General features: G+C 55.3%; 38 protein-coding genes and 1 pseudogene. 22 read left to right on the top strand and 17 right to left on the bottom strand.

Annotated elements, in window-relative coordinates:
- Positions 1–134: 134 nt before the first annotated feature.
- The 3 genes from GOV53_RS20465 to GOV53_RS20455 form a co-directional block, all read right to left on the bottom strand.
- Positions 135–1439: a CitMHS family transporter gene (locus tag GOV53_RS20465; RefSeq protein WP_170470171.1), complete on the bottom strand. Its 1305-nt coding sequence runs from the start codon at positions 1437–1439 to the stop codon at positions 135–137.
- Between the two features lie 210 nt (positions 1440–1649).
- Positions 1650–2270: a DedA family protein gene (locus GOV53_RS20460; RefSeq protein ID WP_170470167.1), complete on the bottom strand. Its 621-nt coding sequence runs from the start codon at positions 2268–2270 to the stop codon at positions 1650–1652.
- 370 nt (positions 2271–2640) lie between these two features.
- Positions 2641–3237: a Crp/Fnr family transcriptional regulator gene (locus tag GOV53_RS20455; RefSeq protein WP_170470164.1), complete on the bottom strand. Its 597-nt coding sequence runs from the start codon at positions 3235–3237 to the stop codon at positions 2641–2643.
- Between the two features lie 44 nt (positions 3238–3281).
- On the opposite strand from GOV53_RS20455, the gene GOV53_RS20450 reads away from it, so the two are divergent.
- From GOV53_RS20450 to GOV53_RS20420, 7 genes are all read left to right on the top strand, one after another.
- Entirely contained in the window at positions 3282–3878 is a 597-nt protein-coding gene (locus GOV53_RS20450; protein ID WP_170470162.1) for a hypothetical protein, read from the top strand.
- A 64-nt stretch (positions 3879–3942) separates the two neighbouring features.
- The gene (locus GOV53_RS20445; protein ID WP_170470159.1) at positions 3943–4278 is read left to right on the top strand and encodes a hypothetical protein; all 336 of its coding nucleotides are present in this window, start codon (positions 3943–3945) and stop codon (positions 4276–4278) included.
- A 190-nt stretch (positions 4279–4468) separates the two neighbouring features.
- Positions 4469–4804, top strand: a complete 336-nt coding sequence (locus GOV53_RS20440; RefSeq protein WP_254439358.1) for a DUF411 domain-containing protein — start codon at positions 4469–4471, stop codon at positions 4802–4804.
- Positions 4804–5268 (top strand): c-type cytochrome, encoded by a 465-nt coding sequence (locus GOV53_RS20435; protein WP_170470153.1) that lies wholly within the window; start codon positions 4804–4806, stop codon positions 5266–5268. Before GOV53_RS20440 ends, GOV53_RS20435 begins: the two co-directional genes overlap by 1 nt.
- 12 nt (positions 5269–5280) lie before the next feature.
- Positions 5281–5625, top strand: coding sequence for a copper resistance CopC family protein (locus GOV53_RS20430; RefSeq protein ID WP_170470150.1), 345 nt, complete (start codon positions 5281–5283; stop codon positions 5623–5625).
- Positions 5622–6500, top strand: a complete 879-nt coding sequence (locus GOV53_RS20425; protein ID WP_170470147.1) for a copper resistance D family protein — start codon at positions 5622–5624, stop codon at positions 6498–6500. The genes GOV53_RS20430 and GOV53_RS20425 overlap by 4 nt, the downstream gene beginning before the upstream one ends.
- A gap of 147 nt (positions 6501–6647) precedes the next feature.
- Positions 6648–7883, top strand: coding sequence for an adenylate/guanylate cyclase domain-containing protein (locus tag GOV53_RS20420; RefSeq protein ID WP_170470145.1), 1236 nt, complete (start codon positions 6648–6650; stop codon positions 7881–7883).
- A 106-nt stretch (positions 7884–7989) separates the two neighbouring features.
- Here the strand turns inward: GOV53_RS20420 and GOV53_RS20415 are convergent, their stop codons facing one another.
- Entirely contained in the window at positions 7990–8631 is a 642-nt protein-coding gene (locus GOV53_RS20415; RefSeq protein WP_170470142.1) for a TetR family transcriptional regulator C-terminal domain-containing protein, read from the bottom strand.
- A 190-nt stretch (positions 8632–8821) separates the two neighbouring features.
- Here GOV53_RS20415 and GOV53_RS20410 point away from each other — a divergent pair, with 190 nt between their 5' ends.
- The 7 genes from GOV53_RS20410 (at position 8822) to GOV53_RS20380 (ending at position 17627) form a co-directional block, all read left to right on the top strand.
- Positions 8822–9685 (top strand): ABC transporter permease, encoded by an 864-nt coding sequence (locus GOV53_RS20410; protein WP_170470139.1) that lies wholly within the window; start codon positions 8822–8824, stop codon positions 9683–9685.
- The gene (locus GOV53_RS20405) at positions 9682–10476 is read left to right on the top strand and encodes an ABC transporter permease (protein ID WP_170470137.1); all 795 of its coding nucleotides are present in this window, start codon (positions 9682–9684) and stop codon (positions 10474–10476) included. The genes GOV53_RS20410 and GOV53_RS20405 overlap by 4 nt, the downstream gene beginning before the upstream one ends.
- A 20-nt stretch (positions 10477–10496) precedes the next feature.
- The gene (locus GOV53_RS20400) at positions 10497–11612 is read left to right on the top strand and encodes an ABC transporter ATP-binding protein (protein ID WP_170470134.1); all 1116 of its coding nucleotides are present in this window, start codon (positions 10497–10499) and stop codon (positions 11610–11612) included.
- Positions 11609–12664 carry an extracellular solute-binding protein gene (locus GOV53_RS20395; protein WP_170470131.1) on the top strand — a complete coding sequence of 352 codons (1056 nt, stop codon included), beginning with the start codon at positions 11609–11611 and terminating at the stop codon, positions 12662–12664. Before GOV53_RS20400 ends, GOV53_RS20395 begins: the two co-directional genes overlap by 4 nt.
- A 94-nt stretch (positions 12665–12758) precedes the next feature.
- Positions 12759–14825, top strand: coding sequence for an FAD-dependent oxidoreductase (locus GOV53_RS20390; protein ID WP_170470128.1), 2067 nt, complete (start codon positions 12759–12761; stop codon positions 14823–14825).
- An 8-nt stretch (positions 14826–14833) separates the two neighbouring features.
- The gene (locus GOV53_RS20385; RefSeq protein ID WP_170470124.1) at positions 14834–16033 is read left to right on the top strand and encodes an aromatic ring-hydroxylating oxygenase subunit alpha; all 1200 of its coding nucleotides are present in this window, start codon (positions 14834–14836) and stop codon (positions 16031–16033) included.
- 25 nt (positions 16034–16058) lie between these two features.
- Positions 16059–17627: a trimethylamine methyltransferase family protein gene (locus tag GOV53_RS20380; RefSeq protein ID WP_170470121.1), complete on the top strand. Its 1569-nt coding sequence runs from the start codon at positions 16059–16061 to the stop codon at positions 17625–17627.
- Between the two features lie 64 nt (positions 17628–17691).
- On the opposite strand, the pseudogene GOV53_RS20370 reads toward GOV53_RS20380, so the two are convergent.
- Both GOV53_RS20370 and GOV53_RS20365 read right to left on the bottom strand, forming a co-directional pair.
- Positions 17692–21213 (bottom strand): annotated as a pseudogene (locus GOV53_RS20370) (aminotransferase class III-fold pyridoxal phosphate-dependent enzyme).
- A gap of 125 nt (positions 21214–21338) precedes the next feature.
- A complete protein-coding gene (locus GOV53_RS20365; RefSeq protein WP_170470111.1) occupies positions 21339–23006 on the bottom strand; it encodes a GMC family oxidoreductase in 1668 nt (555 codons plus the stop codon).
- Between the two features lie 212 nt (positions 23007–23218).
- On the opposite strand from GOV53_RS20365, the gene GOV53_RS20360 reads away from it, so the two are divergent.
- Complete coding sequence (locus GOV53_RS20360; RefSeq protein WP_170470108.1) at positions 23219–24130, top strand: LysR family transcriptional regulator; 912 nt, start codon at positions 23219–23221, stop codon at positions 24128–24130.
- 35 nt (positions 24131–24165) lie between these two features.
- On the opposite strand, the gene GOV53_RS20355 is transcribed toward GOV53_RS20360, so the two are convergent.
- The 8 genes from GOV53_RS20355 to GOV53_RS20320 are packed head-to-tail and all read right to left on the bottom strand — an operon-like array spanning position 24166 to position 31451.
- Positions 24166–25008: a fumarylacetoacetate hydrolase family protein gene (locus GOV53_RS20355; RefSeq protein WP_170470105.1), complete on the bottom strand. Its 843-nt coding sequence runs from the start codon at positions 25006–25008 to the stop codon at positions 24166–24168.
- An 18-nt stretch (positions 25009–25026) separates the two neighbouring features.
- Positions 25027–25782, bottom strand: coding sequence for an SDR family oxidoreductase (locus tag GOV53_RS20350; protein ID WP_170470102.1), 756 nt, complete (start codon positions 25780–25782; stop codon positions 25027–25029).
- An 8-nt stretch (positions 25783–25790) separates the two neighbouring features.
- Positions 25791–27293 (bottom strand): aldehyde dehydrogenase (NADP(+)), encoded by a 1503-nt coding sequence (locus GOV53_RS20345; RefSeq protein ID WP_170470099.1) that lies wholly within the window; start codon positions 27291–27293, stop codon positions 25791–25793.
- A gap of 12 nt (positions 27294–27305) precedes the next feature.
- Positions 27306–28418 (bottom strand): fumarylacetoacetate hydrolase family protein, encoded by a 1113-nt coding sequence (locus GOV53_RS20340; RefSeq protein ID WP_170470096.1) that lies wholly within the window; start codon positions 28416–28418, stop codon positions 27306–27308.
- 1 nt (position 28419) lies between these two features.
- On the bottom strand, positions 28420–29250 hold the full coding sequence (locus GOV53_RS20335) for an amidohydrolase family protein (protein WP_170470094.1): 831 nt from the start codon (positions 29248–29250) through the stop codon (positions 28420–28422).
- Positions 29247–29675, bottom strand: coding sequence for an RbsD/FucU family protein (locus GOV53_RS20330; protein ID WP_170470091.1), 429 nt, complete (start codon positions 29673–29675; stop codon positions 29247–29249). The genes GOV53_RS20335 and GOV53_RS20330 overlap by 4 nt, the downstream gene beginning before the upstream one ends.
- Entirely contained in the window at positions 29665–30717 is a 1053-nt protein-coding gene (locus tag GOV53_RS20325; RefSeq protein ID WP_170470088.1) for an aldo/keto reductase, read from the bottom strand. The genes GOV53_RS20330 and GOV53_RS20325 overlap by 11 nt, the downstream gene beginning before the upstream one ends.
- Positions 30714–31451, bottom strand: coding sequence for a GntR family transcriptional regulator (locus GOV53_RS20320; RefSeq protein WP_170470085.1), 738 nt, complete (start codon positions 31449–31451; stop codon positions 30714–30716). The genes GOV53_RS20325 and GOV53_RS20320 overlap by 4 nt, the downstream gene beginning before the upstream one ends.
- An 84-nt stretch (positions 31452–31535) precedes the next feature.
- Here GOV53_RS20320 and GOV53_RS20315 point away from each other — a divergent pair, with 84 nt between their 5' ends.
- Genes GOV53_RS20315 through GOV53_RS20300 form a run of 4 tightly spaced genes read left to right on the top strand, consistent with a single transcriptional unit; the run spans position 31536 to position 36652 of the window.
- Complete coding sequence (locus tag GOV53_RS20315; protein WP_170470082.1) at positions 31536–33089, top strand: UxaA family hydrolase; 1554 nt, start codon at positions 31536–31538, stop codon at positions 33087–33089.
- Positions 33090–33129: 40 nt separating this feature from the next.
- A complete protein-coding gene (locus GOV53_RS20310; protein ID WP_170470079.1) occupies positions 33130–34656 on the top strand; it encodes a sugar ABC transporter ATP-binding protein in 1527 nt (508 codons plus the stop codon).
- A complete protein-coding gene (locus tag GOV53_RS20305) occupies positions 34653–35660 on the top strand; it encodes an ABC transporter permease (RefSeq protein WP_170470077.1) in 1008 nt (335 codons plus the stop codon). The genes GOV53_RS20310 and GOV53_RS20305 overlap by 4 nt, the downstream gene beginning before the upstream one ends.
- A 47-nt stretch (positions 35661–35707) precedes the next feature.
- Positions 35708–36652, top strand: coding sequence for an ABC transporter substrate-binding protein (locus tag GOV53_RS20300; protein WP_170470072.1), 945 nt, complete (start codon positions 35708–35710; stop codon positions 36650–36652).
- Between the two features lie 630 nt (positions 36653–37282).
- Here GOV53_RS20300 and mgrA read toward each other — a convergent pair.
- Positions 37283–38350, bottom strand: a complete 1068-nt coding sequence (gene mgrA / locus GOV53_RS20295; RefSeq protein ID WP_170470069.1) for an L-glyceraldehyde 3-phosphate reductase — start codon at positions 38348–38350, stop codon at positions 37283–37285.
- Between the two features lie 328 nt (positions 38351–38678).
- Complete coding sequence (locus GOV53_RS20290; RefSeq protein WP_170470066.1) at positions 38679–39248, bottom strand: TetR/AcrR family transcriptional regulator; 570 nt, start codon at positions 39246–39248, stop codon at positions 38679–38681.
- Positions 39249–39374: 126 nt separating this feature from the next.
- Here GOV53_RS20290 and gntH point away from each other — a divergent pair, with 126 nt between their 5' ends.
- The 3 genes from gntH to GOV53_RS20275 are packed head-to-tail and all read left to right on the top strand — an operon-like array spanning position 39375 to position 43653.
- The gene (gene gntH / locus GOV53_RS20285; RefSeq protein ID WP_170470063.1) at positions 39375–40568 is read left to right on the top strand and encodes a guanitoxin biosynthesis MBL fold metallo-hydrolase GntH; all 1194 of its coding nucleotides are present in this window, start codon (positions 39375–39377) and stop codon (positions 40566–40568) included.
- Positions 40569–40622: 54 nt separating this feature from the next.
- A complete protein-coding gene (locus GOV53_RS20280) occupies positions 40623–42377 on the top strand; it encodes a hypothetical protein (protein ID WP_170470060.1) in 1755 nt (584 codons plus the stop codon).
- Complete coding sequence (locus GOV53_RS20275; protein WP_170470057.1) at positions 42370–43653, top strand: HupE/UreJ family protein; 1284 nt, start codon at positions 42370–42372, stop codon at positions 43651–43653. The genes GOV53_RS20280 and GOV53_RS20275 overlap by 8 nt, the downstream gene beginning before the upstream one ends.
- Before the next feature lie 1261 nt (positions 43654–44914).
- Here the strand turns inward: GOV53_RS20275 and GOV53_RS20270 are convergent.
- Positions 44915–45524 (bottom strand): ShlB/FhaC/HecB family hemolysin secretion/activation protein (locus GOV53_RS20270; RefSeq protein WP_170470054.1); only part of this gene is annotated, 610 nt, incomplete at its 5' end.

The raw sequence follows: 45524 nt of genomic DNA, 5'->3' as shown, positions 1-45524 counted from the left end.
CTATCGCAGCGTATGACTGGGCAAACTATAGCGTAAAGTAGCTGTGAATGGTCGCATTGGGCTGCGACCTGCCAACCACGCGTCTTCCAGAAAACAGTCGTCCCAAGTCTGTTGCTGTGCTTCTTGGATCTGTATCAATACAAACCCAACAAAAAACCGACCCCAAAAACTGCGATTGAGAACAGCCACAACGGGAGCAGCGAGTACCGAATGTGCCGCCCCATGCTTGCACCGGCCAACCCAAGTGCAAGCCAAAGGGCGGGTGAAAACGGGCTGATGAAGGTGCCAATGATATTGCCGATGAGCATCGCATAGACAATGCTTTCGGTTGGTACGCCAGTTGGTTCCACAACTTCTAGCATCACCGGCATCAAACCAAAGTAAAATGCGTCCGTGCTGAGCACCAACTCAAGTGGTGCGCCGATCAGCCCGACCCAAATATGTAATGTTGGTACAACGCTTTCAGGCAAGATCTCGACTAACTGCTCAGCCATGACCCGGAGCATTCCTGTACCGTCCATAAGGCCTAGGAACGCCCCAGCAGCAAAGATAATTGTAGCCATTGTCAGCGCAGAAGGCGCATGCGCTTTCATTCGGTTAATTTGGCTGTCCACGTCGCGGTAATTAACGAGTAGAAGCAAAGAAAGAGAGATCATGAAGAGAAACGCAGGCGGCAGCAAACCCACCACGAGCGCCACGACCGTCGCCAAAAACAATCCACCGTTTACAAAAATGAGTTGAGGGCGTTCCAGAGCCAATTCTTCGTCAGTCACCTTCAAGGCGTATTGTGCCATGCTGCCAGTCGGAGAATCCGTTCCTGTTGCTCGAGACATTATGCGTTTCTCGCGTAGTCCCATGACAACCGCAAATCCCGCCAACAGCACCAACCCGATAATCTGGATGGGTATCAGAGGGTGCCAAAGCACAGTCAGATCAATACCCGAGACAGCAGAAGCTCTGCCCAATGGTCCTGCCCAAGGAAGCATGTTCGCCAGGCCGGCACCCAAGCATAGCATCATCAACATCAAATACCGGTTCATCCCAAGCCCGACGTAAAGTGGTAGCAGGGCCGGAACAGTTAGAAGAAATGTCGTTGCTCCAGCGCCATCCAGATGGGCCAGAGCGCCGACCATTGCTGTTGCAACGGTAATTGCCACCGCGTTGCCCCCGGTCGCCTCGATGATCCAATTGATAATCGGGCGAAAAAGGCCTGTGTCTTGCAAGATGCCGAAGAAGAGTATCGCAAAGATGAACATCGTGGCGACCGGCGCAACTCGAAGTAGACCTGAGTTAAAGAACTCCGACAAATCTGTAGGACCGAAACCCGCCAATAACGCTCCTGCGAGCGGAAATAGTATTAATGCTATGACTGGAGTTACGCGGCCTGTCAGGAGAGACACAACAACGAGTACAATTGTCACCAATCCAATAATTGCCATGTTGCCTCGGGCTCCTTCCAAGCTCGCATTCAGTCAATACGCACGCTCCTTGTACGTCAAGAAAGCTGGGTCGCGTCCGGGACCAGAGTTTCAATCAGGACAACAATATGCTCGAATTCAAGGTTGGATGGGTCCAAAGCGATATGCTTTCAAAGTGATTGGATTTTCGAGAACAGTTGATCAAAAAGCGGAGTGTAGTTTGTTGTCGAGTTAAACGCTTTTGTCTCTGCCAACATGCCTAGCACGGACAAATAGTACAGCCATAAGCAACAAGGTCATTACAACCGCAATGCTGGCTACCATTGCTAAATGGTGAGTCACCCAAGGAAGCAACGAGACATTCTGACCGAGTTTATATGCAAGTGTTGTCCAGAAGCTTACCCAAAGCAGTGATCCGATTGCATTAGCCAGAACAAATGTTTGCCAAGGCATTCCCGTGGCGCCGGCCACGAGACCGTTTAGCTGACGCAGTAAGATAAAGAACCGAGCAACGACAACAACATAAGCACCGAAGCGTTCAGTTGCCTGCTCAGCTTTTTCGTATCTTTCCTGTGTGATCCCTATTTTTGTCCCATATGTGAGAATGACCTTGCGGCCAAATCGGCGACCAATGAAATACGCAACGTTGTCACCTGCCATCGACGCCGCAACTGAGACGATTACCACCAGAAAAATGTTGAGGTCGCCCTGGCTTGCAATAGCGGCGCTGGAAATCAGAACTGTTTCACCGGGAATAGGTAAGCCCAGTGTTTCCAGGAACAATGCGAGAAAGAGTGTCGGAAGCGCAAAGTCCTGTGAAAAAATCGAAAAATACTCATGCACGTGGGACATAGATGGTTTTTGTCTTTGCCTTGTTTACGCTGAATTGAACCTTTCTTTCGCTGCGCAATTGGCTGCATCAATCGAAGCTATTTCACCGCCATGCAGCCGAATGTATAACTCTATTTTCTGAAGGCTAATTGTCTAAGTGGTTAACCTCATCGTTGATGGAATTACTCTAAGGTGCCTACTCACTCGTGATCTACAAAGTAGTAGGCCCCTTTGGGCGTTTTCCAAGCATATTAAGGATCAGTTCGCCCAATGTAACGAAACACTGCGCTATTTTGATCTAAGAACTATATGTTCTAGTTGAAAATAACTGCTTTGGGCTGCCAACAGCCAACCGTGAGCATCTTGGGAAATGGCGACACTGAGCCGATACCTACGATTTAGCTGCGCGACGGCGAGCGTCATTTTTTGCTCGACGCTTCGCCAGCTCACGATATAGCGCGGGGGGCGACACTCCGATCCAATCGGCGACGCGCACCCATTCGCCTTCTTCCGGGGAATCGTACAGTTCGAGATAAGCATCCAGCCGATCTTTCACCTTTCGCAGGCGCATGATTTCAATGCGGGTTCGCAAAACCTGTAGATCTCTCGCTGTTCGTTCAAACGCCCTGATCGAAAGATGATTTGATGAAGCTGCATCCTCTAAGTGCGTCATCAATTCGTCCCTCGGGAGGAAAAAGACCGTTGTCGACATATCGGTTATAGCGTCGCAGTGATAGCGTTCTGCAAATAGAGATGCTTCGGCGACCAGATCACCAGCATTGGCTGTGTGTAGCGTCAAAAGCCCGCCATCTTGCAGCGCTCGCCGAAGGAAGATCCGCCCCTTACGAACCAGAAAAGCCCATTCCACTCTGTCATCCCGCCGAAACAGGGTTTCGCCTTCCACCAGCGTTCGCTTTGGTGCGTTGTCAAAACAATGAAGCCAATGACCCGACATGATTTCTATCATGTTCTGTGTTGCGTCTTCCATGCAATCCCTTCGTGCCAACGCTGTCTCAACCGAGGATTTTAGACATGGCGACCAAGCGTTTCGCACTTCTTGTAGCGATCTTGCCTTCCGTGGCTTTTACTCAGACCCACTCTGGGAACCACAACACGATACCGTCGGCCTATGCGGGTGAAGAAACGCGCCTCATCAAATCTCTGTCGGAACAAGACCTTGAGGAGATCGCGCGTGGTGGCGGATGGGGCCTCGCCCGAGCCGCGGAGCTTAACGGCGTTCCGGGGCCAATGCATCTCCTCGAAATTGCCGATCAAATTGGCCTTACTGAAGAGCAGCGCCACGAAATCGAATTAATCCGCGCGCAGATGCAGGCAGACGCGATACAGGCAGGCGAACACTTTATCGAAATGGAACAGGCGCTTGACTTGGCTTTTCAGCAAGGTGTTCCAACGGCAGAAACTCTTGAACGACTGGTTATGCAAGCGGGCGCGGCGCGAGCAGCCCTGCGCCTCGTCCATCTGAACGCTCACCTGCTGACATTGACGTTGCTGACTGATGCGCAAGTCAGCCAGTATTCAGTCTTACGCGGATACACAGATGATCCATGTTCAATTGTTCCGGACGGACATGATCCAGAGATGTGGCGCACCCACAATGGGTGCAACTAGGATCGAATGTGCCGCGCCATCCTCGTAACTTGTCAAAAGCACATACCGCCAGTAGGTATTTGGTATGTTTCGCTTGCTCCTGTCGATACTTCTTGTTGTTGCCTTCTCTGGCGCATCCGCAGCGTCCGTGAAGCATGGCTTGACCCATGGATCGGATCATTCTGGTCATCATGCTCAAATGGCGGGCGACGATCCGTTGGCGGATGCCGAGAAAGCTGCTGCGGATTGTTGCGACACTACCAGCGGCATGGGTTCAGCATCCTGTTTTGGTGATCTTGTCGCCACGGCGGGGATTTCGCCGATTGCCCCATTGGTGATCTCAGTGGGTGGTGTGATGCACGCTCGCTCCGATTTTTCGGGCCTTGCACTGGGTGTTCCCACCGGTCCTCCGAAAGCCTGAATGGCAACGGGCGCTCGCCCGCATTCCGTTCAATTTTCACATCAAAGGACCGACAGACATGATCACACGTCGTCACTTCACCACACTGTCTGCAACTGCTCTCATCGCGACCGCTCTTCCCGTCCGAGCTGGCACCCCAATGCACGTGCTAAGCTCACCAGGTTGCGGATGTTGTCACGCATGGGCCGACTTGGCTCGCGCACTTAGCTACGCCGTCACCGTTGAGGAACTGACCGATCCCGAAGCACAGAAGTCAGCGCGGGGTATCCCGCTGAACCTCGCATCCTGTCACACCATTGAAGCCGATGGTTATGTCTTTGAAGGCCATGTGCCGTTCGAAACACTGGAAGCCGTGTTGAAGGATCGGCCTGACATCACTGGGCTTGCCGTTCCTGGCATGCCAATGGGCTCTCCTGGTATGGGCGACGATCCGTCCGCCCGTTACGATGTCATTGCATTTGGGGGAGAGGCTGGGGCCGGTACGGTTTACTACCGCGCGGGCACCGCGCAGCCGTTCGACACCTGATGCTAGGGCGCACAACACTCTTGGTTACCGGTGGGCTTGCGCTCGCCGGTTTCGCCGTAGCTTTCGTTCTGGCCCAGCCCTCCGAAGCGGTCGGTCTATTGAGTCCGGATGACGCCAAACTGGTCGCTATTGGCCAAGATATTTACGCGGATCAATGTGCTGCTTGCCACGGTGCGAGCCTTGAAGGACAGCCAAATTGGCAGATGCGCGGCGAGGATGGTTTACTACCGGCACCACCGCATGACGCCACAGGGCACACGTGGCACCACGATGATGAAACACTCTTCACACTGACCAAATTTGGCCTGGCCGGGCTGATGGAGAACGCGCCCGCAACTGGTATGCCGGTCTATGAAGGTGTGCTCAGCGATGACGAAATCATTGCGGTGCTGTCCTTTATCAAATCAACCTGGCCCGATGATCTTCGTGAATACCACAATGAACTGAATGCCCAATCCGAATAGGGGACAACTCGGATGATCAAACAAACTCTTTTCGGTTTGGCCGTAGCAATGGCTCCAATGCTTGCGGCTGCGCATTCGAAGTCCGAAGCAACGACACCGGCTGACGGCGCGACTGTCACGGAAGTGTCGGAGCTTTCCATGCGGTTCGATGATCCGATGCGCATCATTTCGGTTACGCTCACCTCATCCGATGGCGACGTCGAAATTGAACGCGAGACAGGTATGGACCCCGCTACGGAATTCCGGGCTGTGCCGCTGGAAGAGCTCACACCGGGAAGCTACCGCTTCGACTGGCGCGGTATGGCTTCCGACGGTCACCCGATGCAGGGCAGCTTTTCTTTCACGGTCGCTGAGTGACCGGACTGTCCCCTATAGATGGTGTCGTCGTCTTGGCCATTTTGGCGAAGGCACTTGGCTACGGTGCGGCGTTGCTGGCGATGGGTAGCGTCCTGTTCATCGTTTTCTTTTCCAAGCGCGCCGATGCGTCCGTTTTGCGCCTTGCACGTCACCTCGCGGTCGGTGCGGCGCTTCTTGGTCTCGCCGTTCTGGCTTTGCGTTTCGGTGTCAGAGCGGCGCGGATATCCGGAATGGGGTTAGAGGGCGCGACGGACCCAATGATGCTTGGCTTTGTCTGGGACAGTCCACTTGGCACCGCCGCGATTTGGCGAGGAATGGGTGAACTCGCGATATTGGCAATTCTGCTCCCGCGCGTCGGGCAGTGGATCGCTTTGGCGGGCAGCCTTGCCATAGCGATTTCCTTTGCTCAGGTGGGACACTCGCTCGGAGAGCCCAGGGTTGCTCTCGCAATCTTGCTGGTTCTGCATTTACTGGCTGCCGCGTTTTGGGTCGGTGCTCTCCTGCCTTTGCGCAAAGCGGCGCTCACTCCAACTGGGGCCGATCTACTTCACCACTTTGGCAATGTCGCTGCTTACGGAGTTGCCGTCCTGATTGTTGCGGGCGCTGCGCTCGCGTGGTTGCTTTCGGGCTCCGTAGCCGCCTTGTTTGGGACGGCATACGGATTGGGGCTCTTGATCAAGGTCGTGATCGTTTCTGCCCTTCTTGGCCTAGCGGCGCTGAACAAGCTGCAACTTGTTCCGGCTCTCAGGGCTGAGAAGCGTGGCGCGGCCATCGCGCTTCGACGGTCGATTTCAATAGAGATGTTGGCTGTTGTCCTGATCCTGCTTGCAACGGCGACCCTAACCAGTGTGACGACACCTCCCATCAATCTCTGACGGGCAATGATCAGAAGCCGAAACTACAAAGTTCTGCAACGATTTCCGCTTGGGGCTGCGAGCGCAGTGGGAGAATTGAATTTGATGTGTGCCTGAAGTGAATTAGACTGAGAACTAACTGTTCAGATAGCTCATTAAGAGGACATCATGGCAGCTCCTTTAGTCCAAAACTGGGAACTGACCGCCGCCATCCAGGACATAGCAGATTGGCTGGTTCAACAGGGCTTAGAGAATGCGCCGGTGGAGATCTGGCTCGAAGCATTCTGCAAGCGTCTTGTTTCGGCGGGAATTCCACTTCAGAGAGCAAACATCACTGTGCGCGCACATCATCCCGAGATTGGGACAGTCGCTTTCCGCTGGCACAGGCACGGAGAAAATGAGCGAGAAGAGTTTATTCGAAGAACGGATGCACCTGAAGAATACGTTCTGAGCCCGATTTACTATCTTTTGGTAAACAACGTTGAAGAGATTAGACAAGACCTGACGGTCGACGACCCGGAGCTTAATTTTCCTTTGTTTGACGAACTTCGCGAGCGCGGTGCCACAGACTACTTCGCTGTCAAACGGTTCTTCCTCCTTCCAGATAATGCTACACCCGTCGATCCAATGCAGGCCGAGGAAGGCGCCATTATTTCATTGGCAACCGACGCGAGCGGGGGCTTCACAAGCCAGCAACTTGACGGTCTGCGTCAACTAATATCTCCACTTTGCCTAACGCTGAAATGTGGGGCAAACAGGCTGATGGCTGAAGACATAACCGCCGCTTATTTGGGAAAAGACGCCAGTAGGCGCGTTCTTTCCGGGGACATCACCCGAGGTTCATCCGAAACGATTTCAGCTGTGATTTGGTACTTTGATCTACAAGGATTTACCAAATTGTCAGAGGCGCTTCCGGGACATTCAATTATAGATTTGCTAAACGATTACTTCGCGGAAGCTGTTGACGTAGTCGAGCGCCATGGCGGTAATGTTCTGAAGTTCATGGGAGATGGAATGCTCGCCATCTTCGATATCAATCAAGTTTCGGACGCGCGCAGCGTCGCAATTCACGCGGCAGCGGAGTTGCGGGATACTTTTGACGAACTCAACCAACAACGACAAGCGGATGGTTTGCCAACGACCGGTTTCACTCTTTCATTGCACGCTGGCGATGTTCTTTATGGCAACATTGGCGGCAGGTCTCGCTTGGATTTCACAGTGGTCGGCCCAGCAGTAAATGCAACGTCCCGTATTCTGGGCATGTGCAACGCGCTCGATCAGAACATTGTCGTTTCAGACAAGGTGGCGGGCGACTTGCTAGGGTCCATTCCAAGTCTTGTTTCCCTGGGGCAATACAGATTGCGAGGTGTTGCTGAACGGCAGGAGCTGTTCACAATAGACTAACTGCCGCTGTTGAGAAGCTGTTGCAATGGGGTGTTGACCTGCATCAAAGCATAGGTCGCCGGGTTAGTATTAGGTTAGTGGCTAGATGGGAAACCTGTCGCAGACTCTACTCAAACAACAAGGCGCCGCTCAGGTCAAAATGCTCGGGGAACATTGCGCGCAGAAATCGAAAAACAATTCTCATCGCTTCGTCGCGGTCAAATGAATCCGGGTGGAGTAGGTAGTCGGTCCACATACCTTCCAGCATTGCGAGTGTGCCGTGCGTGGCGTCCCTAGCAACTTGATTAGGGTGTTCGGTTCCGTATTCTTTTGCAATTCGAGCGAAGGCGTTAAAAACCAGGTTACGAAGCTTAGCATCGCGGGTATCTGAAAACGCAGCGATTGCTGCTCGGTTTCGGGCCTCACCGCGAAATGCGTACCAAATGGAAACGTTTTTCTTGTTGAGAATGGCCTCACTCAAGTCGCCCCGAACAATCATCTCAATATGTTCCTGTCCGGTTTGCCCGGTCGTTTCCAGCAAAGCATAGATGCCGTCGTAGTATTGCTCGGACGAGTAGCGAGCCGCTTCGTCAACCAAGTTGTCCTTGCCGCCAAAATGAAGGTGAATCATGCCACGAGACAGCTCGGCGCGTTGAATGATTTCGCTGACGGAAGTTTCGGAAATCCCTTTCTCTGCGACCGAGTCGAGTACTGCCTCGATCAGGGAACGGCGGTTTCGCTCGCGTATTTCTTGTCGTCTTCCAGTCATTGGATCAGGCGGCTCTGTTTGTTTTCAGTCTCTTGCGGTGCCTTCTAGCGGCCAGTGTGAAATTGGCCATCCCCAGTTGCGAAATTATAAGTTGACATAACTAGTCCAAAAATTCCAGATTTAAATGGACGATTGTCCATTTTGTGAACGACATGGTCGCGTCACCAAACACGCAGTTCAGCAGGGAAGCATGGCCGGAGTACTACGAAGTGAAACAGGCAAGGGCCTGACACTGAGCGCGCCTGCGACGCTCTATGTCGGCCTGCTTGTCGCCGTGCCGCTTTGCATTCTCGTTGCCTACAGTTTTTGGACTCAGACATATGTCGAGATCGACCGGACCTTGACTTGGGCGAACTACCAAGAGGCATTTACCGATCCATTGGTTCGACACTTAATGATCCGCTCAGTCGCAATTGCAGGCGCGGTGACATTGGCAACGGTTTGCCTGGCCTATCCGATTGCATACTTCATCGCGTTTAGGACACAAAAGAAGACCCTCTGGCTGTTGCTGATCACCATTCCCTTTTGGAGCAGCTACCTTCTACGCGTGTTCAGCTGGAAACTAATTCTTGGCTTCAATGGAGTGTTGAACTCGGCGCTGATTTCACTGGGTTTGATACAAGAACCGCTGACATTCCTGCTCTACAACGAGTTCGCTGTTGTCCTTACGCTCGCCCACGCTTGGGCACCGTTTGCCATCCTGCCGATTTATGTATCGCTGCAAAAGATCGACCGCAGTCTGTTAGAAGCCGCAACCGATCTTGGCTGCAACAAACTTGAAAGGTTCGTTCGCGTGACACTGCCCCTGACGGTGCCGGGGATCATTGCAGCCTGCCTGATCATTTTCATTCCAACAGTGGGTGATTACGTCACGCCGGCCTTAGTCGGTGGATCGCAAGGCAAAATGGTGGCGAACTTGATCCAAGTGCAGTTTGGTGCCGCCAATAACTGGCCGTTGGGTGCAACCCTGTCTCTTCTTGCCATGCTTTCGGTCGGCTGCGTTGCAATCCTGTTCGTGGTGGTCGTCACCGCATTGGGCCGGAGGATCAGATGACCAAGGCATTTCGTTTCTCATGGTTGCTGGTTTATGCGATTGCCTATCTGGTGTTTCTCTACTTGCCGGTTTTGCTATTGCCACTGTTTTCGTTCAACGACGGAACTATCGTAGCCTTCCCACTAAAGGGATTCACGTTGAAGTGGTACGCACAGTTGGGGCAGCAGGACACGCTGCTACAGGCTATGGTGAACTCGTTGATCGTCGGCGGCGTGACTGCCCTGATGGCAACATCTCTGGGTCTCTTCGCAGCTCGCGCCTACGTTCGGTATCGTTTCACGGGGCGTGAGTTGTCTGAGGGACTGGTCATGCTTCCACTGGTCATTCCCGGCATCATCGTGGCCAGTTCGATGCTGGTTCTGTTCATCAGCATCGGCTTGAAACCATCGCTGGCCACCGTGATCCTTGGGCATGTGTTCGTGGCGTTGCCATTTTCCGTGTCGATCATGAAATCTGCGTTTGACGATTTCGACCAGTCCTTGGAGGAGGCTGCATTCGATCTTGGTGAAAGCGTCGTGGGAACGTTTCGGCGTGTTACCCTCCCAATCGTAGCGCCGGGTATTGTCGCCAGCCTTTTGGTAACGTTTACGGTGTCGTTTGACGAGTTCGTCCTGGCCTTTTTCTTATCCGGGAACAGCCCGACATTGCCGGTCTATATCTGGAGCCAGATCCGCTTCCCGGCAAAATTGCCCAACACGTTGGCCCTAGGATCGCTGCTTTTGCTGTCCTCGGTGCTGCTGTTGTTGATCGCCGAATATTTCCGCCGCCGTTCCATACAATCGTCAGATTGAAGCCAAAGGAAACGAATAAGATGAGCGAACAGAACATCATCGAAATTCAGGGCGTCGAAAAACGCTTTGGTTCCTTTGTGGCTGTGTCCGATCTGAACCTGACCTTGAAAGAGGGTGAGTTCTTTTCGCTGCTTGGCCCTTCGGGCTGCGGCAAGACGACGGCTTTGCGCATCATCGCGGGTTTTCAAGATCACGAAGAAGGCGAGATCCGGATCGATGGTCGAACGATGGGAGAGGTGCCTGCCAACAAGCGTCCCACCAATATGGTGTTCCAAAGTTATGCGATCTTTCCGCACCTGAATGTCGGCGACAATGTTGGCTTCGGATTACGCAAGACCAAGCTTTCGCGGAAGGAAATTAAAGAACGCGTTGCCGAGGCGCTTGAGATGGTTGAACTGGGCGGCCTGCAGGACCGTAAGGCCAACGAGTTGTCGGGAGGTCAGCGGCAACGAGTAGCGCTCGCCCGCGCGCTCGTCATGCGACCCAAGGTTTTACTGCTAGATGAGCCTTTATCTGCGTTGGACAAAAATCTGCGCGAAGCGATGCAATTGGAAATGCGCCGTCTTCAGCAGAAGCTTGGAATAACTTTTGTAATGGTCACGCATGACCAATACGAGGCGATGACTATGTCCGACCGTATAGGCGTTATGTTTGCGGGGCAGCTCAAGCAGGTGGATAAGCCAGAGGTCCTGTATTCCCAACCGTGTAACCGGGAAGTGGCTTCTTTCATCGGTGGAATGAACTTTCTGGATGCCGAAGTGACTGCAGAGAATGCTGAAACGCTTGAAGTCAACGTTAAGGGCTTAGGGAAGATGGAAATCGGGGTGAACCCCAACGTCCAGGTGCATGACAAGGAACTTCTTGTCGGCGTTCGTCCTGAGCAATTGGAAATCAGTGCGGAAAAGCCGGATGGGTACGATGCTCTTGTTCAGGGCGTGGTTTCGGACGTCGCCTTTTATGGAGAGAGTGTCCACTACTATGTGCGCGTCGATGGTCTGAAAGACAGTATCGCCGTCGCAGTACCAAACTACTTTCACACGGTCGATCACACGCGCGGCGATACCGTCTGGCTTGGCGTTCAAAGCGCCTCGGTGATTGACTTGGGTAAACGTGAATATTTGGGAGGAGACAAATGAGTAAAACAGCATCACTTATTGCAGCAGTAGTTGCCACCTTTGCCGCCAGCCAAGCTCTGGCGAACGCCGCTGATCTGACCGTTTTTGACTGGTCCGGATATGAGGATCAGGGTTTCTACGGCGACTATGTCGAAAAGTACGGCGGCGCGCCTAGCTACACCTATTTTGGCAGCGTGGAAGAAGCGTTCACAAAGCTTCAGTCCGGTTTTGAAGCTGATTTGGCCCATCCCTGCACGGATGCCCTGAGAAAGTGGGTAGCGGCAGACATGATCAAGCCGATTGACACCAGCAAGCTGGAAAACTGGGACAAGCTGATGCCCAAGATCAAAGAGGTCGATGGCATCACCATTGATGGGCAGACCTACATGGTTCCGTTCGAATGGGGCAATACTGGTCTTATCTATCGAACCGATATGATTTCGGCAGATGATGTTTCGCTGCAATTGCTTGCCGATCCTGCATATCAGGGCAAAGTCGCCATTCCGGACGCCGCTTCCAGTGCCTTTGCAATGGCGGCATTGGCAACTGGCGCCTCCAGCTATACCGATATGAGTGACGAGGAATTCCAAAAAGCGGCGGACTACCTGCGCGCGATTCATCCGAACGTGCGCTTTTATTGGTCTGACGCCGGCCAACTGGATCAGGCAATTGCCAGCGGTGAGGTCACGCTGGGTTGGGGATGGAACCAATCGGAACTGAACCTGATCTGGAACGAAACGCCAGCGGTCATGATGCGTGATGTAGACAAAGGTATCGCGACTTGGGTCTGCGGTTATGTGCATCTGAAATCTGCCAAGCAGTCGGATGAGCAAGTCTATGACATGCTGAACGCGCTCAGCTCTGCGGCAAGCGGTAAATACATTATTGAAAGCTGGGGTTACGCCCACGCCAACGAAGACGCTTTTGCACAGGCAGACCCAGAGCTGATCGAAACCTACGGGTTTTCGGATGTGGACAGCTTCTTTGAAGGCAGCCTGTTCTTTGACGCTGTTAACCCCGAGTTGGAGGCCAAGATGTTGAAGGAATTCGAGCGCATCAAAGCTGGCTTCTAAGGGCACTCTTACAACACAGCCGGGAATGGTGGGGACGTAGAAGTCCTTCCATTCCCACGAACCAATTTCCAATTTACTTGGAGGAAGCGCGGCAATGTCAGGCGCTGACGAATATTCTGTTCTCTTCGAACCGGTCAAGATCGGGCCAGTAACGGCTCGAAACCGGTTCTACCAGGTGCCCCACTGCAATGGTTTGGGTCATTTGCGACCTCAGGCCGAAGCTGCCATGCGGGCGATGAAAGCCGAGGGCGGTTGGGCGGTGGTGTCCACTCAGGAGGCCGAGATTCATCCGACTTCGGATTTGTCTCCTTATTCTGAAAACCGAATTTGGGACGATCAGGATATTCCTGCACTGCGTCTGATAACCAACTCAATTCATGAGAAGGGCTCGCTCGCGGCAATCCAATTGGCGCATAACGGGCACCATGCCCAAAACCACCTGACCCGAGCGCCTCTGCTGGCCCCATCAGAACTTGTCTTGCAGACTCCATACCCGAAACAGGCAAGGGCAATGGACAAGGCTGACATTCGAGAATTTCGCAAGTGGCATCGCGCGGCGGCTCGTCGCTCGCGCGAAGCCGGGTTCGACATTGTGTATGTCTATGCGGGGCATCACATGACATTGCCTCATCATTTTCTGCTGCCACAGTTCAATGATCGGACGGATGAATATGGAGGTTCGTTGGAGAACCGGGTGCGACTGACTCGCGAGCTTCTGGAAGAAACCAAGGAAGAGGTTGGAGATGATTGCGCCATTGCCCTTCGGTTTGCGGTTGATGAAATGCTCGGGTCAGAGGGGATGCAAGCGCAGGAAGAAGGCCGTGCAGTAGTCGAATTGCTGGCCCAGCTTCCAGACCTTTGGGATGTTAATGTGGCGGATTGGAGCAACGACTCTGCGACGACTCGGTTCGAGCCCCGCGACGGCTTTCAGACCTCATATATCGAGTTCGTGAAACAGGTGACTTCTAAGCCTGTTGTGGGCGTCGGGCGTCTTACGTCGCCGGACTTGATGGCGTCACTGGTCAGGAAGGGCATCCTTGATTTTATCGGCGCGGCGCGACCATCCATCGCCGATCCGTTTCTGCCCAACAAAATTAGGGAAGATCGCATCGAAGAAATACGTGAATGTATCGGTTGCAATATCTGTGTTTCATCCGACTCTCTAGGCGTCCCAATACGCTGCACCCAAAACCCGACTATGGGTGAAGAGTGGCGGAGGAAATGGCATCCTGAGATCATTGAGCGTCGGGTAAACGAGGAAGCCGCGCTTGTTGTCGGCAGCGGACCAGCCGGACTTGAATGCGCCATGCAATTGGCGCGGCGGGGCTACGAGGTAACTCTGGCGGAAGCAAAGCAAGAGTTCGGCGGCCGTGTGATGCAGGAAGCTGCCCTGACCGGGCTATCCGCTTGGAAGCGCGTGTCAGATCACAGAATCTACGACCTGCAACAACGCGGGAACGTTCTACTGTTCACCGACAGCCGTTTGTCAGCCAGTGAGGTCATCGAGTTGGGTATACCGAACGTCTTTGTTGCAACCGGCGCAAAATGGCGGCGAGACGGGCGCGGGAAATCTGCATTTCACGGTGCACCAATCGGTTTAGGTTCTCAGATTTTCACTCCGGATGACATTGTGGCCGGAGTCATGCCGCAGGACGGCCCGATTGTGGTCTACGATGATGATCAAGCCTATCTCGGTGGAGTCTTGGCTGATCATTTGGCTCAGGTTGGGCGAGAGGTTGTCTTTGTAACGCCGGCCTCAATAGTTTCGCCGTTTACCGAATTGACGTTGGAGCAGACTAAAGTGCAACGCAGTCTGTTGGAAAAAGGCGTTCGTCTGAACCTGTCCCAGACCTTGGCCGGTGTCGCGCCCGGCCAGGCGACATTGCAGTGCGTCTACACGGGGCGAGAGAACTCCATTGAATGCAGCTCCGTGGTACTGGTGACGCAGCGAATGCGAGAAACCACTCTTTACGACGAGCTTTGCGGTTTGACAGCAAGTCCGTTGAAAACGTTGGAATTAATCGGAGATGCCGCAAACCCCGGCTTGATCGCGGATGCTGTATATTCGGGTCACATGGCTGCCCGGAATTTCGAACGTAACGCGGACGACATCGACCGTGAGTTCTTCCGCCGGGAAGTCATTTCCCTTGAATCTGCATGAGGTGCGCAATGCCAAAAGATGACCTGCAAGTAATGCGCGATTTGATGGACGCGCAACAGGAAGGGTTCGCCCTGCCTCGTCACTTCTATACGTCTCAAGCAGTATACGAGAACGATATAGGCGCGTTCTGGAACCGTAACTGGATCTGGGTCGGCCATGTTAGTCAGGTCGCAGAACCGGGGGACTATTTCCTGTTCGACTATGGGCCCGAGTCCATCATCATCGTTCGGGATCGCGAAGGTGAGGTGCGCGCGCATCTGAACGTTTGCCGCCACCGGGGATCGCGGGTTTGCATTGAACGGAAAGGCAAGGCACGCAATTTCATCTGCCCCTATCATGCGTGGACTTTTGATCTGAACGGCAAGCTACGAAACGGGCGTTCAATGGGGTCGAATTTCGACCCGGGCCAATACGGATTGTTCCCGGTTCAGGTGAAGATATTCCAAGGTCTGATTTTTGTCTGCGCAGCTGAAGACGCCCCGCCGCTAGATGCTGCGTTGGTGCAGTTGGCCCCACTGTCAAAACCGTTCGAATTTGAAAACCTGAAGGTCGCTCATGAAGCCTCATACCCGGTTCCAGCAAATTGGAAACTGGCGTTGGAGAATTATCTGGAATGCTACCACTGCGCGCCGTCTCATCAGGACTATTCGCGCAGCCATTCGTTGAAAGACCCCGCTCAGGTTCTGGAGTTCAGCGGCGCACTTCATGAGCGGATGAAAGAAGCCGGAGTGCCCGTTGAGGAGCTGGACCTGACCGGAGATAACGCGCTCGCCCCGGGCGCAGACGTCTATTGGCGCCGCTATCCGCTGTTTCCAGGCTATTTGACCGGTAGCAAGGATGGCGCTTCGTTGGCGCCGCCTTTGGGTGAACTGAAAGGTCACGATGGCGGTGCCACCGATCTGGGGATCGGCACACTGAACTATTTCCTCGTTTATGCAGATCACATGGTTGGCTACCGGTTCGTCCCGCGCGCCATGCAGGAAACGGATATTCAGATCGTCTGGTATGTGCGCGGCGACGCACAAGAGGGTCGTGACTACGATAAGGACGCGTTGACATGGCTCTGGCATGTCACGTCGCTCGATGATGAGCGGATCATCCGTCATAACCAAGAGGGCGTGAACTCCCACCACTTCGTGCCGGGACCGCTGTCCGAGATGGAATGGAGCATTCCAAGCTTCTACCGCAATTATTTCAGCATGATCTGACACGCTCAGAATTCGGAGAAATACTATGAAAGAATTAACGAAGCGCAGATCACGACGGCGCGGGGGCGGGCGTGAAGCACGAGCCGCAGTGCGGAACAGTAGCGCAGCTTCGCAGGCAATCTGGCCAGGCATTTCTGGTGGGCGATACAGGCCACTTTCAGAGGCGGACATGTCGCGCATTCACGAGGCCGCCCTTAGCATTCTGGAGCGTACGGGCGTCGGTGATCCAACGCAGGAAGTTCTCGATCTCGTGTTGCCTAAAGGGGCGACGGTGAACGAGCATGGTAGGCTGTGCTTTCCTCGCGCGTTGATGGAAGATCTTTTGGCTAAGGCTGCCAGCGAGTTCTATGTCCATGCACGCGGATCGCGGGCCGGTAAGGATGACATGCACTGCACCAAAGACAAGGTGTACTATGCGAACTCAGGCACCGCTGTGACAACGTTTGATGCGGAAACTTGCAGTTACCGGCCGTCGACGCTCAAAGACATTTACGATTTCACCCGTCTGGTTGACCGGCTCGACAACATTCACATGACCGGTGATACGGTTTTGGCGACGGATGTACCGCAGGACTACGAGCATGACATGAGCATGCTCTACGCCATTCTGGCGGGCAGTGAGAAACCATCCTGCCTGACATTCCGCACGCGCGAACACATACAAGACGCCATTCAACTATTCGATCTGGCATCGGGCGGGGAAGGCAAGTTCCTTGAAAAGCCCTCTGTGATTTTTGGTGGCTGTCCCATCGTTTCACCGCTCCGTTTTGGGCGGGAAAATCTGGAAATCCTGATTGATACAGCGAAGATGGGGCTTGTCTGCGATCTGGCCGTCCCGCCGCAAGCTGGGGCTACGTCTCCTGCGCCCTTGGCTGGTACGCTCGCGCAGGCGGTGGCAGAGACCTTGTCATGTGTGGCCATCGCCAATTTGATCAATCCGGGGACTCCGGTCGTCTTTGCGGCTTGGCCATTTATTACTGACCTGCGCACTGGTTCATTTACAGGTGGCAGTGGTGAGCAGGCGTTGATCTCGGCGGCGGCGATCCAGATGGGCAATTTTTACAATCTGCCGACCAGCGTCGGTTGCGGCATGACGGATTCCAAGATCCCTGACGCACAGTATGGTCTGGAAAAGGCGTTAACTTTCGCATTGGCGGCCCATGCCGGGGCCAACAGGCTCTGCGAATTTGGTGGTATGCTCGGCAGCCTGATGGGTTGCAGCTTTGAGTCAATGGTCATCGACAACGAGGCAGCGGGCATGATCTCACGAAGCCTACGTGGTATCGAGGTGAGCGACGACACGCTGTCGGTCGACGTCATCCACGAATGTGCAATTGAGCCTGGGCATTTCCTCGGCAACACGCAGACCTTGCAATACATGGAGACTGAGTATGTCTATCCAACCCTTATGGATCGAGAGCTAACCGATACTTGGGAAAGAGCCGGTCGCCGGGATATGCTTGAACGGAGCCGATCAGTCGTGAACGATATTCTATCCAGTCACTATCCAAACTATTTTGGCAGCAAGGCGGATGCGGAGGTTCGGTCCAAATTCCCGATCAAATTGCCACCAGAGGTGATGCGGGCAGGGTAAACGCAGCGCACTTAAGCAAAGGCATCGCAACCATGGAAACTGCGATGGCGCGCCGAGGTAGTTCCTAAGGTTTAAACGTACGCTGCTGCTTTAGGTCTTCGGTTGCCAGCCGGATACCTTTTTCAAGGATGTCGAACATCTGGCTCAACTCACCTTCCGTAATGATCAGAGGTGGGGAAAACACGCACATGTTGATAATCGGCCGCAGGATCAGCCCGTTCTCCTGACAATGATGATCAATCAGGGCGCCGACAGATTTATCTAGGTCCAGTGCATTATCTGCTTTTGCGTCTGCAACACATTCGACGCAGCCAACGAGCCCCATGCCGCGCGCATCACCGACGAGCGGCAAATCTGCCAGAGCCTGGAGGCGCTCTTCGAAGAGCGGCGTGATTGCACGGACATGTTCCAGAACGCCGTCGCGCTCCATGATTTCAATCGTCTTCAGGCCTGCCGCCGCGCTTACTGGATGGCCTGAGTAAGTGAAGCCGTTTGAAAACGTAGCGTTCTGTGCATTGTTTCCGCTTACATCTGCAATCAGCCGGTCAGAGATGATACAAGCCCCCATGGGTACCTACCCAGACGTCATGCCTTTGGCGCAGGTTATGATGTCGGGCTTAATCCCAAAGACGTCTTCGGATGCAAACCAATGCCCAAGTCGCCCGAACCCGGTGACGACCTCGTCTGAAATGTAAAGGACATCGTACTTCCGGCAGATTTCAAGACAGCGCTGATGATACCCCCGCGGCGGCACGATGACGCCTCCAGAGCACAGGATCGGTTCTGCGATGAAAGCGGCGACTTTGTCTGCTCCAGTCTGCAGGATCATGTTTTCCAGATCCGCTGTTTTCTCGTCCAGAAAATCGTCGAACGTCTGATCGGAGCGACGTGTATACGGATTCACATTCGGTAGGAAACGCGTCAGGTGACTCGCCTGGTCCAGCCAACCTTTGTCGCGCTCTTTTCCGGACACTGACGCCGCCAGATAAGTCGACCCGTGATATGCTTTCTGGCGCGAAATCACGATTTTCTTTTGAGGTTTTCCCAGCAGGTTATTGCGGAACTGTACAAACCGCAGCGCACTATCCACGGCCGTTGAACCACCGGTCGTGAAGAACACATGGTTCAAATCGCCCGGCGTTCTCTTGGCGATTTCATGTGCCAAACGGGCCGGAGTTGAGTTGGCGTTGTTGAAGGGCGAAAAATACGCCATCTCTTTCGCCTGCTGAGCCATCGCATCGGCAATCTCGGTGTTTCCGTAGCGGGTCGAAGTGCCGAACTTCTCGGATGGCTCGACCGCAAACACCTTTGCACGAGTTGTGCGCACCGCGTATGGATCAAGCTGTGTCACTTCATGCCCGCTGGGGTGATCGGAGTAAACCGAGAAAGAGTAGCTGCCATTTTCAGTGCCCGGCGTGCCATCCGCCTCACGTGAATTCCTCGCACGCAAAGCGTCCAGGTTTTCGCAGATTGCCACGCCGATATCGGCCGCGTTCAACTTTTCCACCCAATCCGACGCTGGTAGGACTTGGAACGCGGTCGCCAGATAGGCCGCACGGTCTTCTTCTGGCAGATCAGGCAGATCCTCCAAGCCTTCGACATTTCGAAACCGCGGCAGGTCGGCTTCGTAAGCGCTGAGCAGCACATAACGACCGGACGCGGTACTATAGAACCGGCTCAGTGCATCATAGCCGTTAGCCTCGGGGCCCGAGGGTTCGTCAAACAACCCACGGCCCTTGTAGTCAAAGGCAAAGGGGATTTGCAAAAGGCCGCTGTTGGCATTGAGCGAGGTGCGCCCGCGCCCAATTCGACCGAAGCGGTGTTTCTGATAAAGTGCTGCAGCCACTCCAAGCGCACCACCAAATCCGCACATGACGTCGATCGTGCCCACATGGGCGTGTTCCTCTGGTCGGTCCATGGCACCGCCAAAGCGCAGCATGATGCCGGTTGTGGCTTGAACCAGGTCATCATAGCCGATGTAATCGGTACGCGTGCCACGACGCACTCCGCTGAAGCAGTCGAGTTTGCAGAACAGTGCACCAGGGTTGATCTTACGCAGATTGTCAGCATCAAGACCCATTTTCTTGATCTGATTGTCGGGTGCGTTCCAAACGATAACATCGACGGATTTCACGAGGTCTTCGAAAACACGCCGTCCGTGATGCGAGGTGATGTCTGCCAGAATGGAGCGCTTGCCGCGCATCTGCGACATGCCATAGATCACCGTGTTCCAACTGTCATACATCGGCACGGACGGATCGAGCTTGATCACTTCGGCCCCGAAGCGCGCCAGATAACTGGCCGAATGTGGGCCCGCGATCACATTGCATAGGTCCAGAACCCGTACGCCCGACAGCCAGCCTTCTTTGGCTGTTTCTTCAGTGGGTTCCGGGATCTCGGTGCGGTGTTTTTTCAGTAGTTTTAGCGCTTCGTCGAAGTCGACCCATCGCCGGGGCTCAGGGTTCAGGGCTTCTTCACCGCTCTCTTCCATCCAGACAACCGGGCCAGGCTGAGTCATATCACCATAGATCGGGTCATGTACGTCGATCATCAGCCCCGAGGTCTCGGCGTATTCGTCGTGAATCCACTCCTGCAGCCAGCGCTGCGGCGCGCCGGGGATCAGGCCTCGGCCGAACATCTTCTTCCACTCGTGCGATGTACGGGTCATGAAGACCTCTTTCATTCGCGCGGCGATCTTGTCGGCCCAGAATTTTGGCATCGGATAGACACCCAGTGAGGTGTCGTGCGTCCACTCCGACCAAGGTTTGTAGGTGTCCTCTTCGGATGTTAACCCGTCCGCGACCAACTCGTCATATATGCCGAGTACTTCCAAGCAGCGGCGGGCGTGGTTCTTGTGGCTGGGGCAGACGACGTAGAACATGCGCCCGTCCTTGCACATGTAGCTGCGGAAGAACGGGTCCAGCAGTTCCTGCAGATCGTCATACGCAACATTCATCGGCAGGCCTTCGATTCGCCGACGTTCGATCTCGACCTCGCGCTGGGTAAGGTAGCGCTCGGGCATGTTTTCAACTTTGATCGAGTTGTAGCAAAGCCCTTCCATCACGGCAGCGGCCAGCGGAACTTCGATTTGGTCGCCAAGGCCTGTTACCTGTCGGGATTGCAACGCCAGCACGGTAGCTGAGGCAGCGATCTGCGAGGCGTAAGCCGAGGCGAGTGGCAACGGTGAGAAAGAAGGGTTCAACCCCATCAGTACCCAGTTCAGCCCCATGTCCGTGAACACGCCCGAACTTGCCGCGACGATGCTTTCATAGGCGCGCAATTCGCGCCGCTCTTCGTCGTTCGAAGCAAAACCGGGGATCGAGATCGTGATCAATTCAGGCCGTTGGTCGCGCAGGGCGGCAAAGTCTATTCCCAGTGCGGTCAATTTTTCCGGCCGGAAATTCTCGACAAGGATGTCGGCCTCGGCACAAAGCGCGAGGGCCTTTTCCAACCCCTTCGAGGTCTTCAGGTCAAGTTTAACGATCACCTTGTTGCGGTTCAGTGCCGCATTTGCCGGGCTGTCCCACATCGGACCTTCGGGTGGATCTATGCGCACCACGGTGGCCCCCAGGTCACCCAGCAACATCGCGACAGCGGGACCTGCGATGTACTGACCAAAATCGACGACCTTCACGCCGGTCAGCGGAAGATTGGAAAATGAATTGCGCATGGTTCCTCCCAGAAACTCTTATGCCCGAATGCTGGAAGGGCCTATTGGCCTGCCAGCATCCAGCCTGCGGCTTTTTCTGCGATCATGATTGTGGGTGAGTTGGTGTTGCCGCTGGTAATCTCCGGCATGACGGAGGCATCAACGACGCGTAGGCCAGCCACTCCCTTCATACGTAGATGCGGGTCGAGAACAGCGGTTTCATCGTCCTCGCGGCCCATCTTGATCGTGCCAACTGGGTGAAAGATCGTGCTGGCGATATCGCCCGCCAACCGGGCCAGTTCCTCGTCAGTTTGATATTGGATGCCTGGTTTGAATTCTTCCGGCTCGTAAGCTTCCATTGCGGGCTGCGCCATGATTTCTCGCACCTGCCGCAGGCTTTGGGCGGCCACTTTGCGGTCTTCCTCCGTATCTAGATAGTTGGGCGTAATGTTCGGTGGCTGACGGAAATCCGATGACGCGATGCGGACATGGCCGCGGCTGGTCGGATTCAGGTTGCATACACTGACGGTAATCGCAGGGAAGTCATGCAGGTCTTCACCAAAGGCTTCAAGGCTAAGCGGTTGGACATGGTATTCGAGGTTGGCGTGTGGGCGCTTAGGATCAGATCTGGTGAAAGCCCCCAACTGGCTGGGCGACATGCTCATCGGGCCAGAGCGTTTCAGCACATATTCCAGACCTATCTTAGCCTTGCCTGCCAGGGAATTAGCCAGGGTGTTCAGCGTCCGGGTGCCTTTTACCTTATATACCGCACGTATTTGCAGGTGGTCCTGCAGGTTCTCGCCGACGTAGGGCGCATCCATCACCACATCTATCCCGTGCTCTTTAAGAAGCGCCGCCGGGCCTATCCCAGACAGTTGCAGGATTTGCGGAGAGTTCACGGCACCAGCTGACAGAACCAATTCTTTTGAAACCTTGACCGTGACGGGCTGCCCCTTGTGGTGGACAACCGCGCCGGTGCAACGCAACCGACCGTCCTCTCCTTTGGCGAAGGTCAACTTCTCGACCTGCGCCTCAGTCCAGATCGTTAGGTTCTGACGGGATTTGGCAGGGCGCAGAAACGCCTTGGACGTGTTCCAACGCCAGCCCGAGCGCTGGTTGACGTCGAAGTATCCCACCCCGGCATTGTCGCCAGAGTTGAAGTCATCGGTTCTGGAGATGCCGTTTTCGACAGCGGCATCGGCAAAACTGTCCAAGACGTCCCAACGCAGCCGCTGCTTTTCGACCCGCCATTCACCGCCATGCCCGTGCAGGTCAGAAAACCGGCTGTTGTTGCCGGTGTGCGGGTCGGCGCCGGCGTCAAGCTTGTAGTGGTTCTCATGTGCCTTAAAGTCGGCCAGCGAGTTTTCCCAGTTCCAGGCCTCTTCGCCGGTGAGACTAGCCCAGTTGTCGTAGTCGCGGGTTTGACCCCGCATGTAGATCATCCCGTTGATCGAGGAGCACCCGCCGAGCGTCTTGCCGCGTGGATAAAGCAGGCTTCGCCCGTTCAACCCCTTGGCCGGTTGGGTCTTGTACATCCAATCTGCGCGCGGGTTGCCGATGCAGAAAAGATACCCAACGGGGATGTGTATCCAAGGGTAGGTATCAGGCTTGCCTGCCTCAAGCAGTAGTACCCGGTTCTTAGGGTCAGCACTCAGCCGGTTGGCCATCAGGCACCCCGCTGATCCGCCACCAACTACGATATAGTCAAACCTGTTTGCGCCGTCAGACATTTTTGTCTTCCACCTATTCAGTCTTTTCGTTGCCAGTTGCGCACCAGAGGGAATAGGGGATGCTGTCCTATTGCATCCGGAACTTTTTAACCGCCACAAGTCGACGATGCGGTTAACGCTACCTCCCAGAACGCTGGTTTTATTGATCTCTGCAGTAGCAGCACGCAAAAAGCTAATGACAATTCGCACAATGCCATATTAGAAAATTTTATATGGACCGTTTCTCCAATATTAACATCATACTGGCCTTTGTGACGGTGGCCCGTGAAGGCAGCGTTTCACGTGCGGCCGAAGTGTTGAACCTCACCCAGCCGGCCATCAGCCATCAAATCAAGCGTCTCGGTGAAGAGACGGGGCTTACGCTGTTCAACCGAACCGCAACGGGGTTGCAGATAACCCACGACGGCGCAGCGGTTTTAGCTAAGGCTCAACAAGTCCTCGACGCAGTCAGTGATTTTCAACGTAGTGCCCGCCAGCGTGTTGGTCGATTGAGTGGAAAACTGACGATTGGCACGATCGTAGATCCGGAGTTCATTCGGTTGGGCCGTCTATTGGCGCATCTGCGCTCAGAACATCCTGATGTAGAAACCGAGCTGATACAGGGGGTCAGCGGAGACATCCTGACATGGCTCAGACGGGGTCGGGTCGACGCCGGGTTCTACCTATGTGGACCGGATGACCTTTCCAGCATCGGGTCGGACGGCGGCGATCCCGTGCATGCCATTAAGCTGGCCGATTTCGCGTATCGCGTGATAGGGCCGGCTGGCTGGCAGAAACAGGTGGAAGGTTCCGACTGGTCTTCGCTTGCAGCTCTTCCCTGGATTGGCACTCCCGAAGCCTCTGTTCACCATCGCCTTCTGGCCAAGGTTTTTGAAGGTCAGGACCGTCGCCCGAATGTGGTCGCTTTGGTGGATCAAGAAGCTTCGATGCTTGAAATGGTAAGATCGGGCATTGGCCTGAGCCTGTGCCGCGATTCCATCGCGCTCCATCAAAAACAATCCTTCGGACTTGCCGTCTGCAATTCCGTGTCAGTTCCTGCTTGCCTGTGTTTCGTGGCGTTGGAACGCCGCAAAGACAACCCGATGATAGCCCAGACATTCGACCTGCTGTACCGATCCTGGTGATCGCGCCAAGCAAAGCTTCACAGGCTGAGGCTCCACTATCCAGCGATGACATCCTGTCGCTGCACGCCCAATCCCTCAATCCCAAGTTCTATTGTGTCACCTGGCTTCAGATAGGTTTGAGGTTCTTGCCCCATACCCACACCCGGAGGTGTTCCTGTCGAAATCACGTCACCGGGTTGCAGAGACATGAACTGCGACAAGTGTGAGATCACAGTTGCCACACCAAAGTGCATCGTTTTGGTTGACCCATCTTGGTACCGGTGTCCGTTCACCTCAAGATACATGGGCAGGTTTTGCGGATCAGGCACTTCGTCTTTTGTCACCAGCCAAGGGCCAATTGGGCCGAATGTGTCCGCAGACTTTCCTTTGACCCATTGGCCTGAGCGGTGGAGTTGAAAATCACGTTCTGACAGGTCGTTGATAACGCAATACCCGGCGACGTGGTCCATGGCTTCGGCCTCGGATACGTATTTGGCCTCTTTGCCGATGACCACGCCCAGCTCCACTTCCCAGTCGGTTTTGACCGAGCCGCGCGGGATTTCGACCGTATCGTTGGGGCCGATGATGGCCGAGGTGGCCTTGAAGAAAATCACTGGCTCAGCAGGAAGGTCCATACCGCTTTCCGCGGCGTGATCGGCATAGTTCAGACCAATGCAGATGAATTTGCCGACATTGCCGACGCAAGGGCCGATGCGTGGATCGCCATCTACCACCGGTAGGCTGTCCACATCTGTTGCCCGCAATTTCTCAAGAACGGTGTCGCCAAGCGTGTCGCCCGAGATGTCATCGATAACGCCGGAAAGGTCACGAACTGAGCCGTCCGACGCCAAAATACCGGGTTTTTCAGCGCCTTTGGCACCATAACGTAGCAGTTTCATTGTAAGGTTCCTTCCTGCTCAGATCGTCCAGCCGCCATCAATGGCAAAAGGCTGGCCCGAAGTGTATTTGCTGGCATCGCTGGCCAAATACAAAGCCAGTTCTGCGATTTCTTCCGCTGTACCAATACGACCCATCGGTTGACGTGCAATGAAATCCGTCATTGCTTGTTCATAGTCACCAGTGGCGCGCAGCCTGTCATGCAGGCTGGGGCTGTCGACGGTTCCGGGACAAATCGCGTTGCAACGTATGCCTTGAGTAACGAAATCTGCAGCGACGGATTTGGTCAGGCCAATGACCGCTGCCTTTGATGCGCAATATGCAAACCGGTTGGGCACGCCCTTCATGGATGATGCGACCGACGACATGTTGATGATCGACCCACCGCCTGCTTCCAGCATTCCCGGAAGGGTCAGGCGGATCAGCGTGAACATGGCTTTGACGTTGAGATCGAAACTGAAGTCCCAGTCCTTTTCGCTGCACTCAAGGATTGAGCCTCCCGCAACATAGCCCGCACAGTTAAACAGAACGTCCAGGTTCGGCAGGTCGGCCACAGCGGCTGTCACGGCCTCATTGTCTGTTACGTCCAGCTTGAGCGGCTCGATACCCGCGATACCGCCCAATTCTGCAAGCGAAGCATCGTTGATGTCGCTGGCGATCACACGTGCACCTTCGGCTGCAAACAATTCAGCCGTAGCGCGGCCAATGCCCTGCCCCGCAGCCGTGATCAGGGCGGTTTTGCCTGCAAGCCGGTTGGATGGTTCGAATGTCGTCATTGGGTGCCTCACAGTTTCTCGGGCAGAAGGTCGGTTGGGATGTCCTGATAGCAAACCGGCCGCAGAAAACGCCGGATTGACAATGTGCCAACGGAAGTCGCGCCAAAGTTGGTTGAGGCGGGGTAGGGGCCGCCGTGGACCATGCTGTCGCAGACTTCGACGCCGGTTGGGAAGCTGTTGGCCAGCAGACGCCCCGCCTTTCGTTCCAGCAGCGGAAGCAGCGCCTGAGCGTCGGGTTTGTCGCCTGCGTCCAGATGTAGTGTGCAGGTCAGTTGCCCCTCGATGGCGCGAGCTATCTGTTGCATCTGAGCGGTGTCTTTCACGCGCACGATGATGCCTAACGGTCCGAAAACTTCTTCCTGCAGCTTGTGGTCGGCCAGCCAGTCATCGCCGGAAACAGCGAACAGGTAAGGCGCGGCATCGCGTGTCTCGCAACTGGTGCCCATGATCTTGGAAACACCTGTTCCGGCGGCGACGCGCGAAACGCCGTCGCGATACGCAGCCGCAATTCCGTCGGTCAGCATTGTCTGTTCGGCTACGGCGGATAGGCCGGTCTCGGCTGCCGCCTGAAACGCTTCGGCATCGGGTCCGTCAATGATCACGGCAATGCCGGGATTGGTGCAGAACTGACCGGCGCCCATCGTCAGCGAAGCCGCCCAACTTGTGCCGATCTCGGCCCCTCGCGCGGCTGCTGCTTGCGGCAAGATAAACATTGGATTGACTGAGCCCAGCTCGCCAAAGAACGGAATGGGTTCATCCCTTTGTGCGCACAGGTCAAACAGGGCGCGGCCGCCCGCCAGGCTGCCGGTAAAGCCCACCGCCCGGATCAGCGGATGCTGCACCAGGCGCGTGCCGACATCCCGTTTGCCGCCTTGAACCAGAGAAAACACTCCGGGGTGAACCCCGGTCGCCTTAATGGCGGCGTCGATGGCTTTCGCCACGATCTCGCCCGTGCCGGGATGGGCCGAATGGCCTTTGACGACAACCGGGCATCCTGCGGCCAGCGCCGCCGCCGTATCGCCCCCCGCAACCGAGAAGGCCAATGGGAAGTTCGACGCGCCAAACAGGGCAACAGGACCCAGCGGGCGCTGGATCATACGCAAGTCAGGGCGAGGCAGGGGTGCTCGATCCGGCATCGCCGGGTCATGGCGTCTGTCCAGATAATCACCCGCTTCGATGTGATCGGCGAAGAGGCGCAGCTGGCCAACCGTACGGCCACGTTCCCCCTGCAAACGCGCCTCGGGCAAGCCGGTTTCCTGAGTGCCAATCTCGGTGATGGCATCCCCGCGCGCGTTAATTTCATCCGCGATCTTGCGTAGAAGCGCGGCGCGTTCGGTACGAGAAGACCACCCGAAAGTGGAAAACGCCGCTTCGGCCGCTTCCACCGCGGTATCGACCAATGCCGCTGTCCCCACAGAAAAGTCATGGCTTGGTCCATGCGCAGGTTCGGATGCAAAAGTCGCATCTGCGCCGACCCATTCGCCGGCGATCAGGTGTTTTCCAGTCAACATATTTGTTCTCTCTTACAGCAGGCCGCGATGGGCGAGGTTTCGCATCAAGTGTGACGCCCCAAACGTCCATTCAGGGCATTCCGTCGACAGGCGCACTGTATTTGTCAGTGCCCCAAGTTGCGCATTGGCGATGGTGACGACGTCGCCAAGTTTGTGCGTGAACCCGCCGCCTGGAGTGTCCCGGTCTTGGGTTGGGGCGAAGAGCGTGCCGAGAAACAGCATAAGCCCGTCCGGATATTGGTGGTGGCGTCCGATTGTCTGCTTCACAAGATCAGCAGGATCGCGGCTGATCTGAGACATCGATGAGTTGCCGTTTAGGACAAACCCATCCGGTCCGGTGACAGTCAGCGTCAGCTCAGCCTGACGTACATCATCCAGAGTGAATCCATCATCGAACAACCGGATCATCGGCCCGATCGCGCAAGAGGCATTGTTGTCCTTGGCTTTGCTCAGCAACAGAGCTGACCGTCCCTCAACATCGCGTAGGTTCACATCATTGCCCAGCGTTGCGCCCTTGATCTCGCCCTTTGAAGTCACGGCCAGAACAACTTCGGGCTCGGGGTTGTTCCAAGTCGAAACGGGGTGTAGCCCGATATCCGCGCCAAACCCGACTGAGGAAAGGACCTGCGCCTTCGAGAACACCTCGGCATCTGGACCAATCCCAACTTCCAGATACTGGCTCCAGAGGCCTTCAGCGATCAGTGCTTCTTTGACCTCTCCCGCCGCGTCCGATCCCGGTACGATATTCGAGAGGCTGTCTCCGATCCGGTCCCCGATGCGCGCGCGGATCGCATCGGCTTTGGCGGGATCACCGGCGGCCTGTTCCTCGATCACACGTTCGACCATGGAGCCGGCGAATGTGACACCACAGGCCTTAACCGCCTGCAGGTCGCACGGCGCGAGCCATTGGTGGTCGGCGTCCGAAGGGCCGATATCTTCCCCTTGGGCGTTGCGCACATAGTCCGCTGCGTCGTCGCGTTCCAGAATGTCCCGGACGGTTGGTGCCGTTTTCGTCGTAATGTCGACAACCTGCCCATTGCGCAGGGTGACCACGCTGGGTCCGACCCCGGCACGCTCAACACGGCCGAGCCACAGCCCGTTTGGTTCCAATGTAGGTATGTTCATTTCAATCCCTGAGGTTATAGGCGCGGGCGGCGTTACCACCCATGATCGCCTGGCGTTCTGCGGTGCTGAGCTGTGTCAGCAGCGTGTCGGTGGTTTCGCACCAACGCTCGTAACTGCTGGCCAAAGTACAAACCGGCCAATCGCTGCCCCAAATCAGACGCGAAGGGCCGAAGGTATTCAGCAGGTGATCGACATAGGGGCGCAGGTCTTCGATCGTCCAGTCTGAGGCAGCCTCAGTCACAAGGCCGGACAGCTTGCACCATGCACTGGTATCTCGGGCCAATGTCGACATGTCTTCGGACCAGCCGTCCAAGATCGCATCTTTGATCAACGGTTTCGATCCATGGTCGATGACCACACGCATATCGGGGTAGCGCTGAAGAAGTTGTCTGAGCGGGCTCAGATGTTGGGGCAAGGTCAACGCATCGAAGGTCAGGTCATGCCGTTGAACAGCCTCGAAAGCTGAAGACAGCGTGTCGTCAAGCATCCACAGAGGATCAGCGATGTCCTGTATCATCGGGCGGAGACCGACCAGTGTTGGGTGCGCGGCCAAAGTAGCAATCTTTGCGCCAACATCATCAGCTTCGAAATCCACCCAGCCAACAACACCTTTGATAAAGGCATTCTGGTCGGCCAGAGAGAGCATGTATTCGGTCTCGGCCACTGTGGGTGCTGCCTGGACAAGGACCGTGCCGTCGATCCCAGCGGCCTTAAGCAATGGTATTAGATCGTCCGGCGTGAAATCTCGGTAGATCGCGTCCAGATCGGGCGTCAGCCAGCCATAGTCGCCGCGCTCCAAAGCCCAGAAATGCTGATGCGCGTCAATCTTCATCCGATCACACCCTTCTTCAGGATGATGTTGCCATAAAGCCTGCGCTCGCCCGTTTGAACGATGGTAAAAGCGTTGGCCGCACGCTCGTAGAATGCAAACCGATCCAAGCCCTGAACCTTGGCCGGGTTGTCGGCGGCTGTGTCGATGATGCGCTGAAAATCCGCGACTGCGTCAGGAATTGCATCCGGGTCGCCGACAACCTGCATGGTCAACGCCGGATCAGAAACGAATGTGTCCAACGGCATCACCGACAAGACCGCTTGCAACACTTCACTGGCCGAAGATCCATCCGCCCGGATGCAATCCGGTCCGCTGCTGGAACCCGGGAAGTTCGCGTCTGCGATGACGATTTCATCCCCGTGGCCCATGGCCCTGAGGGTATACAGCAACTCTGGCGACAGGATTGGGTCGATGTTACGCAGCATCTGCAGTCTCGCTTGGCAGAGGCGCATCCGGTCGGATCAGGCCTTCTGATCGCAGGTCCGACCACAGACCCGGAGGAATGTCACGCTCCATCAGTGCCACATTGGATTGGACTTCGGATGCGTTGACGGCCCCGGGTACAACTGTTTTGACGCAAGGATGGCCCAGGACAAATTGCAACGCCGCCGCAATCAGCGGAGTGTTGTGGGCTGCGCACACGGCTTCGATCTTGCGGACCCGGTCCAGAATGTCTTCGGGAGCGTCCGCGTAGTTGTACTTGGCCCCGGGCACAGCTCCGGTGGCGAGGATGCCTGAGTTGTACGGTCCGCCGAGGATAATCCCGACATCGCGCTGCTCACAAAGTGGCAGGAAACTGTCGAGCGCTTCCTGCTCCAGCAGCGTATAGCGTCCGGCCAGCAGGAACCCGTCGAAATCCCCCAGCCCAAGAAGCCTTTCGCAAACCTGCCATTCGTTTACGCCCGCCCCAATTGCAGCGATTTCGCCTGCATCGCGCAATTCCGTCAGCGCTTTGTACCCCCCGCCGTCAAAAAGCTCTCGCACTTTGGCATCCGACATTTCCTGACTGCCCTGGCTGAAGACACAGACATCATGGACCAGAAGAATGTCTGAATTGGCCACACCGATCCGGTCGCGGCTGGCCTCGTAAGACCGCATGACTCCGTCATAGGTATAGTCGAACACGATCCGTTTCTGCGGTACATCGACGAAGGCTTCGGGTGTCACCTCATGCGGCTCGCAATCCAGCAACAGGCGACCGATCTTGGTCGAGAGCTGAATGTTCTCGCGACCGAACCGGCCAATCGCCTGTCCAAACCGATGCTCTGACCGGCCAAGCCCATATTGGGGTGCGGTATCAAAAAACCGGATACCTGCGTCATAGGCGGCTTGCAATGCAGCCTGCGCGTCCTCGTCCGAGACTTTGCGGTACAGATTGCCCAGCGGTGCCCCACCGAATCCCATTCGGGTCAGAGGAACGGGCCGCGCAGTGCGGTTGTTCAGTAATTCTGTCTGGGAAACGGTCATCCTGCCTCGCTCTTCGACTGTGGAGTAAGGTTGAACAAATGGGGCTGTTGCTGTTCCAGCTGCTCGATACGCGGCATCAGCTGCCCAAGGTGGGTGCGCATGGCGTCCTGCGCAGCCTGTTCATCGCGATTGCTAATTGCTTCGAAAATCGCCCGGTGTTCTGCCAAAGTCTCAGCTATTCGGCCGGGTGTCGGCAGCAGCAACATACGGGCACGGCTAACCTGCAACGATACGGTTTGCGCAACGTCCGCAAGACGTCGGAATCCGGTGAACTCCATCAGTAAGCCGTGGAATTCTTCGTCTGCCTGATAAAAGCCGGGGATGTCCTCATCCTCGATCAGCAGTTCCTGCAGACGCATGTTGCGGCTTAACCGTTTGCGCTGATCGTCGGTCAGATCGCGCGCGACCTTGGCGACGGTTGCAAGCTCAAGCGCCTCGCGCAGGAAAACGCCTTCGCGAATTTCGTCCATCGAGAAATAGGATACGCGGGTGCCGGATTGCGGCACTACGTCCACCAGCCCTTCAGAGGCCAGACGCGCGATCGCGTCGGCAACAGGCGCACGAGATACGCCCAATCGCTCACACACAGGCGCTTTCCGGAGATTCGCTCCGGGAGGGAAATCAAGCGAGAGAATCGCCTGCTTCAAAGAGTGGTGAACCCGTTGAGTCAGCGGCCCATCGATCGTCGTGATCTCAGGCAGCAGCGCGGCATCAATATCTTGGTGTTTGTTCATGCTAAGCAATTTAGCATTCTAACATGTTAGTTGACAAGTGGCGATTTTGGATTTAGCAACATTGGCCAAGCAAGCGGGGAAGAGATGCAAGCACACGGCGGCATAGATGTTTTGGAAGAGGCGACGCGGGACGTCGTGAAGCTTAATCCGCAGGACAATATCGTCATTGCATTGCGCGACCTGCAGGCGGGTGAGAAACCAGCGTATGTTCCGTTGCCGTTGGTTGGGCCTGTTTCCCGCGGTCACAAAATTGCGGTGTCACCAATCCAGGCGGGCGAAAACGTTGTTCGCTATGGCCAGATCATCGGACAGGCCAAGTGCGATATTGCGCCGGGCGAACATATACACGTGCACAACCTTGGTATGGGTGCGCATCAGCAAGACTACGCACATGCCAGCGCGAACGCGCCACTACCCACTCTGACCGAAGAGCGGACATTCGACGGATACCATCGCGCCGACGGTAAGGTGGGCACCCGAAACTATGTCGGCATTCTGACCACCGTGAACTGTTCGGGATCGGTGGCTCGTTTTATCGCTGAGGCGGCAGAAAAATCCGGCCTGCTGGACAGTTTCCCAAATGTGGACGGTGTGGTGCCGATTGTGCACGGGACCGGTTGCGGAATGTCCGGCAAGGATGAGGGCTATGCCACCTTGTTCCGAACGCTGGCCGGGTATGCACAGCATCCGAATTTCGGGGGTATTCTGCTGATTGGGCTTGGGTGTGAGGTCATGCAGGTCGCGGACCTTGTCGGCGGTCGTCCAATCCGCGCTGACGGTGCCCTGCGTTACATGACTATTCAGAACGAGGGGGGAACGCGGCGCACCATCGAACGGGGGCTGGAAGAGCTGCGCGGCATCGCCGAACTGGCCAATCACGCCGAACGCGCCCCTGCTCCGATCAGTGCCATTACGGTCGGCATGCAATGCGGTGGCTCCGATGGGTATTCGGGGATCACGGCGAACCCGGCGCTGGGATATGCCTCGGATCTGCTGGTGCGCCACGGGGGCACGACGATCCTGTCGGAAACCTCGGAAATCTACGGGGCAGAGCACCTGCTGACGCGGCGGGCCGAAACAGTCGAAGTTGGCGAAAAGCTGATCGAACGTATCCACTGGTGGGAAGACTACACTGCTCGCAATGGCGGTGAGATGGACAACAACCCAAGCCCCGGCAACAAGCGCGGTGGCCTCACGACCATTCTTGAAAAATCGCTGGGGGCCGTTGCCAAAGGAGGTACAGCCCCTCTGCGCGATGTCTACAAATTCGGTGAGATGGTCGACAAGCACGGGTTCGTCTTTATGGACAGCCCGGGGTTCGATCCGTGTTCGGTCACCGGACAAGTGGCGTCGGGTTCAAACCTGATCGTATTCACTACCGGGCGCGGCTCGGTTTCGGGGTATCAGCCGACGCCCTGTATCAAGCTGGCCACCAATTCCGAGATGTATGCCCGCATGGCCGACGACATGGACCTGAATTGCGGTGACATCGTGACTGACGGGATCAGCATCGAGGCAAAAGGCGAAGAGCTGTTCGAAATGCTCATCCGCGTTGCGTCGGGCCAAAAAACCAAAAGCGAGGAACTTGGCTTTGGGGGCGTTGAATTCGTCCCCTGGCAAATCGGCGCGGTGATGTGATCCGCGTTGGCCCAAGGGAGAGGGGCACATGGGAGGGAAAATGAATAAATTGGTCGAAATGACGGGGATTGATAAGTTCTTCCCCGGCGTGCACGCGCTGAAATCCGTGCAGTTCGATCTTGAACCGGGCGAAGTTCACGCGCTGATGGGTGAGAACGGGGCCGGGAAAAGCACGCTGATGAAGATCCTGTCAGGCATCTATCAGCGCGATGGTGGAACGCTGAAGATCGAAGGGCGCGAAGTCAGCCCGACAACCCCCCGTGAGGCGCAGGATCTGGGCATCGGGATCATCCATCAGGAGCTGAGCCTGATGAACGACCTGACCGTCGCTCAAAACATCTTTATCGGGCGTGAACCGCGTAAAAGCTTTGGGCGTTTGGACGAGGCCGCGCTGAATGCGCAGACCGCCGAAATCTTTGCTTCGATGAATCTCAGCCTTGATCCGAAGGCGTTGGTGGGCAGCTTGACCATTGCGAAACAGCAGATGGTCGAGATCGCCAAGGCTTTGTCGTTCCGATCCAAAGTGCTGATCATGGACGAGCCCACGGCGGCCCTGAATGACGCCGAGATTGCCGAGCTTTTCGTCATTATTCGCCGCCTCAAGGCCGAGGGCGTGGGCATCGTGTACATCAGCCACAAGATGGACGAGCTCAAGCAGATCTCGGATCGCGTGACGGTCATGCGCGATGGGGAATATGTCGGAACCGTTGGGGCTGCTGAAACCCCGATCAGCCAGATCATCGCCATGATGGTCGGCCGCGAGGTCAAAGAAGAACCGCTGGACGTGCCCGATCTGGGTGATGCTGAGATGTCTCTGCAGGTCACCGGGCTGAGCCGGAGCAACGAAATTCAGGACGTCAGCTTCTCGGTCCAAAAGGGTGAAATTCTGGGCTTTGCCGGCCTGATGGGGGCGGGGCGCACTGAGGTCGCGCGCGCCATTTTCGGGGCGGACCCCAAGGATAGTGGCGAAATCCGGGTGCATGGTCAGGTGGTGTCGATCAAATCACCCACAGACGCCGTCAAAGCGGGGATCGGATACCTTTCCGAGGACCGAAAGCATTTCGGCCTCGCCACCGGTATGAATGTACGCGACAACATCGCCCTTGCCTCGATGGACCTGTTCACCGGCGCAGGCGGAGTTCTGCACGATGGTGAAATCAGCGACACCGCTAAAAGCTATATCCAACAATTGGGCATTCGGACGCCATCAGATGTTCAGGAGGTTCGCCTGCTATCAGGCGGCAACCAGCAGAAAGTTGTCATCGCCAAATGGCTGCTGCGTGACTGCGATATTCTGATCTTTGACGAACCCACCCGCGGCATCGACGTCGGCGCAAAATCCGAGATTTACAAGCTGCTGGAAGAACTGGCGGGACAGGGCAAGACGATCATCGTGATCTCATCCGAACTGCCCGAAATCATGCGCCTCAGCCATCGCATCGCCGTGATGTGTGAAGGGCGACTGACCGGCATTCTGCCCGGCGGAAAAGACACCACACAAGAAGACATCATGCATCTGGCCACGCAACGTGCGGCGGCGATGCAGGTAACAGGGACAGTCCAATGACCACAGCAACCGACATCGAAAAGAAAAAGCCACTCTCGGGCCTTGCGGACAGTGGCGCGTGTCAAAAGCTGTTGGCCTTTGCCAGTTTGATCGTGTTGCTGATCGGCTTTTCCATTGCATCACCCAACTTCATGCAGACCTCGAACATGATCGCCATTCTGCAGGCAACGTCGGTCAACGGCGTTCTGGCCGTCGCAGCAACGCTGGTCATTATCACGGGTGGGATTGATCTGTCCGTTGGTACGCTGATGACCTTCTGCGCCGTGATCGCGGGCGTGGTGTTAACGTATCTCGGCATGCCCTTGCTGTTGGGCGTTGCCGCAGCCATTGCGGCGGGCGCATTTTGCGGACTTTGCTCAGGCACTTTCGTCGCGAAAATGAAAATTCCGCCCTTCATCGCCACGCTTGGGATGATGCTGATCCTCAAAGGCCTGTCACTGGTGATTTCGGGGACGCGGCCAATATATTTCAACGACACGCCGGGTTTCGACCTGATTTCGCGCGGGTCACTGATCGGAGAGATTTTCCCGTCGCTGCCCATCCCGAACGGTGTGCTGATCCTGTTCCTGGTTGCCATCGCGGCATCCTACATTCTGGGGCGCACGGTTCTGGGCCGCTACACCTTCGCGCTTGGCTCCAATGAAGAAGCGGTGCGCCTGTCAGGGGTGAATACCGACATGTGGAAGATGCGCATTTATGCGCTGGCCGGCGCGATCTGCGGAATCGCCGGAATCCTCATCGCCTCGCGTCTGAATTCCGCGCAACCGGCATTGGGACTGGGTTACGAACTGGAAGCGATCGCTGCCGTGGTCATCGGAGGGACATCTCTGTCCGGCGGGCGCGGGACAATCCTGGGTACGCTCATTGGTGCCTTGATTATGGCCGTGCTGACCAACGGATTGCGCGTGCTGTCCGTCGCACAGGAATGGCAGACCGTTGTGACCGGAGCAATCATCATCCTGGCCGTCTACGCCGACATGGCGCGGCGCAAGAAATCGGGATGACTAAGCAACTAAATCAAAGACCAAAACGACCAACTGGAGGAGAAAACATGTTAACACGTCGTTTCATTCTGGGGGCGCTGAGCGCAGCCACCCTGGCAGGACCCGCTTCGATGGCGGCAGCCGAAGAGATTTACATCCCGCTGGTATCCAAAGGCTTCCAGCACCAGTTCTGGCAGGCGGTGAAGTCGGGTGCGGAACAAGCGGCTGATGAGTTCAATGTCACCATCACCTTCGAAGGCCCAGACAATGAGACAATGGTGGACCGTCAGATCGATATGCTGGCTGCCGCTTTGGCCAATAACCCCAAAGCTATCGGCTTTGCCGCTTTGGATAGCCAAGCTGCAATCCCGCTTTTGAAGCAAGCCAACGAAAAAGGCATTCCGATCATCGCTTTCGACAGCGGTGTTGACAGTGACATTCCGCTTTCGACCGCGACAACGGATAACCTGGCGGCAGCCGGGCTTGCCGCTGACAAGATGGCCGAGAAAATTGGCGGCAAGGGTAAAGTCGCGGTTGTTGCGCATGACCAGACCAGCCGCACCGGCATCGACCGTCGCGACGGCTTCGTCAATCGCATGGCTGAGAAGTACCCGGATATCGAAGTTGTCACGGTTCAGTACGGCCAGGGCGACCACCTGAAATCGACCGAAGTCACCAAGGCGATCCTGACGGCGAACCCTGATCTGAATGGCATCTTCGGCACCAACGAAGGTTCGGCCATCGGTGTTGTGAACGGCGTTCAGGAACTGGGCACCGAGGATTTGGTCATCATCGGCTATGACAGCGGCAAAGCTCAGAAAGACGCAATCAAGAGCGGTCTGATGGCCGGCGCGATCACGCAAAACCCGGTCGGCATCGGCTACGAGACGGTGAAGGCAGCAGTTGCGGCTCTGAACGGGGAAGAGGTTCCAGGTCTAATCGACACAGGTTTCTACTACTACGATGCCTCGAACATTGATGACCCGAAAATCTCGGCCGTTCTGTACGACTAAGTACAACCACTCACGCAGTCCGGCCTGCCCTTTGGGTGGGCCGGATGGTTTCATCTGCAGATTGTCAGGTGAATTGATACCAAGGCGTGCGGGGCGGGGCATTGAGGTCGCAACGCTGGCTTGCAGCTGAGCCGCCGTTTTTAGCGCACCAATGACAAATTTACTCCGGTTGTCGATCAAAGCGGACGGGAAATGCGGAATCGTCAATGAAGCGATCACGGATTGGCCCATGCCATGACGGATAGGTGTTGAAATCTCGCTTATGGCATTGCTCTCGGGGCTTCCGAGCGAAGTGCAGTTTTAGTCGGCGCAGACCGCCGCTTGATCAGAAAACTCTTGCAGAGAATCCGGGTTTTCGCCCAATGCTATTTTGCGAAGGTAGGCCAAGCGATCTTCCCTTGAGGTAATTTCCGAAAGAAAACAAGCCTCCACCGAGGTTGGAAACTCGGGCGTTGTGTAACCGACTTGCACCGTCACACCATAGTTTTGAGACGACGAGATACTGTTGATCACAATCAGTTCGTCTTTGGGTCGATCGCTTTTTATAGTTGTTTGGGACAACTGAAGAAGTTGAACCCGCCGTCAATCCAAAGTTCTATAGGCTGCGGCAGTGTGGGCTTCTTTGGATTATCATTCTGTTTCTGACGACCGCGCCCACAAATTGATATCTTCTTCCGAACTGATTTCATCGATCTTTTCCAACTCTTCAGCACTGAACTCGAGATTTTCAAAAACGCCCGCGCAATCCACGATCTGTTCGGGTCGGGACGCACCAATAAGGGCGGTCGTCACCCTTCCGGCTCTGAGCACCCAGGCCAGAGCCATTTGCGCCAGAGTCTGACCACGTGCCTCAGCCATGTTGTTCAGAGCACGGACACTTGCCAAGGACCGCTCGTTGATCATGCCATCAAGTAGTGACTTTCCTTGTGCAGCACGGCTGCCATCTGGAATATCGCGCAGGTATTTTGACGTTAGAATGCCTTGTGCCAGCGGCGTGAATGCAATCGATCCTACCCCAAGATCGTCCAGAGTATCGAGCAATCCGTCCCGCTCCACCCACCGGTTGAGCAAGTTGTAAGAAGGCTGGTGAATCAGACAAGGTGTCCCAAGGTCGTTGAGAATCTTCACCGCGTCGCGCGTGCGTTGGGAGTTGTAGCTCGAGATACCTGCGTAGAGCGCGCGGCCCGACCGTACGATATGATCCAACGCGCCCATCGTCTCTTCGAGCGGGGTGTCGGGGTCAAAGCGGTGGGAATAAAAGATGTCGACGTAATCAAGACCCATGCGCGCGAGTGATTGGTCACAGGACGCAATCATGTACTTGCGCGACCCCCATTCTCCGTAGGGTCCCGGCCACATGTCGTAGCCAGCCTTTGAGGAAATGATCAGCTCATCCCTGTAACCCGCGAAATCCGTTTTGAGGATCTCGCCAAATGCCTCTTCGGCTGCACCAGGTGGTGGACCGTAGTTGTTCGCCAGATCAAAGTGAGTGATCCCATGGTCGAACGCGGTCCGACACATTGCTCGCTTGTTTTCGTGCGTCGAGTCTGCACCGAAATTATGCCACAGGCCCAGGCTGACAACAGGAAGCTTCACACCCGACCGCCCACATCGCCGATAAACCATCCGCTCATAGCGGTCCGGCTCCGGGGTGTAAGGAAAGGGTTTTGGTTTTGGCGGTCGTTGAGCTTTGGTCATGCGCACATAATCAATGGATTGTTGAGCCTGTCAAACGGATCAACTCCAGAAAGATCGACGCGAGTTTCTAATCCTCCAGGTGTTGGTCTTGCTACAAGTGTTAAAGATTTCCCGATCCGATCGTTCGGATTCAATGCCAACTCTCAAACGCAGCGAGTGTTTCCTAATGTTAACCACACCGCAGGTACGATGGTCATTTGTTTCATCGAACTGCCAACGACGTTTGGCTGATCGAAGCGCGCCCACAGCGGCGATCGGGTTTTGAACAAATGAGGACTTTTCAAGCCCGTGCTATTACTGAAAACTGTACGTAACCCTGATATTCTTTCTACTTTCCAACAAGAATTGCGTGTTCGCGTTCTATAACCTTTTCCCAATCGCCTTGCGCCTTCAGACCGGTCGAAGAGTCTCCCATCAGCGAAGTGACCATCAGTCTTCCACGCGCTTTCGCTTCTTCTTTCGAGAACCCGGCCTGTTCAAACATCCAAGCGGCGAACTGGAAGCGTTTACCGATGGTTCTTTGGTACGCTTCTTGCACCTTTTCATCAGTTTTTGCCCAGACTGATACGGCGTGGTCCGGCAAGGCGGCGTCCTCTTCAATGACCTTTTTCATAAGGAGAAGAATACGGTCTTTTGGGGGGCCGCCAAATGTCTTTGCCTTTGTGATCACGTTGTCAGTCAGTTCCTGCTCCCAATATCTGAGAACCTCATCCAAAAGCTCACGGACGTTCTTGAAATGCCAATAAAAGCTACCGCTTGTCAGGTTCATTCGCTTTGCCATTGGCACGACCTTTATCGCGGAAACACCGCCCTCGTTGAGGACTTTGTAGGCCAGCAATATCCAGTCTTCCTTGGTCGCGGCGTTTTTGGGTGAGGCTCGGGTGACAGTTTCTGACATTCAGATTACAGCATTCTTCATTTGACATAGAGCAGTCTATGGATCTACCGTAGAGTTGTCTATGGTGAACGAGAGGTTCACGAATTCGTGTTCTCTTAAGAGGCTTCGCTTTGAAAGGGGGGATCAATGAATAACTTTATGAAAACCGCAGCCGGTACATTGATGGCATTAGGCATGACGCTGGCTGGCACAGCCACGGCGCAAAACGCCTTGCCGACGGGTCGGAGTGCCACTGAAATCGAAAACGGTGTATATCCCGCGTCTTACTTTCCCAACACTGAAATCCTCGGCGAGGATGAGATGCGTATCACGGCATTGGGAACGGGGATGCCAAACCAAACCAAGGCAGCCGTTTCGATTTCGTTTTACGTGGAACTTGGGAATGGGGACGTCTTTCTGTTTGACGTAGGAACTGGCGCAACGGGAAACCTGTTCTCGCTGCGACCGGACTTCGCAAAGATCGACAAGGTCTTCTTCAGCCATTTGCATGTTGATCACGTTGGAGACTTCATGGGCCTCCACGTCGGAGGTTGGCTTTCAGGCAGATATACCCCGCTCCGCATCTTCGGCCCGTCCGGATCAGAAGATGAACTGGGCACCAAAGCCTATGTTGAGGGCATGTCCAAAGCTTACGCCTGGGACTTGGCCACGCGAACGGGCGCGCTGCCGGATGATGGCGCCAAGCTCGAAGTCACTGAATTCGATTACATGCAGGAAAACGAGATTGTTTATCAGGAGAACGACGTAACTATCCGTTCTTGGCCAGCGATCCACAGTCTAGATGGCTCGGTAAGCTACTCTCTAGAATGGAATGGACTGAAATATGTCTTTGGTGGCGATACATACCCGAACAAATGGTATGTAGAATATGCCAAAGGGGCGGACCTCGCTTCTCACGAGGCGTTTCTACCACCGGATGCGCTAGCCCCTTATTTTGGCTGGGACATGAAACAGGCGACTTATGTAGCTACGCGCGTTCATACGGAACCTGCGGCTTTCGGCAAAGTTATGTCCGCTGTCGAGCCACGCATGGCCCTAGGGTATCACTCTGTTCTTTCACCAGAAAATTATCAGGCGATTTTGGAAGGCGTCCGTTCGACTTACGATGGGCCTCTGACGCTCGCACGAGATCTACAGGTGATCAACGTGACCAAGGATCAGATCGTTGTTCGGGAAGCGAGTGTTGACGAATATGCTCTGCCACCAGCTGTGAGCGACGAATACATCAATGCACCGCGTTCAAAAGAAAAAGAGCCTTCTGAAAAGGTTCAAGCCGGCAAATGGGATGGTTACACGCCACCGCCAATGCCGGATAATTAACGTTCAGGAGTGAACAAAATTCAGATTTGGCAGTATCTGTACCGACTATTCCTGATGCTGAGCCTGATGGCCCCAGGTGCACAAGCCGTTTCGGCGGATGTCGTTCTGACTAACGGATCAGAAGTCGCCCGCAATATCGCTGTCCTTCATGTCAAAGATGATGGGGTCTACGTCGACCTTGAAGTCTATGTCGAAGATATTCCGTTGTTTTCGGATATGCTGCCAATCGGTTGGTCATCCGATTTCGTCAGGGATGAGCCAGAGGCTGAACAAAGTTCTGCCCAAGCCGAAAGTCGGGCGCTGTCGATTGTTGGAAGGGACGGACAGGCCCTACACGCTGAAATCAGAAAGTTAGAATACCGAACGCGCATAGACCGGGCCTCACCGCTTGCGGGTCAGCGCGATCCATTCTCGGGTCAAATTGTGCCGAGCCCGCCACCAGATCCGCGTGTTTTGTTCCTCGAAGTGTTCTTTCCGTTTCAAAATTCACTTCCCGAAGAGCTGACTATAATGCCTCCATCGCGGGATGACGAACCCCTGGTGACAATCGGGATGCAGGTTTTTGACCGAGAGGTTCCGGTCACGGATTTCCGCTTCTTGTCAAAGCCAGCAGAGTTAAGGATTCACTGGCCTGATCCGTGGGATAGCCGTTTTTCTGCTGAAAGCCTGAATCGAAAAGCGCAGGACGGAACTTCCACCTTTCTTTACATCGAACCTCGTGAAGTTCGGCATGAGACGCTGATCCGCTTGCGAGAACTCGCGCCTTGGATTGGTGAAACTTTCACAGTGGGACAAACACTTTCGCCACAGCGTAGCGCCTTAATCGTAAACCAGGCGGCGTCCTTCCTGGCTTCTCGTAACCCGGTGACCATTGATGGCAAATCAGCGCAACCTTCAAACGCTACTGCAAAACTCCTGGAGCTGACATCGCAGGGTTTTCAGGTTGTCGAACCGGGAAAGGAAGTGTCCGTGAACAATGCGTTTATCGGGGCTATTCTGTCTTTCTCATCGGCAGACCTTCCCAATCAGGTGGCAGTCACATGGGATATGTTTGACGAGGAGATTTCCCGCGTCGCGACCATTTCAAACGATATCGCCGGGCCGTTCTTTGGAGCTGTGACACCAGCGGACCCCCAGTTTCACTGGCAGAACCACTTGCTCCAATACGAAAAAGCATCAGTTAATCGGATTCCAGTTGAGCAGCAGAAACGGCAGAACCCGGCAGTGGCTTTGATCGCCGGGATGATCAGTGCCGCCTCACTTGGTTTCTTCCTGCTGTGCAAGGACAAGGTTGCAAAGCGCATCAGTTGCGTAACTATGACTGCCGCTGCTTCGGCAACCCTGACATTTTCGGGATATTTGCCGGAGTCACCGTGGAAAAAACCCGAGCCCCCTGAGCAACAGGTTGCGGAAGATATACTGCGCTCGATGGTCGAAAACTTGAACACGGTGACCCTGGAAACTTCGTCGGAAGCAAGAAAGGCAGAGCTGGCCCACATTGTAACGGCAGCGTCTCTGGGCGACATCGCAACAGAGGTAGAACGTGGTCTCGTAATCCGAACGCCAGGAGGCAGTCTTGCTACACTTACAGATATTAGTGCCCTGAAAGTAGAGCGCGTTGACCCGACCCTTAAACCGGGTGGATTTAGCTCTCTGGCAAAATGGACAGTGAAAGCCCAAGGCGGTCATTGGGGACACGCTCATATACGCGCGGTTACGTTCCGGGTGCTAGCCGAGGTTGTGTCTGAGTCAGGGCAATGGAAGCTGGATGGATTAACTGTAATCGAGGCCCGAGATCCAAATGCATGAGCGTTTAAGTCCAAAGGTTCTTGCTTTCGGCGCTCTGTTTGTCGGAGTGCTTTTGTCACTGACGCTGTCAGCATCGGCGCATTTTTTGCTAAACCTCAACGTTCGAATTTCGCATGTCGAGCATTCCGAAGACGGTCTGCGTGTCTACATCCGTACGCCCATGCCTTATCTGGTTGCAGACAAGGTCGGTGATCAGGATGGTGATGCCTTGCCGAAAGCTGCACCATTCACGACTAATGCTCTGAGCGACGGTCAGTTGGTCCACTTTGTCGACTTGCAGGCTGTCATGAGCGATCCTAATGGGCTGGGGCAATTCGCCGAAGGTGGGTTGCATCTGTTGGTCGACAATCAACGCTTAAGAGGAACAGTTAAGTCCGTTCGCTTGCATCGAGTTGGAAATGAGCCCGGATTTGCGACTTTGGCCGAAGCTCAACAGGCCGTGGACACCGAAACGGCCTTAACGCCACCGTTATTTGTTGGTGACACAATTGTCGATCTCCTCCTGCATTATGACACTGACGGCCCGGTCCAATCTTACAGCATTACCAACGTGCTGGACCCCGGCTTGCCCGATCAGGACCAAACGGCCAACCTCATTCTCGACTACGCGTCGGACACACCGCAGATATTCCGATCTCGGGGCCTGATGACTGAACCATTGGTGGTTCAGCAAGAGGGGTATGGAGGATTCCTGAGTTTTGTCTGGGAAGGTATACGACATATCCTCGAAGGATTGGATCATGTTCTTTTTGTTGTGTGTTTGGTCATTGGAGCGCAGACCCTCAGGGCGCTATTGCTGCGTGCGACCGGTTTTACCGTTGGGCATAGCGTAACGCTGTCGCTGGGGTTTTTCGGGTTTGTACCATCGGGCGCGTGGTTTGTTCCTGCCGTTGAAACCGGGATCGCGCTTTCTATCATTTTTGCAGCCGCAGCAGCGTTTATGACTTCCATGGACAACGCGCGTTCAGAGGTCACGATGGTGCTTCTGACAACGCTGATTGGTCTCTTGCACGGGCTTGGGTTTAGCTTTGTGTTGCAAAAGATCTTGCAGGTCACATCCCCAAACATCTGGCAAAGCCTACTTGCCTTCAATCTAGGCGTCGAACTTGGCCAGGTCGCCATTATTCTTGCGCTCTGGCCTGCCTTGATAATGTGTCGGCGCGTGAACTCCAGCTTGTGGATGTCCCTACGAGTTGGCTTAGCCGGTGGATGTGCGGCTATCGCCTGCTATTGGACCTTTCAGCGAGTTGCCGAGGTTTTTTCCATGTTGGCTTAAGGTCTTTGCGATGGCGCGTGCCGTGATGAATGCCGAACTATTTCATCGCTGCTTTCGTTTGACCGAAATAATGCAGCCAGAGTGTTTTGGATGTCGTGCCGGTACATCGCGTGCCATTGCGTCCACGTTTCCGAGGTGCCGCAACGCTCCGTTGTTCAGCAACACGCCTCGCCCAGCATCATACCGGCGCTGTCCAAATCCGCTGGCAACGCATTCCCAGTCTTCCTTGGCCGCCGCGTTGCGGAACCTCGGTAGGTCGTGCGGGTCATGTCGTCCAGGTGTTGCTGCGACGTGATCGTGTTTCTTCGCATTACTTTGGTGGGTTAAATGGTGGGTCACTTGTGTTGTGCCAGGTTGTTGGACAGTACCGGTTGTCGGCCTCGGCTTTGGGCGCATGATTGTCACGACGCCTTGTGGTTTCGGATGTCCTGGGACGGCCACGTGAGTTGCCGTCGGTTTTGGTGTCAACTGTGGAACCTGGCCAGGAACCGCCGTTGGAACCTGATTGGGGGTTGCGGTTGGGACAAGCGGTGGTGTCGCCGTAGTACCGCTGGGTTGCGGAACACGGCCGGGCACTGCGACCGGAATCTGGTTTGGTGTTGCAGTCGGGACGAGCGGTGGCACAGCAGCTTGTCCAGTGGGCTGAGGTGGGACCTGACCAGGAACTGCGACTGGTATTTGGTTTGGTGTTGCGGTGGGCACAAGTGGCGGCACCGCTGTTGGGCCGGTGGGTTGAGGCGGAACCTGGCCAGGGGTAGCGACCGGAACTTGATTGGGAGTTGCAGTCGGAACTTGCGGGGGCACCGCGGTGGGACCAGTAGCCAATGGCGGAACCTGATTTGGAACAGCTGTCGGAACCCGGTTTGGTGTCGCGTTTGGTGCCAGAGGCGGAGTTAGGGTCGGCGCTACTACCGGCGTGGGAACCTGACCAGGAACCGCTATCGGTGTCGCAATAGGAACCTGACCGGGAATTGCGTTCGGGACCGCGCCCGGCGCAAGGACTGGAACAGTAACGGACGTGGGCGTTTGCTGCGTTCCCTTAGGCGGCAATTGATTTGCCACCGGCTGAGTTGGACCAGTAACTTGATTACCTGCCCCTTGCCCGCCAGCCTGCCCGCACCCTTGGCTCGACTGGTGTGGGTTCCCTACGCCTCGGCACCACCCGTAGTGATTTCCGCGGGCAAAGACCTGAGTAGCGGCCAGTTCTGCAATTAGACAAGTTGCGGTAAGTACAGCAATTCGGTTCAGTTTCATAACATCCTCACCAACTTGTTGTCAGAGCAAGATACGCGCCAGGATCGCCAGAGTCGGTCAAAGGGCCGTCTCTCAAAGGGACACCGACATATCCGGACAGGAATAGATTTTGCTTAAACTCAATGTCCAAACCCAGACCTGTCGACGCCAGTGTAGCATTATCAACTTCGAAACTCGCAGGGTCATTGTTCGAGATGTAACCCACGTCGAAAAAGGCAAAGGGCGTTAAGCGATGTATGCTCTGGGAACTGGGGAAGTAGGAATGAGACACTTCGAAAATCGCGGAAATCCCGGAATCACCATCCACTTCGTCAAAACGATATCCGCGCAAAGCGTAGCGATCACCAAGGAAGTACTCTTCGACAGAGGGCAGCCGGTCTGTTGTGTACTGCCCCCAGATCTCGGTGCGCCAAGCTGTGTTGGGCGACAAGCCCGTTAGTGGGCTTTCGTATCCGATGCCGCCTCGTAGATGCCAGAACGAAGAGTCCCCGTCGTCAAAATTCGCATCTGTCGTTTCATTGTCATTATCGCCAAAAGATAAGGTTAGCCCCGCTTCCAGAGCTTGTCCCTTTGGATAGTTTTGCCCGTAAAGATAAGTAAGGCCAACGACACTCGCG

The organism is Ruegeria arenilitoris, from assembly GCF_013035315.1.
Classification (GTDB): domain Bacteria; phylum Pseudomonadota; class Alphaproteobacteria; order Rhodobacterales; family Rhodobacteraceae; genus Ruegeria; species Ruegeria arenilitoris_D.
This window is presented reverse-complemented; position numbering and strand designations above follow the sequence as displayed.

Coding starts and splice junctions, on each gene's coding strand:
- GOV53_RS20465 (WP_170470171.1), bottom strand. CDS start 1,439: ATGGCAATTATTGGATTGGTGACAATTGTACTCGTTGTTGTGTCTCTC.
- GOV53_RS20460 (WP_170470167.1), bottom strand. CDS start 2,270: ATGTCCCACGTGCATGAGTATTTTTCGATTTTTTCACAGGACTTTGCG.
- GOV53_RS20455 (WP_170470164.1), bottom strand. CDS start 3,237: ATGGAAGACGCAACACAGAACATGATAGAAATCATGTCGGGTCATTGG.
- GOV53_RS20450 (WP_170470162.1), top strand. CDS start 3,282: ATGGCGACCAAGCGTTTCGCACTTCTTGTAGCGATCTTGCCTTCCGTG.
- GOV53_RS20445 (WP_170470159.1), top strand. CDS start 3,943: ATGTTTCGCTTGCTCCTGTCGATACTTCTTGTTGTTGCCTTCTCTGGC.
- GOV53_RS20435 (WP_170470153.1), top strand. CDS start 4,804: ATGCTAGGGCGCACAACACTCTTGGTTACCGGTGGGCTTGCGCTCGCC.
- GOV53_RS20430 (WP_170470150.1), top strand. CDS start 5,281: ATGATCAAACAAACTCTTTTCGGTTTGGCCGTAGCAATGGCTCCAATG.
- GOV53_RS20420 (WP_170470145.1), top strand. CDS start 6,648: ATGGCAGCTCCTTTAGTCCAAAACTGGGAACTGACCGCCGCCATCCAG.
- GOV53_RS20415 (WP_170470142.1), bottom strand. CDS start 8,631: ATGACTGGAAGACGACAAGAAATACGCGAGCGAAACCGCCGTTCCCTG.
- GOV53_RS20410 (WP_170470139.1), top strand. CDS start 8,822: ATGGCCGGAGTACTACGAAGTGAAACAGGCAAGGGCCTGACACTGAGC.
- GOV53_RS20405 (WP_170470137.1), top strand. CDS start 9,682: ATGACCAAGGCATTTCGTTTCTCATGGTTGCTGGTTTATGCGATTGCC.
- GOV53_RS20400 (WP_170470134.1), top strand. CDS start 10,497: ATGAGCGAACAGAACATCATCGAAATTCAGGGCGTCGAAAAACGCTTT.
- GOV53_RS20395 (WP_170470131.1), top strand. CDS start 11,609: ATGAGTAAAACAGCATCACTTATTGCAGCAGTAGTTGCCACCTTTGCC.
- GOV53_RS20390 (WP_170470128.1), top strand. CDS start 12,759: ATGTCAGGCGCTGACGAATATTCTGTTCTCTTCGAACCGGTCAAGATC.
- GOV53_RS20385 (WP_170470124.1), top strand. CDS start 14,834: ATGCCAAAAGATGACCTGCAAGTAATGCGCGATTTGATGGACGCGCAA.
- GOV53_RS20380 (WP_170470121.1), top strand. CDS start 16,059: ATGAAAGAATTAACGAAGCGCAGATCACGACGGCGCGGGGGCGGGCGT.
- GOV53_RS20365 (WP_170470111.1), bottom strand. CDS start 23,006: ATGTCTGACGGCGCAAACAGGTTTGACTATATCGTAGTTGGTGGCGGA.
- GOV53_RS20360 (WP_170470108.1), top strand. CDS start 23,219: ATGGACCGTTTCTCCAATATTAACATCATACTGGCCTTTGTGACGGTG.
- GOV53_RS20355 (WP_170470105.1), bottom strand. CDS start 25,008: ATGAAACTGCTACGTTATGGTGCCAAAGGCGCTGAAAAACCCGGTATT.
- GOV53_RS20350 (WP_170470102.1), bottom strand. CDS start 25,782: ATGACGACATTCGAACCATCCAACCGGCTTGCAGGCAAAACCGCCCTG.
- GOV53_RS20345 (WP_170470099.1), bottom strand. CDS start 27,293: ATGTTGACTGGAAAACACCTGATCGCCGGCGAATGGGTCGGCGCAGAT.
- GOV53_RS20340 (WP_170470096.1), bottom strand. CDS start 28,418: ATGAACATACCTACATTGGAACCAAACGGGCTGTGGCTCGGCCGTGTT.
- GOV53_RS20335 (WP_170470094.1), bottom strand. CDS start 29,250: ATGAAGATTGACGCGCATCAGCATTTCTGGGCTTTGGAGCGCGGCGAC.
- GOV53_RS20330 (WP_170470091.1), bottom strand. CDS start 29,675: ATGCTGCGTAACATCGACCCAATCCTGTCGCCAGAGTTGCTGTATACC.
- GOV53_RS20325 (WP_170470088.1), bottom strand. CDS start 30,717: ATGACCGTTTCCCAGACAGAATTACTGAACAACCGCACTGCGCGGCCC.
- GOV53_RS20320 (WP_170470085.1), bottom strand. CDS start 31,451: ATGAACAAACACCAAGATATTGATGCCGCGCTGCTGCCTGAGATCACG.
- GOV53_RS20315 (WP_170470082.1), top strand. CDS start 31,536: ATGCAAGCACACGGCGGCATAGATGTTTTGGAAGAGGCGACGCGGGAC.
- GOV53_RS20310 (WP_170470079.1), top strand. CDS start 33,130: ATGAATAAATTGGTCGAAATGACGGGGATTGATAAGTTCTTCCCCGGC.
- GOV53_RS20305 (WP_170470077.1), top strand. CDS start 34,653: ATGACCACAGCAACCGACATCGAAAAGAAAAAGCCACTCTCGGGCCTT.
- GOV53_RS20300 (WP_170470072.1), top strand. CDS start 35,708: ATGTTAACACGTCGTTTCATTCTGGGGGCGCTGAGCGCAGCCACCCTG.
- mgrA (WP_170470069.1), bottom strand. CDS start 38,350: ATGACCAAAGCTCAACGACCGCCAAAACCAAAACCCTTTCCTTACACC.
- GOV53_RS20290 (WP_170470066.1), bottom strand. CDS start 39,248: ATGTCAGAAACTGTCACCCGAGCCTCACCCAAAAACGCCGCGACCAAG.
- gntH (WP_170470063.1), top strand. CDS start 39,375: ATGAATAACTTTATGAAAACCGCAGCCGGTACATTGATGGCATTAGGC.
- GOV53_RS20280 (WP_170470060.1), top strand. CDS start 40,623: ATGCTGAGCCTGATGGCCCCAGGTGCACAAGCCGTTTCGGCGGATGTC.
- GOV53_RS20275 (WP_170470057.1), top strand. CDS start 42,370: ATGCATGAGCGTTTAAGTCCAAAGGTTCTTGCTTTCGGCGCTCTGTTT.